At 40.6% G+C, this 57,671-nt stretch carries 57 protein-coding genes (1 of these 57 running past the window's edge); 16 read left to right on the forward strand and 41 right to left on the reverse strand.

What is annotated here, in order from left to right:
• Nucleotides 1-251 (reverse strand): IS1182 family transposase (locus H562_RS0110025; protein WP_034691067.1); only part of this gene is annotated, 251 nt, incomplete at its 3' end.
• Nucleotides 252-468: 217 nt separating this feature from the next.
• On the opposite strand from H562_RS0110025, the gene H562_RS0110030 reads away from it, so the two are divergent.
• The 5 genes from H562_RS0110030 (at nt 469) to H562_RS0110050 (ending at nt 5,458) form a co-directional block, all read left to right on the forward strand.
• On the forward strand, nt 469-666 hold the full coding sequence (locus H562_RS0110030) for a hypothetical protein (RefSeq protein ID WP_027377385.1): 198 nt from the start codon (nt 469-471) through the stop codon (nt 664-666).
• A gap of 104 nt (nt 667-770) precedes the next feature.
• Nucleotides 771-1,280: a hypothetical protein gene (locus tag H562_RS0110035; RefSeq protein ID WP_156831987.1), complete on the forward strand. Its 510-nt coding sequence runs from the start codon at nt 771-773 to the stop codon at nt 1,278-1,280.
• Between the two features lie 295 nt (nt 1,281-1,575).
• A complete protein-coding gene (gene thrS, locus H562_RS0110040) occupies nt 1,576-3,495 on the forward strand; it encodes a threonine--tRNA ligase (RefSeq protein WP_027377387.1) in 1,920 nt (639 codons plus the stop codon).
• An 87-nt stretch (nt 3,496-3,582) separates the two neighbouring features.
• Complete coding sequence (gene infC, locus H562_RS0110045; RefSeq protein ID WP_156831988.1) at nt 3,583-4,089, forward strand: translation initiation factor IF-3; 507 nt, start codon at nt 3,583-3,585, stop codon at nt 4,087-4,089.
• 148 nt (nt 4,090-4,237) lie between these two features.
• The gene (locus H562_RS0110050) at nt 4,238-5,458 is read left to right on the forward strand and encodes a serine hydrolase domain-containing protein (protein ID WP_027377389.1); all 1,221 of its coding nucleotides are present in this window, start codon (nt 4,238-4,240) and stop codon (nt 5,456-5,458) included.
• 34 nt (nt 5,459-5,492) lie between these two features.
• Here H562_RS0110050 and betT read toward each other — a convergent pair whose 3' ends face one another.
• Both betT and H562_RS0110065 read right to left on the reverse strand, forming a co-directional pair.
• Nucleotides 5,493-7,682 carry a choline BCCT transporter BetT gene (betT, locus tag H562_RS0110055; protein WP_051190474.1) on the reverse strand — a complete coding sequence of 730 codons (2,190 nt, stop codon included), beginning with the start codon at nt 7,680-7,682 and terminating at the stop codon, nt 5,493-5,495.
• A gap of 423 nt (nt 7,683-8,105) precedes the next feature.
• Nucleotides 8,106-8,483, reverse strand: a complete 378-nt coding sequence (locus tag H562_RS0110065) for a DUF2200 domain-containing protein (RefSeq protein ID WP_027377391.1) — start codon at nt 8,481-8,483, stop codon at nt 8,106-8,108.
• 474 nt (nt 8,484-8,957) lie between these two features.
• On the opposite strand from H562_RS0110065, the gene rpmI reads away from it, so the two are divergent.
• The 3 genes from rpmI (at nt 8,958) to H562_RS0110080 (ending at nt 10,875) form a co-directional block, all read left to right on the forward strand.
• Nucleotides 8,958-9,155 carry a 50S ribosomal protein L35 gene (gene rpmI, locus H562_RS0110070; RefSeq protein WP_027377392.1) on the forward strand — a complete coding sequence of 66 codons (198 nt, stop codon included), beginning with the start codon at nt 8,958-8,960 and terminating at the stop codon, nt 9,153-9,155.
• Nucleotides 9,156-9,273: 118 nt separating this feature from the next.
• A complete protein-coding gene (gene rplT / locus H562_RS0110075; protein WP_027377393.1) occupies nt 9,274-9,618 on the forward strand; it encodes a 50S ribosomal protein L20 in 345 nt (114 codons plus the stop codon).
• 84 nt (nt 9,619-9,702) lie between these two features.
• A complete protein-coding gene (locus H562_RS0110080; protein WP_027377394.1) occupies nt 9,703-10,875 on the forward strand; it encodes a M28 family peptidase in 1,173 nt (390 codons plus the stop codon).
• Between the two features lie 91 nt (nt 10,876-10,966).
• On the opposite strand, the gene hisIE is transcribed toward H562_RS0110080, so the two are convergent.
• From hisIE to H562_RS0110145, 13 genes are all read right to left on the reverse strand, one after another.
• A complete protein-coding gene (gene hisIE, locus H562_RS0110085; protein ID WP_084466358.1) occupies nt 10,967-11,587 on the reverse strand; it encodes a bifunctional phosphoribosyl-AMP cyclohydrolase/phosphoribosyl-ATP diphosphatase HisIE in 621 nt (206 codons plus the stop codon).
• Nucleotides 11,588-11,644: 57 nt separating this feature from the next.
• Nucleotides 11,645-12,397 (reverse strand): imidazole glycerol phosphate synthase subunit HisF, encoded by a 753-nt coding sequence (gene hisF / locus H562_RS0110090; RefSeq protein WP_027377396.1) that lies wholly within the window; start codon nt 12,395-12,397, stop codon nt 11,645-11,647.
• On the reverse strand, nt 12,397-13,110 hold the full coding sequence (gene hisA / locus H562_RS0110095) for a 1-(5-phosphoribosyl)-5-[(5-phosphoribosylamino)methylideneamino]imidazole-4-carboxamide isomerase (protein WP_027377397.1): 714 nt from the start codon (nt 13,108-13,110) through the stop codon (nt 12,397-12,399). The genes hisF and hisA overlap by 1 nt, the downstream gene beginning before the upstream one ends.
• A 152-nt stretch (nt 13,111-13,262) precedes the next feature.
• Nucleotides 13,263-13,844 carry an imidazole glycerol phosphate synthase subunit HisH gene (gene hisH, locus H562_RS0110100; RefSeq protein ID WP_027377398.1) on the reverse strand — a complete coding sequence of 194 codons (582 nt, stop codon included), beginning with the start codon at nt 13,842-13,844 and terminating at the stop codon, nt 13,263-13,265.
• The gene (gene hisB / locus H562_RS0110105; protein ID WP_027377399.1) at nt 13,841-14,935 is read right to left on the reverse strand and encodes a bifunctional histidinol-phosphatase/imidazoleglycerol-phosphate dehydratase HisB; all 1,095 of its coding nucleotides are present in this window, start codon (nt 14,933-14,935) and stop codon (nt 13,841-13,843) included. Before hisB ends, hisH begins: the two co-directional genes overlap by 4 nt.
• The gene (gene hisC, locus H562_RS0110110) at nt 14,932-15,963 is read right to left on the reverse strand and encodes a histidinol-phosphate transaminase (RefSeq protein ID WP_027377400.1); all 1,032 of its coding nucleotides are present in this window, start codon (nt 15,961-15,963) and stop codon (nt 14,932-14,934) included. Before hisC ends, hisB begins: the two co-directional genes overlap by 4 nt.
• Nucleotides 15,953-17,248, reverse strand: coding sequence for a histidinol dehydrogenase (gene hisD / locus H562_RS0110115; RefSeq protein ID WP_027377401.1), 1,296 nt, complete (start codon nt 17,246-17,248; stop codon nt 15,953-15,955). Before hisD ends, hisC begins: the two co-directional genes overlap by 11 nt.
• A 197-nt stretch (nt 17,249-17,445) precedes the next feature.
• A complete protein-coding gene (gene hisG, locus H562_RS0110120) occupies nt 17,446-18,303 on the reverse strand; it encodes an ATP phosphoribosyltransferase (protein ID WP_027377402.1) in 858 nt (285 codons plus the stop codon).
• A 223-nt stretch (nt 18,304-18,526) separates the two neighbouring features.
• Nucleotides 18,527-19,630, reverse strand: a complete 1,104-nt coding sequence (locus H562_RS0110125; RefSeq protein ID WP_027377403.1) for a glycosyltransferase family 4 protein — start codon at nt 19,628-19,630, stop codon at nt 18,527-18,529.
• 2 nt (nt 19,631-19,632) lie between these two features.
• Nucleotides 19,633-20,562 (reverse strand): glycosyltransferase family 2 protein, encoded by a 930-nt coding sequence (locus H562_RS0110130; RefSeq protein ID WP_027377404.1) that lies wholly within the window; start codon nt 20,560-20,562, stop codon nt 19,633-19,635.
• A gap of 9 nt (nt 20,563-20,571) precedes the next feature.
• Nucleotides 20,572-21,741: a glycosyltransferase family 87 protein gene (locus H562_RS0110135; protein WP_027377405.1), complete on the reverse strand. Its 1,170-nt coding sequence runs from the start codon at nt 21,739-21,741 to the stop codon at nt 20,572-20,574.
• 18 nt (nt 21,742-21,759) lie between these two features.
• Entirely contained in the window at nt 21,760-22,569 is an 810-nt protein-coding gene (locus H562_RS0110140) for a 2,3,4,5-tetrahydropyridine-2,6-dicarboxylate N-succinyltransferase (RefSeq protein WP_027377406.1), read from the reverse strand.
• Between the two features lie 90 nt (nt 22,570-22,659).
• Entirely contained in the window at nt 22,660-23,196 is a 537-nt protein-coding gene (locus H562_RS0110145) for a C40 family peptidase (protein WP_027377407.1), read from the reverse strand.
• 141 nt (nt 23,197-23,337) lie between these two features.
• On the opposite strand from H562_RS0110145, the gene prmC reads away from it, so the two are divergent.
• The gene (gene prmC, locus H562_RS0110150; protein WP_027377408.1) at nt 23,338-24,186 is read left to right on the forward strand and encodes a peptide chain release factor N(5)-glutamine methyltransferase; all 849 of its coding nucleotides are present in this window, start codon (nt 23,338-23,340) and stop codon (nt 24,184-24,186) included.
• 80 nt (nt 24,187-24,266) lie between these two features.
• Here prmC and H562_RS0110155 read toward each other — a convergent pair whose 3' ends face one another.
• From H562_RS0110155 to H562_RS14980, 13 genes are all read right to left on the reverse strand, one after another.
• Nucleotides 24,267-25,100 carry a GLPGLI family protein gene (locus tag H562_RS0110155; RefSeq protein WP_051190475.1) on the reverse strand — a complete coding sequence of 278 codons (834 nt, stop codon included), beginning with the start codon at nt 25,098-25,100 and terminating at the stop codon, nt 24,267-24,269.
• A gap of 215 nt (nt 25,101-25,315) precedes the next feature.
• Nucleotides 25,316-25,972 carry a rhomboid family intramembrane serine protease gene (locus tag H562_RS0110160; protein WP_027377410.1) on the reverse strand — a complete coding sequence of 219 codons (657 nt, stop codon included), beginning with the start codon at nt 25,970-25,972 and terminating at the stop codon, nt 25,316-25,318.
• A 40-nt stretch (nt 25,973-26,012) separates the two neighbouring features.
• Entirely contained in the window at nt 26,013-26,321 is a 309-nt protein-coding gene (locus tag H562_RS0110165; protein ID WP_051190476.1) for an ATP-dependent Clp protease adaptor ClpS, read from the reverse strand.
• A 47-nt stretch (nt 26,322-26,368) separates the two neighbouring features.
• A complete protein-coding gene (locus tag H562_RS0110170) occupies nt 26,369-27,727 on the reverse strand; it encodes a hemolysin family protein (RefSeq protein WP_027377412.1) in 1,359 nt (452 codons plus the stop codon).
• A 137-nt stretch (nt 27,728-27,864) separates the two neighbouring features.
• Entirely contained in the window at nt 27,865-28,746 is an 882-nt protein-coding gene (locus tag H562_RS0110175) for a proprotein convertase P-domain-containing protein (protein ID WP_027377413.1), read from the reverse strand.
• A gap of 154 nt (nt 28,747-28,900) precedes the next feature.
• The gene (gene atpG / locus H562_RS0110180) at nt 28,901-29,758 is read right to left on the reverse strand and encodes an ATP synthase F1 subunit gamma (protein WP_027377414.1); all 858 of its coding nucleotides are present in this window, start codon (nt 29,756-29,758) and stop codon (nt 28,901-28,903) included.
• Between the two features lie 79 nt (nt 29,759-29,837).
• Nucleotides 29,838-31,415: a F0F1 ATP synthase subunit alpha gene (atpA, locus tag H562_RS0110185; protein WP_027377415.1), complete on the reverse strand. Its 1,578-nt coding sequence runs from the start codon at nt 31,413-31,415 to the stop codon at nt 29,838-29,840.
• An 18-nt stretch (nt 31,416-31,433) separates the two neighbouring features.
• Nucleotides 31,434-31,973, reverse strand: a complete 540-nt coding sequence (gene atpH, locus H562_RS0110190; protein ID WP_027377416.1) for an ATP synthase F1 subunit delta — start codon at nt 31,971-31,973, stop codon at nt 31,434-31,436.
• A 1-nt stretch (nt 31,974) separates the two neighbouring features.
• Entirely contained in the window at nt 31,975-32,472 is a 498-nt protein-coding gene (atpF, locus tag H562_RS0110195; protein WP_027377417.1) for a F0F1 ATP synthase subunit B, read from the reverse strand.
• 101 nt (nt 32,473-32,573) lie between these two features.
• On the reverse strand, nt 32,574-32,771 hold the full coding sequence (gene atpE, locus H562_RS0110200) for an ATP synthase F0 subunit C (protein ID WP_027377418.1): 198 nt from the start codon (nt 32,769-32,771) through the stop codon (nt 32,574-32,576).
• 112 nt (nt 32,772-32,883) lie between these two features.
• The gene (gene atpB / locus H562_RS14970; protein WP_034691073.1) at nt 32,884-34,020 is read right to left on the reverse strand and encodes a F0F1 ATP synthase subunit A; all 1,137 of its coding nucleotides are present in this window, start codon (nt 34,018-34,020) and stop codon (nt 32,884-32,886) included.
• A 73-nt stretch (nt 34,021-34,093) separates the two neighbouring features.
• A complete protein-coding gene (locus H562_RS15415; protein WP_051190477.1) occupies nt 34,094-34,483 on the reverse strand; it encodes a hypothetical protein in 390 nt (129 codons plus the stop codon).
• Nucleotides 34,467-34,745, reverse strand: coding sequence for an AtpZ/AtpI family protein (locus H562_RS14980; protein ID WP_034691075.1), 279 nt, complete (start codon nt 34,743-34,745; stop codon nt 34,467-34,469). The genes H562_RS15415 and H562_RS14980 overlap by 17 nt, the downstream gene beginning before the upstream one ends.
• A 722-nt stretch (nt 34,746-35,467) precedes the next feature.
• Here H562_RS14980 and ffh point away from each other — a divergent pair.
• Entirely contained in the window at nt 35,468-36,838 is a 1,371-nt protein-coding gene (gene ffh, locus H562_RS0110225) for a signal recognition particle protein (RefSeq protein ID WP_027377419.1), read from the forward strand.
• A gap of 71 nt (nt 36,839-36,909) precedes the next feature.
• On the opposite strand, the gene H562_RS0110230 is transcribed toward ffh, so the two are convergent.
• The 3 genes from H562_RS0110230 to H562_RS0110240 all read right to left on the reverse strand — a co-directional run bounded on the left by H562_RS0110230 (nt 36,910) and on the right by H562_RS0110240 (nt 39,199).
• Nucleotides 36,910-37,425, reverse strand: a complete 516-nt coding sequence (locus tag H562_RS0110230) for a porin family protein (RefSeq protein ID WP_027377420.1) — start codon at nt 37,423-37,425, stop codon at nt 36,910-36,912.
• Between the two features lie 113 nt (nt 37,426-37,538).
• On the reverse strand, nt 37,539-38,093 hold the full coding sequence (locus H562_RS0110235) for a porin family protein (protein WP_027377421.1): 555 nt from the start codon (nt 38,091-38,093) through the stop codon (nt 37,539-37,541).
• A gap of 146 nt (nt 38,094-38,239) precedes the next feature.
• Nucleotides 38,240-39,199 carry a PhoH family protein gene (locus H562_RS0110240; protein WP_027377422.1) on the reverse strand — a complete coding sequence of 320 codons (960 nt, stop codon included), beginning with the start codon at nt 39,197-39,199 and terminating at the stop codon, nt 38,240-38,242.
• 129 nt (nt 39,200-39,328) lie between these two features.
• On the opposite strand from H562_RS0110240, the gene H562_RS0110245 reads away from it, so the two are divergent.
• Nucleotides 39,329-40,156, forward strand: a complete 828-nt coding sequence (locus H562_RS0110245; protein WP_027377423.1) for an SAM hydrolase/SAM-dependent halogenase family protein — start codon at nt 39,329-39,331, stop codon at nt 40,154-40,156.
• A gap of 71 nt (nt 40,157-40,227) precedes the next feature.
• Here the strand turns inward: H562_RS0110245 and H562_RS14985 are convergent, their stop codons facing one another.
• A complete protein-coding gene (locus tag H562_RS14985) occupies nt 40,228-42,384 on the reverse strand; it encodes a M12 family metallo-peptidase (RefSeq protein ID WP_233701994.1) in 2,157 nt (718 codons plus the stop codon).
• A gap of 154 nt (nt 42,385-42,538) precedes the next feature.
• Here H562_RS14985 and H562_RS0110255 point away from each other — a divergent pair, with 154 nt between their 5' ends.
• The 3 genes from H562_RS0110255 to gldG are packed head-to-tail and all read left to right on the forward strand — an operon-like array spanning nt 42,539 to nt 45,567.
• Nucleotides 42,539-43,099 carry a CopD family protein gene (locus H562_RS0110255; RefSeq protein ID WP_027377424.1) on the forward strand — a complete coding sequence of 187 codons (561 nt, stop codon included), beginning with the start codon at nt 42,539-42,541 and terminating at the stop codon, nt 43,097-43,099.
• Between the two features lie 60 nt (nt 43,100-43,159).
• Nucleotides 43,160-43,888, forward strand: coding sequence for an ABC transporter permease (locus H562_RS0110260; protein WP_027377425.1), 729 nt, complete (start codon nt 43,160-43,162; stop codon nt 43,886-43,888).
• Nucleotides 43,889-43,911: 23 nt separating this feature from the next.
• Nucleotides 43,912-45,567 (forward strand): gliding motility-associated ABC transporter substrate-binding protein GldG, encoded by a 1,656-nt coding sequence (gene gldG, locus H562_RS0110265; RefSeq protein WP_027377426.1) that lies wholly within the window; start codon nt 43,912-43,914, stop codon nt 45,565-45,567.
• Between the two features lie 15 nt (nt 45,568-45,582).
• On the opposite strand, the gene H562_RS0110270 is transcribed toward gldG, so the two are convergent.
• The 7 genes from H562_RS0110270 to H562_RS0110300 form a co-directional block, all read right to left on the reverse strand.
• Nucleotides 45,583-46,011 (reverse strand): DUF4268 domain-containing protein, encoded by a 429-nt coding sequence (locus H562_RS0110270; RefSeq protein WP_027377427.1) that lies wholly within the window; start codon nt 46,009-46,011, stop codon nt 45,583-45,585.
• A gap of 62 nt (nt 46,012-46,073) precedes the next feature.
• Nucleotides 46,074-46,808 carry a CPBP family intramembrane glutamic endopeptidase gene (locus H562_RS0110275; protein ID WP_156831989.1) on the reverse strand — a complete coding sequence of 245 codons (735 nt, stop codon included), beginning with the start codon at nt 46,806-46,808 and terminating at the stop codon, nt 46,074-46,076.
• A gap of 113 nt (nt 46,809-46,921) precedes the next feature.
• Entirely contained in the window at nt 46,922-48,115 is a 1,194-nt protein-coding gene (gene kbl / locus H562_RS0110280) for a glycine C-acetyltransferase (protein ID WP_027377429.1), read from the reverse strand.
• A 60-nt stretch (nt 48,116-48,175) separates the two neighbouring features.
• Nucleotides 48,176-50,110, reverse strand: coding sequence for a M1 family aminopeptidase (locus tag H562_RS0110285; protein WP_027377430.1), 1,935 nt, complete (start codon nt 50,108-50,110; stop codon nt 48,176-48,178).
• Nucleotides 50,111-50,190: 80 nt separating this feature from the next.
• Nucleotides 50,191-51,651: a D-alanyl-D-alanine carboxypeptidase/D-alanyl-D-alanine endopeptidase gene (gene dacB, locus H562_RS0110290; protein ID WP_027377431.1), complete on the reverse strand. Its 1,461-nt coding sequence runs from the start codon at nt 51,649-51,651 to the stop codon at nt 50,191-50,193.
• 145 nt (nt 51,652-51,796) lie between these two features.
• The gene (gene priA, locus H562_RS0110295; RefSeq protein ID WP_027377432.1) at nt 51,797-54,244 is read right to left on the reverse strand and encodes a replication restart helicase PriA; all 2,448 of its coding nucleotides are present in this window, start codon (nt 54,242-54,244) and stop codon (nt 51,797-51,799) included.
• 126 nt (nt 54,245-54,370) lie between these two features.
• Entirely contained in the window at nt 54,371-55,546 is a 1,176-nt protein-coding gene (locus tag H562_RS0110300) for a proline dehydrogenase family protein (RefSeq protein ID WP_027377433.1), read from the reverse strand.
• An 86-nt stretch (nt 55,547-55,632) separates the two neighbouring features.
• On the opposite strand from H562_RS0110300, the gene aroB reads away from it, so the two are divergent.
• Nucleotides 55,633-56,673 carry a 3-dehydroquinate synthase gene (aroB, locus tag H562_RS0110305; protein WP_027377434.1) on the forward strand — a complete coding sequence of 347 codons (1,041 nt, stop codon included), beginning with the start codon at nt 55,633-55,635 and terminating at the stop codon, nt 56,671-56,673.
• Between the two features lie 308 nt (nt 56,674-56,981).
• On the forward strand, nt 56,982-57,608 hold the full coding sequence (locus H562_RS0110310) for a porin family protein (RefSeq protein WP_027377435.1): 627 nt from the start codon (nt 56,982-56,984) through the stop codon (nt 57,606-57,608).
• A 53-nt stretch (nt 57,609-57,661) separates the two neighbouring features.
• On the opposite strand, the gene purF is transcribed toward H562_RS0110310, so the two are convergent.
• Nucleotides 57,662-57,671, reverse strand: partial view of an amidophosphoribosyltransferase gene (gene purF / locus H562_RS0110315; protein WP_027377436.1) — the 3' end only. It continues 1,481 nt past the right edge of the window; only the last 10 of its 1,491 coding nucleotides appear in the window; the start codon falls outside the window, past its right edge — the gene reads right to left on this strand; its stop codon occupies nt 57,662-57,664.

Genomic DNA, 57,671 nt, shown 5'->3' on the forward strand with positions numbered 1-57,671 from the left:
ATCGCTTTTTCGATTTTCCTGCTGGAATAGATATTATCCATATAAGCGTAAACCATTACCTTGAGCATCATCTTGGGATGAAAGCTGGGTTTGCCATCTTTACTATACTCCTCAATGAGCAGTCTCAGATCAAGTTGCTCAATAACCCCATTAACGATGCGAACAGGATGACTTTCCGGAATCAATTCCTCGATTGAGGGCGGGAATAACCAGTTTTGTTGTTGATTATAATCTTTAAATTTAATATTCATATCATTGATTATCAATACTTAAAGATACAAAACAACTATAAAATAGACAATACTTTGCAAAAAAAATCACAAAAAAACCGCCTCAGTTTTGAGACGGCTTCTTTTTTTATGCTTTTTACTTAAAGTTTTTACTGCTGCAATATTTGGCAAACGCTTTGCCGCATAAATTAGCGTCTACTTAAAGACCGCGAAATTCTTAACAATAAAAAATAAAATTATGAATGCTCCCTCACAAAACAAACAGCTCAAAGATTCGGAAATCCAGAAACAGAATCAGGATCTCCCAAACATTCCCGCTTCATCAGAAAAAATAAAAACCGGAAACGCTGCGGATGAACAGATACAGCACACCTCCCAGCTCCAAAAAGACGGCAAAACCGAAAACACCGAAAAAAATCCTAAACAGCATCGGTGAGCCCATACTGTTAAAGTATTTTAAAGTTTCTCTGGTCATGTGTTTCTGCCACAGTTTTTGATTGTAAACACGCATCACATCAATATTAACTAAAAATATAAATTATGTCTTACACCATTGTGGGAATGTTCCCAACCCCCGAAGAAGCAGATAAAGCCTCAGATAAATTAGACAGCGCAGGTTTCAAGAAAGAAGATTACCATGTCTCCCGCCATAACACCACGGGCGAATATGACGCGGCAAAAGGTTACGATTACGAGGAAGATAAAAAAACAGGCGAATTCTGGAACTGGCTTTTTGGAGATGACGAAGATGACAAAAACCGCTACAGCTACGCCGGAACCAAAAGCAACCTTGTCACTGTTTATACGGATGATCTGGACCGCGCTGAAAAAGCCCGTGATATAATGAACGATCAGGGCGCCATCAATGTCAATGATTTTACCAAAGACAGATATGAGTCAAACACCAAGGTGAGCGCCGAAGAAAAAGCCAGGATCATCGCAAAAGCAAAAAACAACCTGTATTTCACGGAGGAAACACGAAATTATAAGACCCGGCCACGTGGCATGGATTCCGATATGGACAGTCAGGGCGACAACAACACTTTCTAAATTCAGCAACTGCGGCTTCAAAAAATTTGAGGCCGTATTTTTTTGGAGCACCGAGGGTACGTATCTTTCCACTGGTACGCCTGCTCTCCACTACAATTTTTTCTGCCAGCGCTCTGGCGCTGTCAAAAAAAGATTTTCGTTTCGATCAGGGCTAAAACTTCAGTATTGTTTTCTCCGGCAGGATATTTTTTACGAATTTTCTGTATTTAATTTATTGCAAAAAAACCTTGTAGCATTAAAATAAGATTTCATAGAAAAACCTTATTTTTGCATCTTACCACTTTTTAAAATCATAATGATAAAGATTACTCTTCCCGACGGAAGCATCCGGGAGTTCGAAGGTGCGGTTACGCCGCTTGAAGTCGCAAGATCAATCAGCGAAGGATTGGCAAGAAATACAATATCTGCCGTGCTCAACGGAACGCAGGTTGAAATTACTACGCCGATCACCGGGGATGCTACGCTTCAGCTTCTGACCTGGAATGATGATCTTGGCAAAAAAGCTTTCTGGCATTCCTCTGCGCACCTTCTGGCGCAGGCGATCATGGAATTTTATCCGCAGGCCAAGCTGACTATAGGACCGGCGATTGAGCAGGGTTTTTATTACGATGTAGATTTCGGCGATGAGGTACTTTCCGAAAAAGATTTTGAAAAGATCGAGAAAAAAATGCTCGAGAACGCCAAAAAGAACACCACCTTCAGTTTATATCCCGTGTCCAAAGCAGATGCGCTGAAGGAGTATGCCGACAATCCATATAAAACAGAACTCATCACCAACCTCAACGATGGTGAGATTACTTTTTGTACCCACGACAATTTCACAGATCTCTGCCGTGGCGGCCACATTCCGGCAACAGGAATTGTAAAAGCCGTAAAAATCCTCAACGCTGCCGGTGCTTACTGGCGCGGTGACGAAAAAAATAAGCAGCTCACACGTGTGTACGGCATCTCCTTCCCGAAACAAAAAGATCTTACCGAATATCTGGAAAGACTGGAAGAAGCCAAGCGACGCGACCACAGAAAACTCGGCAAAGAGTTAGGCATATTTGCTTTCTCGGAAAAAGTGGGTGCCGGCCTGCCGCTTTGGTTGCCAAAAGGAACTGCATTAAGAAAAAAACTTGAAGAATTTCTGTCCGCCGCCCAAAAGAAATCCGGCTACGAATTTGTGATGACGCCTCATATTGGGGCAAAAGAACTTTACGTAACCTCCGGCCACTGGGATAAATATGGTGCCGACAGTTTCCAGCCGATCAAAACACCAAATGAAGGCGAGGAGTTTATGCTGAAGCCAATGAACTGCCCGCACCACTGCGAAATCTATAAAGTTGGTCAGTGGTCGTACAAAGACCTGCCAAAGCGGTTTGCAGAATTTGGAACGGTCTACCGGTACGAGCAGTCCGGTGAACTTCATGGTTTGACAAGAGTCCGCGGATTTACACAGGACGATGCTCATATTTTCTGCACGCCGGATCAGCTGCTTGCTGAATTTGAAAATGTGATCGATCTTACACTTTATGTATTTGAGTCGCTGGGCTTTGAAGATTTTGTTACCCAGGTCTCACTGAGAGATCCGGAGAAAAAAGAAAAATATATCGGCAGCGACGAAAACTGGAAAAAGGCTGAAGATGCCATAGTTCAGGCGGCCAAAAAGAAAGGTCTCAACTATGTGATCGAATATGGCGAAGCTGCTTTTTACGGTCCGAAACTGGATTTTATGGTAAAGGATGCGCTGGGACGACGTTGGCAGCTTGGTACGATCCAGGTGGATTATAATCTGCCGGAACGTTTCGATCTTTGGTACACAGGCAGCGACGGCGAAAAACACAGACCGGTCATGATCCACCGCGCACCGTTTGGTTCTATGGAGCGCTTTATAGCAATACTTTTGGAGAATACAGCCGGTGATTTCCCGCTTTGGCTCGCTCCCGATCAGTTTATCATTTTGCCTATTAGCGAAAAATATGTGGATTATGCAAAAAAAGTTTCACAATTGCTGGAAAATCACGATATTTGCGGCTTGATCGATGAGCGAAATGAGAAAACCGGTAAGAAAATCCGGGATGCAGAAATGCAGAAACTGCCGTTTATGCTGATAGTTGGTGAAAACGAAGAAGCCAATATCACAGTATCGGTTCGCCGTCGTGGTCAGGGCGATCTTGGTGAAATGAGTATAGAAGATTTCATTAATTATTTTAAAAAAGAAGCCACGATATAATTGGATATTTAACAACTTAAATTAAACACCATAGCACAGAAATTTCATTACAGAGGAAGAGGTCCACAGCGACGCGTACAGGAGGATTTGCATCAGATCAACGATAAGATCCGCGCCAGAGAGGTACGTCTCGTAGGTGATAACGTAGAACCGGGCGTATATCCTTTAGCAAAAGCGCTGGAAATTGCAAAAGATCAGGATCTTGATCTTGTGGTAATTTCAGATAAAGCAGAACCTTATATTTCCAGGATTCTGGATTATAAAAAGTTCCTTTATGAGCAGAAAAAAAAGCAGAAAGAACTTAAAGCCAAACAGGTAAAAGTCGTTGTAAAAGAAATCCGTTTCGGGCCGCAGACCGATGAGCACGATTACGAGTTTAAAAAGAAACACGCCGAAAAATTCCTCGAAGAAGGCTCCAAACTGAAAACCTATGTTTTTTTTAAAGGACGTTCGATCATTTTCAAGGATCAGGGAGAAATCCTTCTTTTAAAACTGGCACAGGAACTGGAGCATGTCGGAAAAGTTGACCAACTCCCCAAGCTGGAGGGAAAAAGGATGATCATGATGATGAGTCCGAAAAAACCTGCGAAGTAATTTAGAATATAAAATGTACGTAAATACTGCATTTAACTAATAGAAAGAGACTGATGCAGTCTCTTTTTTTATGACTTGTTTGTAGCTCGCAGGTGAATTTCTATGATCCGTGCCTTTAACATTACATAAACTTAAAAAAAATCAAAGCGTGTTTAATTATTATAAAAGCTTTCTCTTTATACTGTCTACGACGGCGACCTGCATAGTCAGCGCACAGATAAATACGTCAGAATACACCGCTGGGACACTCGCTACAAAAGAATGCGCTGCAATTCCGGGAAAAACCATGGGACAGAAAATGGAAAGTCTTCTGTTCTGGTCCCAGGCTGAAAAAGAGCGGCGCTTCCCACAGATGTACCGGATTTTCCCAAGTTTGCAGGTACAGACCGGCGATAAAGTTTTTCCTTTGAAAAAAGGCAGAGATATACGCAATCTTCTGCCAGCCGATTATCTGAAAAAGTATGTAACGGACAATCACATCACGGGTATTGTTGTTCTGCAAAACGGCAAAGTGCAGCTCGAAGTTTATGGAGCTGAATCCAACCGCCAAACAAAATGGACCTCCTTTTCGGTGGCAAAATCTGTAACTTCCATGCTTCTGGGTGCAGCACTGAAAGACGGTTCGGTTAAAAGCCTGGATGATCCACTTTCCAAATATATCGCCGCACTGCAAAATGTGGATTATGGGAAAGTAACCGTGCGCCAACTGTTGACAATGACGTCGGGAATCGCCTGGAATGAGGATTACGCCGACGAAAACTCAGATGTGGCAAGTATGTACCGCCAGCCTTGTATTGGTAAAGAAGCGCATATTGTATCTTACATGAAAAATCTACCTGCCGCGCACGAGCCGGGAACAGTCTGGAATTACAGCACCGGCGAAACCGATTTACTGGGAATTTTAATTGAGGAAGCGACGGGGAAATCACTGGCATCTTACCTTTCAGAAAAAATCTGGAAACCCTGGGGCATGGAGTCCAGCGCGTTTTGGCTGGCAGACGAATGCAGCGGTGGTAATTTTGGTGGCAGTGGCCTTTCCGCTACAGTCAGGGATTTTGCACGGTTAGGAACGGTAATGCTTTTTCGCGATGAAAACGGCCACCACCCTTTCTTCGCTGATGAATATGTGCAGAACGCGGTTTCGCTCCTACAACCGACCGGAACAGGCGGCAGCGGATACGGATATCTCTGGTGGCGAAATGCAGATGGCAGTTACGCAGCTTTTGGAATTTTCGGTCAGATGATTTACATCAATCCCAAAACAAACGTGGTAATCGCGCAGATAGCGGCCTGGCCATCTGCCGGTTCCAGAGAACTTTCAGCGAAAAGAAGTGAATTTATAAAAGCAGTTGAGAAAGCTTTGCAATAAAAATTTTCTTTTCACCGCCTAACGGAAAGCACTATCAATCCTCGGAATTATCTCCGTCTCCCATCCCGCTTAAGTATTTTAAGTAAGCATCATACTGCTCCAGCACATCGTCAATTACCTGTTGCCGCGTCAGTCCCATCAGGTCGTAGCCACCGGAGCCTGTTTGGGTAGTGACCTCAAGACGGTAATATACATCGGTATCCGCAGCCATTTTACCGCTGAAGGTCGGTGTTGGTGTCGCTACCATTGCCACCTGATAATAAAAATCATGAAGGTTGTCGGTCGATACACGAAGTAAAGGACCTGACGGCCGGCTGGGATCGATCGTTGATACGCCGTGATCGTGATCTGCGTTTTGCCGCTCGGCCTCGTAGCCCTGACCGCGAAATTCCGCCGCCACATCATCCAGCGCGGGCCGAACCACACGCTCCAGGAATTGTACAGCCTCACGTTTTGAAGCATAAGTCAGCATTTTACCCAAACGCTGCTTCCAGGTACGCTCCGGAACGTGACCTCCACTGGGCGTAATCGTGGAGCGTCGCAGCGTTCTGCCTTCCTGTTCTGCACGCTCTATCCGCAGTGCTTTGTAAAACGAAAACATGACCAGATACGCGATAACCGTCACAGGAAGTGCGAAAATCAAGGTGGCATATTCCATGGTAATTACGCCGCCAGCCAGCAGCATAGCGATCGTCAGCACAGCAGTTAACACCGCCCAGAAAATCCGCAGCCACTTGGGCCCATCTTCACTTGGGTCCGGGATTGAGGCAGAAAAATTTGACATTACCATCGCTCCCGAGTTGGCACTGGTGATATAAAACAGCAGCCCGGAAAAAGTCGCGAGACCGATTAAAAACATCGGTGCGGGAAACATACTGAGCAACGCGTACCAGCCGTGTTCAGGACTGTTCATTGCAAGTTCGGCGAATTCGGTGTTGCCGTGAAGCACTTCATACAGAGCAGAATTGCCAAAAAAAGACACAATGATAAAATCACAAAGTACAGGAACTGTAATTGCCGCGATTACAAACTCACGCAAAGTCCTTCCCCGGGAAATCCGCGCCAGAAACACGCCGACAAAAGGTCCCCAGGCTAACCAGAATGCCCAGAAAAACAGTGTCCAACTTCCCATCCATTCGCTGCTGTCGGGCACATAAGCAAAAGTTTTAAACATCCTTGAGGGCAGCGTAACTATGAAATGGCCAATATTCTCGACAAGTCCATTGAGCAAAAAAGCGGTTTGGCCTGCGATGAGAATAAATGCCATCATGGCCACAGCACTCCAGAGATTAAGCTCGGAAATCCAGCGTATTCCCCGGTCGACACCGGAAGTTGTAGCAGCAATCGTTAAGATTACAGCTCCCACAACAAGCGCAATCTGCAGGGTCAGACCTTCTTTAAAACCAAAAAGCTCCGAAAATCCTACATTCAGCAACACCACACCAATTCCCATGGTAGTCGCCACGCCGAACACAGTTCCCACAAGTGCAATGGTGCTGATGCCGTGTCCCAATGAACCTTTGACCCGTTTACCAAATAGCGGATAAAGTGCCGCGCGGATCGACAGTGGCAAATCCCAACGGTAGGCAAAGTAACCCATGGCCATACCCAAAAGTGCATATACCGACCACCCGGCAATGCCGTAATGAAACATGGTCCAGACGACTGCATCCTGCAGAGCGGCGGAGGATCCGGGCTCGCCGGAGGGCGGCTTCAAATATTGAACGACCGGTCCCGTGACCGAGAAAAACAGCAGGTCGATACCCACGCCTGCGGCAAACAACATGGCCGCCCAGGTACCGAGACCATACTGTGGCCGCGAATCATCAGGGCCCAACCGCACGCTTCCTGCCTTTGAAAGTGCCACCCAAATCACAAAGAAAATCACCAGCGCCATGGTGAGTACATAATACCAGCCCAAATTCTCGGCTATCCAGTTGACAACCAATTTCATGGTGCCGCCGGCCTCATTCGGCATCAGGATTGCCCAAACGGAAAACGCTGCGATCACGAGCGACGAAATTATCAAAACGCTCCAGTTGATTTCGGCGGTTTTGGTTTGCGACAGTTTCTGAGCACCCTTTCCCAAATCGCTTTTTGTTACGGGGACTTCATCTTCAGCCTTATGCGGCTTTACGCTGCCGCCAAACCTGCTACGCTCAAATCTGGTTTTATGTAAGGGTTTGCTGTCCCGGGCGCTTTGGTTATCTGGCTGCTGACTCATGGGTAGGTACTTATTTATTTAAAATAAATTTACAATAAAATATCTTTCTTTTTAATGATGCTAAGGTAGCAGGTTCAACTGTAAAGCGTGTAATTAGCGAAGTAGTAAACAATTGTCAGGATCACTTTGTAAACTGACCGTAAAAAATGCAGTTTCTTACAAAATTCCCCCAACATTTCCCGGACTGGTTTTCAGTGGAATTATTGAATGAAGATACAAATTTCTGGGGTGCAAAAAGATGCGGCAAATAACAAAGATTCAAATCCAGCTTAAATCCCAGCCAGAAAAGAAATTTTTTAAGGCAAAATATTCCCCCGGAATTTGTTGGGCAGAAAAGCTTTTGAGGTTTTTTGCGCCGCGGCTAAAAATATTATTAAGACCGATGACAGAATTGACCTATAAATAAGTTAACGGCTGCACTGGCTAACTATTTTCTTTAGGTTGTCTTAGAATTTTTTCCATTTTTTTCCCTTTCGCCAATTCATCGACCAGCTTATCCAGACAGCGCGTTTGCCGGGTTAGCGTGTTTTCGACTTCTTCAATGCGGTAACCACAAATTGTACCGCTGATCAAAGAGGCGTTCCGATTGATTTCTGCTTCTTTAAAAAAAGTTTCGAAAGTGACTTTGGACTCAATCATTTCCTGAAGTTTTGTTTCATTATAGCCGGTGAGCCATTCAATCACCTGATGTAACTCTTGTTTCGTTCTGCCTTTTTTCTCGATTTTTGAAAGGTAGTGCGGATAAACAGATCCAAATACCATTTCGGCAATCCGTTTATTGTGTTCGTCGGTAACTTTCATACATTTATTTTTACAGTGATATATTTAAGCGGGGCCTGCTGACTCTCAAATATAGGAACTATTCAAACCAATTCTTTTATTAGTCCTGAATAATGGGGAATTATTATAAATATTTCCGGAGAGCTTATTTTGTTTCGTGAAGACATTTCGCGGTGTCTTGCGCGGCGTTAAGTCGCATTAATGAAAAAAATGTTTTGGGCCGACTGCCGCGTGAGGGATAGGAACGGTTACCCCGCAGCCCGCCGCAGGCGGGCGAGGAGTATGAGTGGATAGCCCGGCGCAATGAACGACTGCGGCGACACGCCCAAATAAAAGTGCTGAAAAAGTATTTGCTGCCACAAACCTCGAAAACCTAAATTACTTTCATTATCCAGGGAAATTATGTACTTTTGCAGTCGGAAAATTGTGGGAATTCCCCCGGGCGACACCACGACAACCAAAACGATTGATAACAACCAGATAAAATTAAGCAAAATGCCAAAATTAAAAACTAAATCAGGTGCTAAAAAGCGTTTTAAGCTGACCGGAACCGGAAAGATTAAAAGAAAAGGTGCTTTCAAAAGCCACATCCTGACCAAAAAAGAAACCAAGCAGAAGAGAAATCTTACGCAAACTTCTTATGTGGCCGAAGTGGACAAGAAAAGCGTGCTTCGCCAATTAGCTTTAAAATAGTTTTTATAAATCAACCGGTTTATAAGAATTACAAAAATTCAAAAAATTTAACCCTGAAACGGTGCAGAAAAGTGTAATGAAATAATTTGCCGCCCTTTTCAAAAAAACAAATTTAATTATGCCAAGATCAGTAAATGCAGTAGCTTCCAGAGCTCGCAGAAAAAAAGTAATGAAGCAGGCGAAAGGTTTTTTCGGTAGAAGAAAAAACGTTTGGACCGTAGCTAAAAACGCCGTGCAAAAAGCAATGCAATATGCTTACCGCGGTAGAAAAGAGAAGAAAAGAAATTTCCGAAGCCTTTGGATCATGCGTATCAACGCGGGAGCCAGAGAACACGGGATGTCTTATTCCCAGTTTATGGGCGCTCTGAAAGCCAACAATATCGAATTGAACAGAAAAGTTCTGGCAGATTTAGCAATGAATCACCCGGAAGCTTTCAAAGCAATCGTTGACCAAGTAAAATAAGTTAAAAAAGTGTTGTTATCAATATCAGGATCTCCTACAGCGATGTAGGGGATTTTTTTTTAAATTTATGCCTCAAAAGTATTTATGAAAAAATTATTGTTTTTCTCGGCGGTCTGCCTCTCCGCGAATTTCCGCGCCCAGACTTTTACGCAAACCTATCAGAACCGCGTGAACGAGGTATCGCTGACAAACATAGTCTCCAACCTCACCGATTTCTCAGATCTGGGCGTGAAAACCACGGGTTCCGTAAACAACAATAATGCTTTTGACTGGCTGAAAGCGAAATATCTTGCGTTTGGATATAACACCGTGCAACTTTCGGAAAATGCTTTTTCCTACAACGGCAAAACCACCAAAAATCTCATCCTTACCAAAACAGGAACTGTATATCCAAATACTTACGTTATCGTCTGCGGACATTATGATACCATCGTTGGTCCCGGCGTGAATGACAATGGCAGCGGAACCTCAATTATCCTGGAAATAGCGAGAATCCTTAAAGACGTACCGACGGAGTATTCCATTAAATTCATCAATTTTTCCGGTGAGGAACAGGGTTTGCGCGGCAGTCAGAATTACGTGAACACCGTGGTAAACGGCACAAATCCTAAGATGGATATTAAACTCGTGCTCAACATCGATCAGGTGGGCGGTGTAGCCGGCGAGGTAAATAATACCGTTACCTGCGAACGAGATACGAGCAGTCCGTCTTCCAACAATGGCGCCTCAAGCACGGCAACGCAGATGCTGATGAACTGCGTGGCGCTCTACTCGCCTCTACAGGCAAATCTCAATTATGCCTACGGCTCAGATTACATGCCTTTTCAGGCCAACGGCGAGGTAATCACAGGACTTTATGAGTACAATGAAAGTCCTTATCCGCATTCCGTAAACGATACTTTCGCGAATATGGATCCGACTTTTGTTTATAATGTAGGCAAAGCTGCTTTGGGCGCTGTTCAACATTTCGCACTGGCCAGTATTTCGGCATTAGCCATTAATGATTGTCCGCCGGAAAAAATGCTGGAGTCACTGAAGATCTATCCGAATCCTGCGAACGGTTTTGTACAAATTGAGATGCTAAATTCTGATCTGAAAGATTTCAGTTTTGCGGTTACAGATTTAGCGGGGCGAACTTTAATACAAACAAAGAATGAGAAACGAATCGATGTTTCGAAACTTTCTTCAGGTATTTATTTGGGCACGATGACGGTTGAGAATCACAAAGTGACGAAAAAAATGATCATTAAAAAATAGCCCATGGAATCAGCGCGAAATTTTCTGTTTCGCAGTTTATAACATTCCTGAAATCTGTGAAATCTGTGCGGGATAAATAAAAACGGTTCTGTTACTTTTGATTCCGATTCATTAACACTTCCTCGATCTCGGTCAGCGAAAACGATTTTGCTTTCAACAGGATCAAAAGGTGGTAGAGCAAATCCGCGGCTTCATTTTTAAATAAGTCAGCGTTATCATCTTTCGCTTCAATCACCAATTCTACAGCTTCCTCTCCTACTTTCTGCGCCATTTTATTGATACCTCTTTGATACAAATCATAAGTATAAGAATTGGTGACTTTTTGATCAATTCTTTCCGAAATGGTTTCTTCTAATTCATATAAAAAGCCTTTCGCTTTTTTTTCTTCAAAACAACCGAAACTTCCGGTGTGACAAACATTTCCGGCAGGTTTCACCTGAATTAATAAAGCATCTGAATCGCAATCTTGTTTGATGCTTTTTACGTATAGATAATTTTCAGAGGTTTCGCCTTTCAACCAAATTCTGTTTTTGGTACGGCTGAAGAAATGAACGCGTCCGTCTTTCTGCGTTAATTCCAACGCTTCTTTGTTCGTATAACCCAACATCAAAACCTGCTGCGTGCGATCGTCCTGAATAATTACAGGAACTAAACCGTTTCCTTTTTCAAAATCTAATTTCATATGTGATTTTTTATTGTTTTTAAATGTCATATGCAATCGCCTTAAACAGTATTCGTATTTATTTGTAACTGGTTCCTGGCAATTTCATCATCTTATGGATATTTTGTTTTGTTTTAAATTTTCTTTTAAGTCGGAGATTTTTATTTCATTAAAGTGAAAAATACTCGCAGCCAAAGCGCCAGTAACATTTGTCTTAGTAAAAACTTCAGTAAAATCTTCCATCTTTCCTGCACCGCCTGAAGCGATAATTGGAAGGTGACAAACATCTGAAACATTTTGTAACATTCGGATGTCGAAACCATTTTTCGTTCCGTCAAAATCCATTGAAGTCAGCAGGATTTCTCCCGCTCCTAAATCGGCAACCGTTTTTATCCAGCCTAAAGTTTTCAGTTTTGTTTGAATTTTTCCTCCATTAATGAAAACATAATCTTCACCGTTGATATTTTTGGAATCAACCGCAACTACGACACATTGATTTCCGAATTGTTGGGCGATTTCCGTAATCAGTTCCGGTCGGCGAACCGCTGCAGAATTGATGGAAACTTTATCTGCGCCAGCTTTTAATAAAGCTGCAACATCTTGAACAGAAGAAATTCCGCCACCAATGGTAAAAGGAATATTGATTTCTAAACTGAGTTTTTCCACGAGTTCAATTAAAGTCTTTCTACCTTCTAAAGTCGCCGTTATATCGAGGAAAACCAATTCGTCCGCACCATCTTTAACATACTTTTTTGCAAGTTCAACTGGATCACCGGCAATTCTTAAATCTTCAAACTGAATCCCTTTTACCGTTTTTCCATCTTTGATATCCAAACACGGGATTATTCTTTTCTTTAACATTAATTAAATTTTTGAAGTTCCTGTAAACTGATTTTTCCTTCATACAAAGCCTTTCCGATAATCGCTCCGGAACAACCGAGTTCCTTTAAATCATCTAAATCTTTCATTGAAGAAATCCCACCGCTTGCGATTAAGGAAATATTTGATTGACTTAAAATTTCTTTATACAATTCGAATGACGGACCTTCCAACATTCCGTCTTTTGAAATATCTGTACAGATTACTTGATTGATTCCTTTTCTTTGATAAGCTTGAATAAACTCCAAAACATCGAAATTAGAATCCGTCAACCAGCCTGAAGTTTTCACTTTTCGGTCTAAACAATCTGCACCTAAAATTAATTTTTCAGCGCCAAATTCTTTAATCCATTCTTCACACATTTCAGGATTTTCTACTGCAATACTTCCTATAGTCACTTGATTTGCTCCTGCATTGAAAGCACTTTCCAAACTTTCGCGCGTTTTGATTCCACCTCCGAAATCAATAATCAAATTTGTTTCAGATGCGAGAATTTCTAAAGTTTTTAAATTTTTAATAGTCTTAGCTTTTGCACCATCTAAATCAACCAGATGCAAATATTGGATTCCATTTGCTTCATATTCTTTTGCAATATGTAATGGATCTTCGTGATAAATTTTCTTGGTATCGTAATCGCCTTTTGAAAGACGGACGCATTTTCCGTCGATAATATCTATGGCTGGAATGAGTTTCATTTTATATTTATTTAAAACCACAAAAGGCACAAAAGTTTTTTAATTCTTAAAGAACTCAAAAATGCATAAAAGTGTAAATGTTAACTTCATACCTTTTACGCACTTTAAACAGATCAAATTTCACCTGTACTTTTGTGCCTTTTGTGGTTAATTTATTTTAGTTTTAAAAAGTTTTGAAGAACTAAAGAACCAACATCGCCGGATTTCTCCGAGTGAAACTGCGTTCCATAGAAATTATCTTTCTGCAAAGTCGCACTGAATGGCAAAATATAATCACATTCAGAAGTTGTATTTTCACCAATCTCACAATAATAACTGTGGACAAAATAGAAATTATCTTCTTCAGAAATTCCATTTAAAAGTTGATCCCTTATCTTCTGTAAATTATTCCAACCCATGTGCGGAACAATATCTCTGCCGGGAAATTGCTTCACTTTTAAATTAAAAATCCCCAAACATTCTGTATTTCCTTCTTCTGAAAAATTACACAACAATTGTTGGCCTAAACAAATTCCTAAAAATGGTTGTTTCAAAGTCGGAATTAATTCGTCCAACATTAAAGATTTCAAATAATTCATTGCCGTTGAAGCTTCACCAACTCCGGGAAAGATGACTTTCTCCGCATTTCTAATTTCTTCCGTATTTGAAGTTATCAAAGTTTCATAACCTAGTTTCTTCACTGCATTTTCAACGGATTTTACATTTCCGGCAACGTAATCGATAATCGCTATCATAATATTCCTTTGGTGCTTGGGATGGAGAAATTATTGGCATCTCGCTTTACTGCATCACGTAAAACTTTGGCAAAAGCTTTAAAAATCGACTCAATTTTGTGATGTTCATTTTCACCTTCACATTGAATATTGAGATTGCATTTTCCAGTATCCGTGAATGATTTAAAGAAATGATAAAACAATTCTGTCGGAACATCACCAATTTTTTCACGTTTAAAACCGACGTTCCAAACTAACCAGTTTCGTCCGCCAAAATCTAATGCGACTTGCGCCAAACAATCATCCATCGGTAACGCAAAAGCATAACGTTCAATTCCTTTTTTCGAACCTAAAGCCTGCTCAAAACAAGTTCCTAAAACCAAAGCCGTATCTTCAATCGTGTGATGTTCATCAACCTGCAAATCACCATTAACCAAAACTTCTAAATCAAAATTCCCGTGTTTTGAAATCTGCTCGAGCATGTGATCAAAGAAAGCTAAACCTGTATTGATATTGGATTTTCCGCTTCCATCTAAATTAAGTTCAACAGATATTTCCGTTTCTTTTGTTTTACGATTAACTTTTACTTTGCGCGGAATTTGTTTTAAATATTGATAGATTTCATCCCAGTTGTTTGTTGTTAAAGTCGCATCATCAAAATTCCCATCAGAAATAAAAATCGATTTCGTTCCTAAGTTTTTCGCAAGTTCTACATCTGTTTTTCGATCACCGATAACAAAAGAGTTTTTTAAATCATAATTCCCGTAAATGTATTTTTGAAGCAATCCAGTTCTTGGTTTTCGATTGGGAGAATTGTCAGATTCAAAACTATCATCAATTAAAATATCTGAAAAAATAATACTTTCATTGGCTAAAGTTTTCAGCATTTTTTCCTGTGGAATTCGGAATTTTTCTTCCGGAAAAGAATCTGTTCCTAAACCATCTTGATTCGTAACCATGACCAATTCGTAATCCAGTTCCTGTACGATCTTGGCTAAATTTTGAATGACTTTTGGATAGAATTCTAATTTCTCCAAAGAATCTACTTGCAAATCTGTCGGCGGTTCAATAATTATAGTTCCGTCGCGGTCGATAAATAATACTTTTTTCATGATTCTTTTATTTCTGATAATACCTTTAATAATTCTGAATTTTCATCAGCATTTCCAACACTTATTCGAAGGCAGTTATTTAAGCTTGGATGTCTTAGACTTGTCAGAATATTTTTGTCTAATAATTTCTGATAGATCAATTGTGCATCTTTAAATTCAATGAGGAAGAAATTAGCATCGGACGGAAATATTTTCACAACGGAATTAATTCCTTCTAAACCTAACTTCAGTTTTTCTTTCTCTTTTAAAATAATTGAAATGTTATTTTTTAATACTTCCAAATTATTTAATTGTAGCAAAGCCAATTTTTGACTTTCTGAACTGATGTTGTAAGGAGGTTTAAGTTGTATGAACAAACTCGCAATTTCTATTGAAGAAAATCCAACTCCAATTCGTAAACCTGCCATTCCAAAAGCTTTTGACAACGTTTTTAAAACAATTAAGTTTGGATATTTATTCAATAATTTGACCGCAGAATCTTCTGGAGAAAACTCAATATACGCTTCATCGACTACTACAATCCCATTAAAATTTTGAATGTAAAATTCTAAATCGTCAATCGAATTCCCGGTTGGATTATTCGGGGAACACAGAAATAAAACTTTAGCCTGACTTTTAGAAACTGTATCTAAAAACAAGTCTTTCTCCAATTGAAAACCTGAATTCAGTTCCAGTTTTTCAACCTGAACATTATTCATTCTTGCATAAATTTCATACATCACAAAACTTGGATTCATGATCAAAATCGAATCTTTCGTTGGTTCGCAGAAAATTCTCATGGTCAAATCGATCAACTCATCGCTTCCATTTCCTAAAAATAAATTCTCGGTTTTTGCCTGGTTAATTTCGGCCAGTTTCTTTTTTAACTGAATCGGATCACCATCCGGATAGCGGTTAAATTCACCAAAAGGATTTTCATTCGCATCCAAATAAACCGCTTGTTTATTGATATAAGAATCACGTAAAGTTTGGTAAGATTTCACTCCAGCCAAATGTGGGCGAACCTTATTATTTAAATTAAATTCCATTCTGTAAAGATTTTAAGCGAAGTGAAACTGCATTTTTGTGAGCGATCAAACCTTCTGCAGCTGCCATAATTTCGATAGTTTTTCCAATATTCTTCAATCCTGTTTTTGAAATTTCCTGAATGGTGATTTTCTTAACAAAACTGTCCAGAGAAACGCCACTATAATTTTTAGCAAAACCATTGGTTGGCAAAGTGTGATTTGTTCCACTCGCATAATCTCCGGCTGACTCGGGTGTATAATTCCCAAGGAAAATTGAACCAGCATTTTGAATTTTAGAAATATAACTTCCCGAATTATCCACGGCTAAAATTAAATGTTCAGGCGCATAGAAATTACTCATTTCAATTGCTTCATCAATTGATTTCAATAAAATAAAACGGCTGTTCACTAAAGCAGTTTTTGCAATTTCGTTCCTTGGAAGTTCAGCTAATTGCTTTTCAATTTCATTTAAAGTTTCATTAAAAATGATTTCATCGGTCGAAATAAAAATCACTTGCGAATCAGATCCGTGTTCCGCTTGAGACAATAAATCTGCCGCGCAAAATTCAGGATTGGCGGATTGATCAGCGATTACCAAAACTTCGCTTGGTCCTGCAGGTAAATCGATTGCCACCTTATATTCCGTCGCCAATTGTTTCGCCTGCGTCACATATTGATTTCCGGGACCGAAGATTTTATCAACTTTCGAAATAGTTTCAGTGCCAAAAGTTAAAGCAGCAATCGCTTGTGCGCCACCAACTTTGAAAATTTTTGTAATTCCACACAATTGCGCAGTATATAAAATCGCGGGATTAACCGAACCGTCTTTATGTGGTGGCGTACAAAGAAAAATTTCTTTGCAACCTGCAATCTGAGCGGGAACAGCCAACATTAAAACCGTCGAAAAAAGTGGCGCTGTTCCGCCTGGAATATACAATCCAACTTTTTCAATCGCTCTGTATTCTCGCCAACAAATAACTCCTTCGGTGGTTTCAATTTCTTTGGTATTTCCTTTTTGAGCAAAGTGGAATTTGTAAATATTATTTTTCGCTTGATTAATTGCAGCATTTAATTCTTCTGAAACTTCATTAATCGCAAATTCTATTTCTTTTTCAGAAACCAGTAAATTTTCAATATCGACTTGATCAAATTTCGCAGAGAATTCTTTTAAGGCGGAATCTCCTTCATTTTTTACTTTTAAGAAAATGTCCTGAACGGTATTTCTCAAATCCATTTTCGCAAGAACGGGTCTTTTTAAAAGTATTTTCCAAGTATGTTGCTCCGGATATTTAAATATATTTTTCATTTTTACTGTTTTTGGACTTATTTTTAAAGCAAATACGCTAAGTAATTTTATTATTCTGTTGATCAATTACGATTGCAAAGGCGTTTCACTCAGCAGAGGCGTGTGGCCTTTTGTAGTAGGTTGTACATTGTACTTTTTACAAATTATTAAATTCTAACGGCTCATGTTTAATATCTAATTGTCTCATTTCTAACATTTTACAAAACCATTTTTTCAATTGGAATCACCAAGATACCTTCTGCACCAAACTTTTTTAACTCATCGATAATTTTCCAGAATTCATTCTCCCGAACAACAGAGTGAATACTACTCCATCCAGATTCTGCTAAAGGTAAAACGGTTGGAGATTTCATGCCGGGTAAAATTTCAATTATTTTTTCAATGGAATCATTCGGAGCATTAAGCAAAATGTATTTATTTTCACGGGAATTAATAACTGCCTGAATTCGGAAAAGGAAAGATTCAAGAATTATTGAAATATCATCAGGAAGATTTTTGCTGCAAATTAAAACAGCCTCACTTTTTAAAACTTGCTCCACTTCTTTCAATCCATTATGCAATAAAGTACTTCCGGAACTCACCAAATCGGCGATCGTATCTGCTAAACCGATACTTGGCGCAATTTCCACACTTCCGGAAATTTCAACGATTTCGGCATTGATATTATTTTTATCGAAATAATTTTTAACAATGGAAGGATAAGAAGTTGCTATTTTTTTCTGATCAAAAAAAGTCAAGTCGGTATACTCTTGATCTTTTGGAATTGCTAATGATAATCTGCAATTTGCAAAACCTAATTTTTTAATCAAGTCAACATTTTTTTTCTGTTCCAGAACTTCGTTTTCTCCGATAATCCCAATATCTACAATTCCCTGTTCCACATATTTTGGAATATCATCATCGCGAAGAAAGAGAATTTCTAAAGGAAAATTGGTAGCAGAATTTTTCAGTTTGCTTTTAAAATCAGGAATTTTAATTCCACATTCCTGCAAAAGCTCTAAAGATTTCTCGCTTAAGCGTCCGCTTTTTTGGAGGGCAATTTTTAATTTGTTCACGTTCAATTTTGAGATTGGGTCTGAACAAATGCTGTTATTTTCACACAAAAAAAACCGTCTTTGTTCAGACGGTTTAATTTTATTTTATTCACTTAATGCCATAAATATATCAACTCGTCTTTAGATGAGATGATGATGATGGAATAAAGCGGTTGTATTTTTCATGTTGTTTTAACTCTGCAAATATAACTGATAAAAAATTTAACGTGCAAGAAATAATTTCTTATTTGGACATAAGTTCCTGATAAACAGCCTGCAAATTTTCAGCAATATTTTTATCACTGAACTTTTGAACGAATTTTAAACTTTTTTCTGCTCTCCGATTTCTTTCAGATTCATTATTCCATAGAAATAAAATCTTGGCTTTAATGTCTTCGAAATTGTATGGATCGATATAAACAGAATCATTTCCTCCAGCTTCCGGCAGACAACTTACATTACTTGTTATGACCGGAGTTTCCGAAAAAAGCGCTTCAATCACAGGAATACCAAATCCTTCGAAAAAACTTGGATAAACGAAAATATTGGCGAGTTTATAGATGGCGGCCAATTCGTCCATGGAAACATTTTCCAGAAACTGAACCTGGTTTTCTAATTTGTTTTTGCTGAGAAATTTTTGAATTTTTTTAAAGTATTTTGTTTTCTTACCGATGACCACTAAAGGGATTTCTGTTCCGTTAATCGCATGCACGATATTCAAAAGATTTTTTCGCGCTTCAATTGTTCCGACATTCAGGATAAAACGCTCTGGAAGATTGTATTTTTCTTTAATTGAATTTAGAAATTCTTCAGTTTGATTTTCTTTAAAGGCATGATGACAACCTTGATAAACCACCCGAATTTTCTCTTCTGGCACTTTTAAAAACTGAATAATATCACGCCTGGTCTGTTCAGAAATGGCGATGATCAGATCGGCCTGTTCTGCGGCCTTCTTAAATTTCCAGAAATGAATTTTGCGGTCAAAAAAAGAATAATACTGCGGAAATCTCAGGAAGATCAAATCATGAATGGTAACGATCTTTTTAATGGGTTTATCTGTCCATTTTAAAGGCAGTTCGCCGGAAAGCCCATGGAAAATATCGGCATTGATTCGCTGCGCATCTTTACCCATTTTCAACTGACGTGCCATCGTTCCTTTGGAAGTTTCAACGAAAGAAACGTTTGCCATTTTCAAAATATCTTTGCCTTTTTGGGACCTCTTTTCATTAAAAAGGACATACTCGTTTTCAGGAACGTAACTTCCTAAAATCCGTATTAAATCCCTGGAATAGTTTCCTAAACCCGACGTATTATTAAAGAAACGTTTACCGTCAAAGGCGATCTTCATTATTAGAAATTGTTGGAACGGATAATATAATTCGGCCGGTCTTTCACCTGTTTGAACATTTTACCCAGGTAAATGCCGATGATGCCCAGGATAATCAGCTGCACGCCACCGAAAAAAACGACTGTCATGATCAGAGACGCCCAACCGGAAATTTCGGTATGCGCGATAAAGGAATGAACCACATAAATACCGTACACCAATACAGCAAAAGCGGAAAAAATAAAGCCGAGATATGCCGCAAGATAAAGTGGTTTCACGCTGAAAGCTGTTATTCCCGTAAACGCAAAACGCATCATCTTCTTCAAATTGTAACTGCTTTCGCCGGACGCGCGGTCTCCCGCCGTAAATTCTACGCCCGTTTGCTTAAAGCCGATCCAGGTGGAAAGGCCTCGAAGAAAAATATCGGCCTCATTCATGTTGCGAATTACATCAACCACGGAAGCATCCATCAAGCGAAAGTCAGAACCGCCACCTTTAACGAGATTTACATCGGAAATACCGGACAATAAATGGTAAAATAACTCCGACGTTTTTCTTTTAAAAGTTGAAATGTGTTTCGGATAAGTGCGGATCGTAAAAACAATATCAAAGCCCTTTTCCCACTGTTCGATCATTTTGGGAATAAGTTCAGGCGGATGCTGCAGATCAGCATCCATAGAAATTACGGCATTGGCGCTGGAACTGTCGATGCCGGCTTTTACCGCGGGCTGATGGCCGAAATTGCGGGAAAATTCTATAAATTTTATTTCTTCATTTTCGCGGGCCAGTTTTTCCAGGATCTGCTGCGTGCTGTCGCGACTGCCATCATTAACGAAAATAATTTCGAAATGATAATCCTCCAGCTTCGCGAAAACCTCTTTGATCCTTTGGTGGATCAAAGAAATATTGCCTTCTTCATTATGAGCGGGAATAACAACCGAAATTTTTTTCACTGCGTTCAATTAAACTAATTCATAATCTTTTTCGAAATTTTTCGTCAGTAATTCATAGATAACGTGAAACCAAACGAAACAACAAGGTAACGCTTTTAAGGAATACTTAATGACATACTCTTCTTTAATGAATTTCGGGAAGAGGTCGGAAAAGGAAAAGCAGGTTAAAATTATCACAAAAAGCAAAAGTCCGATGATCAACGGAGATTTTTTCTTTTGCATTAAAAACCAGATCATCACACCTGCAACGGCAATAATATAAGTCGGTGATTCCGAACCGGAACTGAAAAGCACGATGAATAAAAGCGTCGAAGCCAAAATCATTAATTGGAAGGGAAGGTTCTTGTATTGCTTAATCCGTAAATATGGTAAACCTAAAATCACAATTCCGGGAATTAAGAAAATAAGATTTGAAATGTTCGGATTGCCTAAAACACGGCGTACAATTCCCATTAAAGAAAAATCCTGACGCGTTCCTAAAATCTGGTTTGAAGCATTTTTCTCCGAAAGTGACTGAAACCAATCCACATAAGACTGCAAACCAAAATGTACGCTCGAGATCAACATCGGTAAAATCAGGAATAAAAGCCCAAAACTTAGAAAAGACCAAATAAATTTCCATTTGTTTTTAATGAAAAAGAAAGCAGAAAGTCCGGCAATTCCGTAAATTTTAACAAAAAACCCGATGAGAATGGAAATGGCAGACTGCTTTTCTTTTTTTTCATAAATATAAATTGCAGAAAGCATCAGTAGTCCTGTCAAAGCAATATTGAACTGCAGACTTACCGCCGCTGTTATAAATTCCTGCAGACAAAGCCAGGCAAAAAAAGCCTGTTTCTGCCTGGAAAACGGCAGCTTATAAACCGCAAAAAGAAATACCAGTGTATTCGCCACGTTCCACAAAACCATTCCGAACCAGTCCGGAAGCAGTGCAAAAGGCGCGATTAACACGCTGAAAAATATACCATAGTGGTTTGAATCCAAATGTGCTTCCGGATAGAGAAGATAAATATTTTTTCCGCGAAGCGTGTTAAAAAACACGTTTTTGAAAATCAGATAATTATTGTATTTCGCAGGTCCACCTGCATATTTTGCAAGCGCGGAAGCAACAGAAACAAGAAGATAAATCCCAAAAATATATTTGGGATTTGAGATGAATTTTGAGAATTTATCTTTCAAAATGTTTAAAAATAATATTTAAACAGAAACATTATTTTCCCGAAGTGCGTCGTTCAGAGAAGTTTTTTTATCCGTAGATTCCTTTCTCTGTCCAATGATCAGAGCACACGGAACCTGATATTCTCCCGCCGGAAATTTCTTGGTATAACTGCCGGGAATCACCACGGATCTCGAAGGAACACGTCCTTTGATTTCTACCGGACTTTCACCGGTAACGTCGATTATTTTTGTGGATGCAGTAAGAACAACATTCGCTCCTAAAACGGCTTCTCTTTCTACGTGAACGCCTTCTACAACGATACATCTGGAACCTACGAAAACGTCGTCTTCGATAATTACAGGGGCAGCCTGAAGCGGTTCCAGAACACCGCCAATTCCCACTCCACCGCTTAAGTGGACATTCTTGCCGATCTGGGCACAGCTTCCGACAGTTGCCCAGGTGTCGACCATGGTTCCGGAGTCCACGTAAGCGCCGATATTAACATACGACGGCATTAAAATAACACCCGAAGCGATATACGCGCCTTCTCTGGCCACCGCATGCGGAACCACACGAACGCCCTTTTCGGCGTAGCCTCTTTTCAGCGGCATCTTATCGTGAAATTCAAAAGGGCCGACTTCGATAGTTTGCATTTTTTGGATAGGAAAATACATTACCACGGCTTTTTTTACCCATTCATTCACTTTCCAGCCATTGTCGGTTGGTTCGGCTACGCGGAGTTCGCCCAAATCGAGTTGGCGGATGACTTCACGGATGGCCTTGCCGCTTTCTTCTGTATTTAAAAGTTCACGATTGTCCCAGATATTTTCTATGGTTTGTTGTAACATGTTTTTTATTGTGGTTGATAGTTGACAGTTGACAGTTAATTATTTGGCAGTTGCAGGATGAGGATCCATGAAAATAAAAGCCGTGCAAATTTATAAAACTCTGCGTGCGAAGAGATATGCGCTGTTCCAGTATTTCTCGTTGAGTGAAGATATGATCACACCTTTTGAGGTGGAGGCATGAATGAATTTTACTTCACCGTCGTTTCCTATATCGTGCACAATTCCGACATGTGTCACACGGCTGCCGCCGGAAGTGGCAAAGAAAAGCAGATCACCGGGCTTTGCTTCTTTTATAATTATTTCTTTTCCGGCATTTGACTGGTCTTCGGAACGCCGTGGTAATTTCGTATTATTTTCATCAAAAACTTTCACTGTAAATCCCGAACAGTCAAATCCCGCAGACGTGCTCCCGGCATATTTGTAGGGTGCGCCAAGATATTTCTCAGCATCGCGCAGTATTTCCTGAATCTGCCCATCGACCTTTCCCGAAAAACGCGATTCGAGTGTCTTGATATCTTTGGTTTTAGCGACTGTCTTGGTGGGAATGCTCCTTTTGACCACTTTTTGCGAAGTCCCGCAGGATAAAACAATGAGCGATAAAATTAGGACAAGAACGGAGTTTTTCATATCGTTTTCGGCGTTTTTCAAAAATAGTAAAATTAATAAGAATTTGTGGCCGTTTTTAAAAATTAAAGCGCAAAAAGGCAGTGCAAAAAGAAAATGACGTAAAAAGGAATTATATTTAAGGCTTAATAATTTGCAAACCTCATGACTGTTTCTGAACTAAAAAAAAATTATCTGGATGCGCTTGCCTCAGCATATTCCGAAAACGAGATCAACATTATTTTTTCGTTATTCCTGGAAAAAGTCTGTGGATTTGATAAAATAACACAACGGTCCAGAATGCAGGCGAAATTGACACCGACGCAGACGACAACTTTGAAACAATATTTGGCCCAACTGAACACAGGACAGCCTTATCAGCAGATTTTAGGCGAAACTGAGTTCTATGGACTGAAGTTCTTTGTTAATGAGCACGTGCTGGTCCCGAGACCGGAAACTGAAGAACTTCTGGAACTCGCCATCGGGAAAATCCGCGAAACTGCCGGATCAAAACGAATTAAAATCCTTGATATCGGAACGGGTTCAGGAATTATTCCCATTGTTCTAAAAAAACATTTCCCCGAAGCAGAAGTTTCGGCAATCGATCTTTCGGAAAATGCCCTGAAAACAGCAAAGAAAAACGCGGACTTACACCAGGTCGAAATTAATTTTATTCATCAGGATTATTTAAGCGAAAATTTAAATGACGTTTACGATGTGATCATTTCAAATCCGCCGTACATCGGGATTGATGAAGAATACGAGATTGCCGAGTCGGTAAAAGCGTTTGAACCCAAAATGGCCTTGTTTTCTCCGAATTCCAATCCACTGGTTTTTTATGAAAAAATTGCAGAAGATTGTAAAAAGTATTTAACACCTGAAGGTTTGGTTTTCATGGAAATTAATCAGAAGTTGGGAAGGGAAACGTTGGATTTATTTACTAAGGTTTTATCGGAAGCGGAGTTGATGGAAGATTTGTCGGGGAATGAAAGAATTGTTTGGGGAAGAAAGTGAAATTTGTTGATGGTTGAGAGTGGATAGTTGACAAGAACTGAATAAAATAAACCCAGACCAGCTGTTTTATAATCTTAGTTTCATTTATATTCTATCTTATGATTTAGCTCAATAGGATTATTATTTTCTAATAACATTTTCTGTGTTTCCATGATTCTTTTACGATAATCAATTTCCACAGTTCCTCCACTACCATTATCTTTAACAACTTTCATCCCTTTCGCTATTGCAAAGTTGTAAGGACTACCAAAATATTCTTGTAATATCTTATTGAATTGGTTCCAAGTTATTTGTTTACCACCATCTATTTCAAACAAAGAATTATTCGCTAAGTTTTTGATTTCAGTGGCTTTAAAAACATAATCTTCCTGGTCATCTTGAATCTGCAAAATAAGACCTGGAAGTCCATGAAAATAATACGGACCTTCTGAAACTGGAATTTCTTTTGTAAACCACGCCGACCAATTTCTACCGCCATATTCCACTTCTGCTTTTTGGCAATTGATATTTGCGATTACTGCGGTTTCAGGTAATATTTTCCAACTTAAAACGTCATCAATTTTAATAAAAAATTTATCACGACTCATTGGTGAAACGAAATGTTTTTTAATAACTGAATGATCGCGGTCTTTCGTTAAATAGAATTCATGGTTAGGATCTGTATTATAACCCAAACCAAATCCTGTTTTCGCAATTAGTGAATCAGATGTTCTACGGCTTTCAATACGAAAAATTGATGTTCCGCCTAAAATATCAAGCTTATAATTCTGCTTTTTTATTTTGTCTTTTTGAGTCGGATTGCTTTTATAAATAAGTTCGTAGGAAATACTTGAATTTTGGGCGCTTACTTTATTGACAAAACAGCACAATACTACAAGTCCTATTTTGAACGAAAAAGGTAAGTGATAAATCATGCCTCTAAATTAATAATTATTTACAATTATGGATAGAACCTTTTTCAACCTCCAAAATATAAAGTAAATTTTGTCAGCAGTAAAGAAAAACCGCCTGAACTTGTAGCCCAGATTGAAACGGCATCCTTTTTTGAGGAGGAACGACGAAAAAAAGATATAGTGGAAAGCTGGACTGATTTCGCAAAGAAGTGATAACCTTTATGCTCCTAAAAATACTACCCCACCCTCTTTTTTACGAAAACCATATACGCCATATACATTAACGGCAGAGCCATTACGGCCAGATACAGTCCGTTTTCAATCGCCCGTTGCGGCTGCAGACCCACTGCGTAAACGAGGCCGAAAAAGGCACCACCCAAATGTGCGGCATGACCGATATTATCATGCTGCTTCGGATTAAGCATCATATAAACGGAATATGAAAAATAAGCAAGTCCAAAAAGATAGCCGGGAATAGCAATCGGGATAAAGAAAAAGTAAATTCCCAGATCCGGTATCATAGCAATGGATGCAAATAATATCCCGGAAACTCCGCCGCTCGCACCAATCGCTGAGTACCATGACTGATCTTTGTAAAGGTAAAGTGAAAATATATTTCCCAAAAGCACCGATCCAAAGTACACAACCAAAAATCCAAGGTCGCCAAAGGCACTCACCACAATAGGACCAAAGAAATAAAGCGTCATCATATTGAACAGCAGGTGCATGAGGTCGGCATGCAGGAAGCCCGCAGAGAGTAAACGGATGTATTCCTTCCGCTGTAGGATGGCACCTACATTAAATTTATATTTTTCGAATATCTGAGGATTGTTGAACGCCACAAAACTGATAAGTGCCGTAGCGGCGATAACAATTAAAAGAACTGAACTCATAAGCTAATAAAAAATAAAAGTTTCGGATCCGAAACTTTAGTTAGACAATTTCTGAAGTTAAACTTCTGGAAAGTAATTTCTCGTGCATGGGCTTCAGGACATCTAAACTACCGGTTTTCACAGTGCATTTTCCTTTGTAATGTACAAGCATTGTACACTGCTCTGCCTGCTCAAGCGTATGGCCACAAATCTCGATAAGCGCCTCTATCACGTAATCGAACGTATTCACATCATCATTCCAAAGCACGATTTTATATACTTCGTCTTCCTTCTCGAGCAACGCTACTTCTTCGTCGTATTCACGTTGCGGATTTTCATAATTTTTATAAATGGATTTCACAATAAACATATATTGAAATTTGGGTTTAACAGCTGACTCCTTAAAAAAAATATTCTTTAAATGTCATTCATCTCTTCCGCCAGATCATTTACAATATTGGGTTCGATATATGAAAGTTCAACCAGATCTACACTTTTGTTCTGCATTTTCAGGATTTTGACATGGTAATCATTAATGACAAACTCCTGGTTTTCTGCCGGAATATCTTCAAGTCCGTGTAGAATATAGCCTGCAAGTGTATTATATTCACCATCATCCGACAGCGGAAATTTTTTGGGTAAATGCTCATTGATCTCATCCAAGGGCTGCGTGGCCTGAACCCAATAAACGTTCTCACCAACTTTATCTACGATCTTGGCTTCTTCATCTTCTTCATCCTGGATCTCTCCTACAAGCTCCTCAAGAATATCCTCCAGCGTGATAATACCTTCTGTGCCACCAAATTCATCGATAACCACTGCCAAATGTTGCTTTTTCTGTTGAAAAACCTTCAATAAGTCAGAGATTTTTTTACTGCCAACCACGAAAAATGCTTCACGCATTAATTCCTTCAGCACATCGTGGTCGATCTGGCCGTTTCTCTTGATATATTCGCGGATGATTTCTTTGGCATAAAAAATTCCTATCACATTATCAATCGAATCCTTATAAACCGGAAGCCGGGAATATCCGCCTTCCATAATGATACTGATAATATCGGCAACGGGCTCTTCGATATCGATAGAAGCGATATTCTGTCTCGGCACCATGATCTGTTTGGCAGAATGGTCTGTAAAATCGAAGGCATTTTTAATGATCTCGTAATTCTCCTCTTCAATCTCGCCGGAATCTGCGGACTGTTTCACCAGTAACTGCAGTTCTTCTGTGGAGTGAATTTCCTGTTCGGACGCGGGATGAATCTTCATTAACCTTAAAACCGCGTTAGACATTTTATTCATTGTCCAGATAAAGGGTTTGAAGATCGTATAGAAAATCCGGAGCGGCATGGCAATCGCCATTGTCGTAGATTCCGACTTGCGGATCGCAATGGACTTGGGGATTAATTCTCCGAAAACAATATGCATCACGGTAATCAGCAGAAAACTAATTACCAGCGAAACTGTAGTAATGGTAGCATCGGCCACTGCAAAATCGAAATAGTGGAATATATTTTCGATGACATGGTGCATGGCACTTTCACCCACCCAACCTAAAGCCAGGGAAGCAAGCGTAATTCCCAGCTGCGTAGCCGACAAATACTCGTCTAAATGTTTGATAATGTGCTCAGCCTGCTTGGCCATTGAGTTGCCTTCGGCGGCTTTGAGCTGAATTTGTGAGTAACGAACTTTAACGATAGAAAATTCTGCGGCTACGAAAAACCCATTGAGTAAAACCAGCAATAATGCCAGCAAAAGCTTGACGACGTCTGAGTCCATTTAAATTAAAAAATATTTGATGCAAAGATAAAGAAATTAAAATTACCGTTTCTGCATCGACGCGCACAATATTAAGCACTTATAAACAGGGAAGCACCCAACCGACGGGTGCTTCCCTTGTAAAAAAATTTCTAAATCTACTTTTTAATGAACTTAATCGTTTGTTTACGTACACCATCCTGGATAGGAACCAAAAGATACATTCCGGGTGACAACGTTTTAACGTCTATGGAGAAATCTGTTTTGGAGTTCAGCATATTTTCTTTTTTAATGACCTGACCGGCGGCATCATAAATTTCGAAAACCAGGTTTTTGAACCCAGTTTGGACATTTAATCTGAGATAATCCTGCACCGGATTTTGCTGTAATGAGATTTCACTGCCATAAATACCGCCTTCATTTGTTTTTAATAAAGCTCCTGCCCCTACAATAATTTGCCAGGAATTGATATTGCTTAATCCTGACACTCCATAATCATATATGATGAGTCGCCACTCACCATTAAGCGTTCTTCCGTTTAAAAATGTAGTCATATTTCCGGGGTGATGCTGTGGGAAAGGAGCAGTTCCGTAAGTAGGCGCATAATTACCTGCGGGGATCGCTACACCAGATGCATACGCGGCTGCATCGATCAGGGCGGTATTGCTCGAGTTAAATCCCAGAATATTGGCGGCGATAAAAGATGATGAATCACCACAAGAGCTATTATTACCGCCACCGATTCTGCGGATCAAAGTCAGTGCCTGTCCTGCAGGACTTACCAACTCTATTACAACGTCGCCCAACCACTCAGCATTCACAGATAAGTTGACCGTAATTTTATTGGGATCTGCAATCGTTCCCACCAAAGGAATAGTAATTGCAGACATAGTGACGCCGGGCTGCGTGCCAAATCCACAGGCGCTTATTCTCGCGGTGGCATCTGAAGCTACAGTCGCCGTGGTATTCTGATAAGTCTGCGCATTCAGCGAGATGCTGACCGCCAGGAAACTCATTGCGAATAGGTAAAGATTTTTCATAATGATTGTTTTAAAATTAAATTATGAATAAATCTACAGACATATCACGCAAAGTAATCAAGTAGAAACACCCCATTAGCCAACGTGAGATAACCCTTTAACTAAAAAAAGACCATGCAAGCATAGTCTTTATAATATTTCAAAAATAGAAGTCTTAAGAATTCTTCAATGCCTCCGCACCCGAAACGATTTCTAAGATCTCGTTTGTAATCGCGGCCTGACGCGCTTTGTTATAGAAGATAACAAGGTCGTTTTTCAGTGCCTGCGCATTGTCTGTGGCTTTGTGCATTGCAGTCATCCTTGCACCGTGCTCAGAAGCTACAGAATCAAGAATGGCTTTATAGACCTGCGTTTTAATGGATTTCGGAATCAGCACGTTTAAGATTTCTGCTGCGTTGGGCTCGAAAAGGTAATCTGTATTTAAGGTTCCCTCTTTTTCTGCCATCACCAGAGGCAAAACCTGCTCGGTCTGTACTTCCTGCGTTGCAGCATTGATGAATTTGTTATAAATCACATACACTTTGTCGAATTGGCCTTCTTTGTACGATTCCATTACACGCTCCATAAAATTGGAGACGACCTGGAAGTTCATGCCATCAAAAAGCGCACTTTGGTTGTCATAAACAGTTCTCGACCGGCGCACAGCATCGTATACTTTCTTCCCAACTGTAAGGATTTCCACTTCATGACCGGCATTACTGACCACGTTGTTCAGTTCCTTGATCACCGACGAGTTAAAAGCACCCGCAAGACCTTTGTTGGAAGTCACTACAATATAAAGTACTTTTTTAACTTCGCGCTCCGCAGTAAAAGTAGAAATACCTTCGAGATCAGTTGTGGAACTTACGTTACCTATAATCTCCTGGAGTTTTTCCGAGTACGGTCTCAACATTACAATCGCATCGGTCGCTTTCTTCAGTTTCGCGGCGGAGACCATTTTCATAGCGCTCGTAATCTGCATTGTAGAGGAGATCGAAGTGATCCGTGCCCGTATTTCTTTTAAGTTTGCCATTTATTAATTTGAAAATTTGAAAATTTGAGAAATTAGATAATGACTTATTTTGAAATCATCTCATTCTCAAATAACCTCATTAATTATACTTGGAAGCCAGTTCTGCAGCTGCCTGTTTCAATACGCCTGTAATATCGTTGTCGATCTTTCCGGATTTAATCGCAGCCATTGTTTCAGGATGCTTGGATCTCAGGAATGCTACATATTCCTTCTGGAATTCCTTTACTTTAGCAATAGGAACATTTCTCAGTAAGTTTTCAGTTCCTGCATAGATCATCGCTACCTGAGAATCTACCGGAAGTGGTGAATTTACAGGTTGTTTCAGAATCTCTACGTTTCTCTCTCCTTTAGAAATAACCGCCTGCGTAGAAGCATCAAGGTCAGAGCCGAATTTTGAGAACGCTTCAAGTTCTTTGTACTGTGCCTGATCAAGTTTCAGCGTACCTGAAACTTTTTTCATCGATTTGATCTGAGCGTTACCTCCTACACGAGATACAGAAATACCTACGTTGATCGCCGGACGAACACCTGAGTTAAATAAATCGGTTTCCAGGAAGATCTGTCCGTCGGTAATCGAAATTACGTTGGTCGGGATATATGCGGAAACGTCACCAGCCTGCGTTTCGATGATTGGAAGTGCCGTTAAAGAACCGCCACCTTTTACAATAGGTTTTAAAACCTCAGGTAAGTCATTCATCTGGGCAGCAATCGTATCATCTTTAATGACTTTCGCAGCTCTCTCCAATAATCTGGAGTGAAGGTAGAAAACGTCTCCAGGATAGGCTTCACGGCCCGGTGGTCTTCTTAGTAGCAAAGAAAGCTCACGGTAAGCAACCGCCTGTTTAGACAAATCATCATAAATGATCAGTGCCGGACGACCAGTGTCACGGAAAAATTCTCCAATAGAAGCTCCCGCCATAGGTGCGTAAACCTGCATCGGTGTTGGATCGGAAGCGTTAGCAGCTACAACAACTGTGTAAGCCATCGCTCCTTTGTCCGTTAAAGTTTTTACAATTTGCGCAACAGTCGAACCTTTCTGTCCGATCGCCACATATATACAGAATACAGGCTCGCCTGCATCATAAAATTCTTTTTGGTTCAGGATGGTGTCAATCGCAACCACCGTTTTACCGGTCTGGCGGTCACCAATGATCAACTCACGCTGACCTCTTCCGATTGGGATCATAGAATCGATCGCAACGATACCGGTTTGCAAAGGCTCAGTTACCGGCTGACGGAAAATTACACCCGGCGCTTTTCTTTCCAAAGGCATTTCGTAAAGATCACCGGTGATCGGACCTTTACCGTCGATTGGATTACCTAAAGTGTCTACAACTCTGCCTAAAAGACCTTCGCCCACTTTGATGGAGGAAATTCTTTTGGTTCTGTTAACCGTATCACCTTCTTTTACCAGTTTGGATTCTCCAAGTAAAGCAACACCCACATTATCTTCTGCAAGGTTAAGAACGATACCCTCGATACCGCTGTCGAATTTTACCAATTCACCGTACTGTACATTTTCTAAGCCATATACCAAAGCGATACCATCACCTATGGTCAACACCGTACCAACTTCTTCTACATTGCTCTGCGTATCGAAGTTTGCTAACTGTTGTTTAAGAATTGCAGATACTTCTGCCGGATTTATTTCTGCCATTTTATGGTTGTTTTTGTCTTAATTAAGTTGGAATTCTTTTTGAAGTTTGGTCAGTTTGTTTTTTACAGAAGCATTGATCTGCTGATCACCTACCCGTAAAATATAGCCACCCAAAATTTTAGAATCGATAATGGTTTTTACATCAAAGGTTTTGTCGTGGTTTACCAGTGCCGAGGATTTAAGGATCTTCTGAATATTGTCAGCTGAAAGTGCCGATGCTGAAGTAAGCGTAATCCGCTGTACCCCATTCTGATCTTCCACTTTATTCACATATTCCTGCGCAATATCCTGGAGTTGATTTTCTCTGCCATGTTTGATGACAAGCTGAATGATGTTTTGCGCCACAGGAGAAAAACTTTTGAAAATCTCTCTGGAAATGCTGATCTTTTTCTTTTCATCGATCACCGGTGAGGCGAAAAAATTCTGCAGATCTCTTGAATTTTGGATCGTCTTCACCACATCTGCCATCTCCGCTGCTACAGAAGCCGTATTACCGGTTTCCTGCGTGAAATTCAACAGACCCTGTGCGTATCTTTTTGCTACTTTACTTGTAAGCATTTTAGTTCAGATTTGAAGAATTTAGAATATTTTCAACAAGGGCATTCTGTGCATTATCATTATCCAGTTTTTGTTTTAAAATGGATTCTGCAATGGTTACAGATAAAGTTCCGATCTGGTTTTTGATATCCGACATTGCTGCCGATTTTTCTGCCTGAATGGACTGTCTTGCCTGCTCGATGATTTTGTCGCCTTCGGTTTTCGCAAGATCTTTCGCTTCACCTACAATGCGCTCCTTGATTTCTCTGGCTTCTTTCAAAATATTGTCGCGCTCTACTTTCGCTTCGCGGATGATCACTTCGTTTTCAGCTTTAAGGTTCATTACTTCCTGCTTTGCCAATTTTGCCTGGTTCAGGGAATCTACGATGGTCACTTCTCTTTCATTAACAGCATCCATAATTGGTTTCCAGGCAAATTTCTTCAGCACAAATACCAGGATCAGAAAAATGATACTCTGAATGATGAATAAACCTGATGAAAAATTTTCTAATAATCCCATACGAGTTATAATAAATAATTGTAAATAATTTCGAATTTTTTAAAAATAATCACCTGCCGTAACCAACCGTTCCCGGCAGGTGATTGTAGTGTTGAAACTTCTTAGTTTACTGCGAAAAGCGCAGCAAAAGCAACCCCTTCTACAAGAGCTGCAGCGATAAGCATCGCTGTTTGAAGTTTACCAGCCTGTTCAGGTTGTCTAGCCATACCTTCCAAAGCAGCTGCACCGATTTTACCGATGCCGATACCTGTTCCGATTACTACTAAACCTGCCCCGATGATTTTTGGCATTTCTTGCATAATATATAATTTTAAAAAATTAGTTTCCTTTTTAATATAATTGACTGTTGGTGATTTAAAACTGATGCTTAGAATTCAATATCCATAATCATTTATCACTCATCATCTTTTTCTAATGCGCCATTCCTTCTTCGCCCTCGTGGCCGTGTTCTTCATTTGCCATTCCAAAGTAAACCGCGGAAAGCATGGTAAAGATATATGCCTGTAAAAATGCCACTAACACTTCCAGCAAATAAATAACAAATGTGAGGAAAGGGAAAGCAACACCAGCGATGATATTTTTAAAGTAAAAAATCAAGGCGATCAAACTCATTACAATAATGTGTCCTGCGGACATGTTTGCAAAAAGACGTATTAAAAGCGCGAAGGGCTTAATAAAGATTCCCAGCAATTCGATCGGCATCATAATGATCTTCATCGGCCAAGGCAAGCCAGGCATCCAGAAAATATGTTGCCAGTAGTTTTTGTTTGCAGTGAACTGCGTAATTAAAAATGTAATCAGCGCCAGTGCAAAAGTGATCGCAATATTTCCGGTTACATTGATACCGAAAGGCATTAAGCCAAAGATGTTTAAGAAAAGGATAAAGAAAAATACCGTTAATAAATAACTCATGTATTTCTTGTAGTTCGGTCCGATGTTCGGTTTTGCGATTTCGTCGCGTACAAAAAGTAGTACAGGCTCCATAATTTTTCCGATACCTGAAGGAACCAGGCTTTTCTTATAGTTTCTAGCCATGGATCCGAAGATCAGTAACATCAAAATGCCTGTAACGATAATCATTGACACACTCTTCGTGATAGAAAGGTCGAGTACTTTTTCGTTGGTCGCATGACCGTGCTCATCTACATTTAATGTGCCGTTGGCATCAGTCTTATAAATTTTTTCGTGGGAAAGTCTGTAATGTGCGCCGTTGCTCTCCACTGTCGCGTCGTGTTCAAATTTCGAACTCATGAAAGTGTGAAGTCCGTTGGCACTGTCATAAAAAATTACCGGCAGCGGAAAACCAATGTGATCTACGGTTCCGTCGGCCTTTTTCACGGCCATAATATCAAAGCTGTGACCATCTAAAAGGTGATGGCTGATGTATTCTTTGTTTTCGTTTTTTGTTTTCTCAGCTTCAGAAACAGATGTGTTCACTTCCTGCGCCGCTGTAACCTGGTGCGTAACTGTGGGCACATTTTCGTGCTGCGCCGAAACCAGCGAAAACGTCGATAAAAAACCCATTACAAGTACTAATCTTTTCAGCATTGACATATCTTATTTTAAAGTTTTGCAAAAATAGGACAAATAATCATAATATAAAAATCAATTTTTACTGATTTTATTCATCTTTTACCGGGCGCTCCGCCTCCTCAGTTTTAATGAGTTTTACTGCATAAAGCGTTTCCAACAGCAGTGAGATCAGGTATGGTAAAATAAAATGAATTTTGTAGGAAGGGACTTCGTTCAGATTCAGTTTTTTCATGATCAGAAACATGACCATCAGTTTAAACATCACCAAACCCATAAAGGCAAAACCGATGTACTGCGGATAAATTTTCTTGATCAGGGAAAGTATTGTGAGAACCATGGTGAAAAGCACCGTTAGGAAAAGATAATATCTAATGAAAGTTGCTTCGAAACCAAGCCCCAGAAACTGCCAAATTGCAAAATGGACAAAAAACATGAGGAAATAAAGGATAATGTAACGGGTATTAGTTTTTATCTTCATTCTTCTGAATGTTTTTTAATTGATGTAAAAGATTATAAAAAGCCAGTCCCATTCCCAGGAAACCCACGGCCACAATTAAGATTTTGCCATGGAAAGCGAAATATTCATTCAGCCAGTTCCCGCCCCAAAAAGCGAGTCCCATGGTCGCCAGCATCTGAAATACAACGGCCGAATAAACGCCGTACTGGCGAAGACCATTTTTCTGAAACTTCTTTTTATCTTCCGGCGAAAAATCCTGCTTCGGGGAACTTTCTTCAGCCATGTTTTAATTTTTGCAAAAGTACGGAAAATCGGGAGAGCGCAGGCAAATTGTAATTATTGGCTCTTCGTTTTTTAGAGACCTTTAGCCTTGACAATGTTCCTAACTTAAAAAATAATCAACTTTTATATTTTTTGGAGATAAGCCTTATCAAGGTTCCGAACCTTGACAAGGATAAACAAAGTCCGAAAAATTCAAAGGTGTAAGTTTGTTGCACTTAATGGTCTGTGTCCTTTGAGCCGCTGACGCGGAATTTTAAACAGATCTGAAAATCCATTCAAAATTTATTCTAATCATTTTTAATGCCTTTTAAAATCCCTTTAACCTTACCAAGGTTAAATTCGAAACGCACGGAGATTATAAGCGTGTAAATTTGTTGCTTTGATGACTAATTTTTTTTATTCCGCTGACGTCGGGAATTAACCAGACTCAGAAGTTCGTAACTCAAAAACTGATCATTTTTCATATTTTTTGGAGACCTAACCTTGTCAAGGTTTAGAACCTTGAGAAGGTTAAACAAAGGTTTTTTGATGCAGACTGGAAAGCGCCGTGTTAAAAATTATTAAATACTTTCGGTTGTTAGCGCTCTTAACATTGACAAGAATTTCAAACTCAATATTTAGCGACAGCGATCACTTGTTTGAAGACTCCCGTTTCACTCTTATAGAAATCCAATTTTAAAAAACGAAATATTTCCTTATTTTTGCCAACCATACAATAAAATTATGTTCAACAGTTTACAGGATAAATTAGATAAGGCACTTCATAACATTTCCGGACGCGGTAAGATCACGGAAATCAACGTTGCCGAAACCGTAAAAGAAATTCGCCGCGCGCTCGTAGACGCCGATGTGAACTACAAGGTCGCAAAGGACCTGACGAAACGCGTGCAGGATAAAGCGCTGGGACAAAATGTACTTACAAGTTTAAGTCCGGGCCAGCTGATGACCAAGATCGTGCATGATGAACTTGTAACTTTGATGGGTGGCACGCACGAAGGCATCGACCTTTCCGGCAAGCCGAGCGTAATCCTTATTGCAGGACTTCAGGGTTCGGGTAAAACTACTTTCTCGGGTAAGCTGGCAAACTATTTAAAAGTAAAAAGAAATAAAAAACCGCTTTTGGTGGCGTGTGACGTGTACCGTCCCGCAGCGATCAAGCAGTTGCAGATCCTGGGTGAGCAAACAGGAATCCCGGTTTACACCGAAGAAGGCGCCATGAATCCTTCTGTTATTGCAGAAAATGCCGTAAAGTTCGCGAAACAAAATAATCACGATGTGGTGATCGTGGATACCGCAGGCCGATTAGCGGTCGATGAGCAAATGATGAACGAAATTAAGTCGGTTCATTATTTCATTAAACCAAATGAAACCCTGTTCGTAGTCGATTCCATGACGGGGCAGGATGCGGTGAATACGGCGAAAGCTTTTAACGATGCTTTGAATTTTGATGGCGTTGTGCTTACAAAACTCGACGGTGATACGCGCGGTGGAGCTGCTCTGACGATCCGTTCCGTCGTTGAAAAACCCATCAAATTTATTTCTACCGGCGAAAAAATGGAAGCCCTGGATGTTTTTTATCCGGAAAGGATGGCAGACAGGATTCTGGGAATGGGTGATGTTGTTTCTTTGGTTGAACGGGCTCAGGAGCAGTTCGATGAAGAAGAGGCAAAAAAACTTCATAAAAAAATTGCCAAGAACGAATTTGGTTTCGATGATTTTCTGAAGCAGATCAACCAGATCAAAAAGATGGGAAATATGAAGGATCTCATGGGCATGATCCCCGGTGTGGGAAAAGCGGTGAAAGATATTGATATTCAGGATGATGCCTTTAAACATATCGAAGCGATCATTCATTCCATGACACCCGAAGAAAGAAGACGGCCATCAATCATCAATACGCAGCGTAAAAACAGAATCGCCAGAGGTGCCGGCCGGAAAATCGAAGACGTAAACCAACTGATGAAGCAGTTTGAACAGATGGGGAAAATGATGAAAATGATGCAGGGACCGCAGGGAAAACAGATGATGGAAATGATGAGCAAAGGAATGCCGAAAATGCCGGGAATGGGCGGCGGCAATTTGTTTGGCAGATAGATCTATACCACAAAATAATAATAAAAGGCGCTTCAAAAAATGAAGCGCCTTTTATATGGAGGAAAATTTGGCTAGAACTTGTATCCTAATCCTAAATTCAAATAGTTGGCTCTAAGTGTATAGTCCGACGGTGCATTTTTCAAGTGGTTATTCACTTGGAACGAATATCTGCCTTCTACGAATAACTTCTCAGTAAATTCATAAGCAGCTCCTAAAGCGATTCCGAAATTTGTAGAGTTGTACGCCTCCGGTAACGGATTATCCTCCAGGTCAAAAGTAAACTGCGGACCAAACTGCAGATTAAATTTCGGTGCAGCGTAATATTTCACCATCACAGGGATCTGCAATGCACTTGCATTTTCGATGTTTGCATAATTTACAGCGGGCTGTATTTTAAACTTATTTCCTGCATTAATTTCTGCAAAGAAACCTGCGTAGAAACCCGTACTGTTGTCGGAGTCATTTCCCATTGGAGTTTTCAGAGAGGCGAAACCTGTCAGCATTCCGGCATTTGCACCAAAATTTACATTCTGAGCGTTTACAAGGCCACAAAGTGCTACAGCTCCGGTTAATAATAATTTTTTCATAGTTTTTAATAATTTAATCTGCAAAAGTATCACTTCTGCTTTTCAAAAAAACATGAGTTTTATCATTAAAAAATCCCGCAGTAACGCGGGATTTCGAGTAAATTGATATCAGGTTATTTTACAAATTTGTAGGCAAGTCCGACTTGGAAAACATTGTTTTTCACCGAGTCGCCGCCATTATCTTTTATCACATTCATCAGACCAGCTACATAACGCGCGGTTAAGCCCAACTGTGGAATGAAATAATATCCTGCGCCAAGACCAAGACCTACATCAAAACTTTCGGTACCGTCTTTAAAATCTACACTCAGTCCGCTGCCTTTAAACTTAGAGCCGACAACAAAACCGAATTCAGGACCTGCTTCCAGGTAGAACTGTGGAGTTGCATTATATTGGAACATCACCGGAACAGAAATGTAATCAATATTAATTGTTCCGTCACCACCACTTTCCTTTGCGCCCTTCATATTATAAAGCAGTTCCGGCTGAATGCTGAAGTCAGCGGCCAGCGGTGCATTCATAAAAATGCCCGCATTCAGGCCTACTTTTGATTTGGAACCGTCGAAATTAGAAAGGCTGGAGATGTTCATTCCCGCCTTTGCACCGAACGTCTGAGCATTGATTGCCCCACAAAGTGCGATTGCACCGATTAAAAAGATTTTTTTCATAACTGTTAATTTTTAAAATGTAAGTCAAATATAAAAAAATTTATTTAATTAACAACTTATTAACATTTTAGCTGAAAAATTTCTATTAATTGACGCCGACCGCTAAATTATTCAGCATTTAGGTAAATATGAGAAATGTTGATAACTTACTCCTCACGTACTCTCTGTTCTTCCAGGTTATAGGACTGGATGATCTTCCGCACGACAGGATGGCGCACTACGTCTTCTTCGGTCAGGTGAACGAAGCCAATTTCCTGCACGTCTTTCAGGATCCGCATCGCCTCCTGCAGACCGGACTTTTGTTTCAGCGGTAAATCCACCTGGCTGGGATCCCCCGTGATAATAAACTTCGCATTCATTCCCATTCTCGTCAGGAACATTTTCATTTGCGCATGTGTGGTATTTTGTGCTTCATCTAAAATAACAAAAGCTTCATCCAAAGTCCGGCCCCTCATAAAAGCCAAAGGCGCCACTTCAATGGTTTGTTTTTCTATCAGTCCTTCAAGTTTCTCGTGCGGAATCATATCGCGAAGCGCGTCGTAGAGCGGCTGTAGATAAGGATCGAGTTTTTCCTTAAGGTCGCCCGGGAGAAAACCAAGACTTTCGCCCGCTTCCACGGCAGGTCTTGTAAGAATGATCCGTTTAACTTCTTTATCCCGCAAGGCACGTACAGCGAGTGCTACGCTGGTATAGGTTTTTCCTGTTCCGGCCGGACCGATCGCAAAGACCATATCTTTGGAATCAGTCGCTTTTACAAGTTTTTTTAAATTGGTGGTTTTTGCTTTAATGATTTTGCCGTTGACCCCTTTTACAATAATATCCTGATCGAAGACAAGTTGCTTCTCGTTCTCATCTTTAATGACAAGAATATTTTCGACATCTTTCAGCGTGAGCGAATTGTTTTTATTGATGAACTGCACAATGTCGTCAAGCTGATGTTTCAGAACCTCCAGGGTTTCCTGATTTCCTTTTGCGTGCAGATGCTGATCACGTCCCGTCACTTTAAGCGTCGGAAACTTGGATTTCAGCAGGTTGAAATATTGATTGTTAACTCCATAAAAAACTTTGGAATCTATGCCTTTTAACTCATAACTTAATTCAAACATCTACGGTCTATTTAGGTTTATATTTTTATTAAAAGTATCAAATAAATTTGAAATGTCTCCTTTTAATTTTCCACAATGCTCCCGTACATCTATTATTTACCCTAATTTTGCAGTTCCCGAAATTTTTTAATGGCAGTTATTACTTTTACCTCAGATTATGGCCTGGTCGATCACAGAGTTGCCTCTGTGAAAGGCACAATTTTAAGTTTGAACCCAAACTTACAGGTTGTTGATATTTCTCATCAGATCGAAGCCTATAATCTTCTGCAAACTGCATATATCGTAAGAAATGCTTATTCCTATTTTCCCTCCGGAACAGTACATATAATCTCCGTAGACAGTTTCTTCACCAAAGACCGCAAAGCCATTCTTTATAAGGCCGACGGTCATTACTTCATCGCAGCCGACAACGGCGTTTTATCGCTTATCTTCTACGATGTGAAACCTGAAGAAGTTTATGAAATCACACTCAACAACAGATTCGACGACGAAGTAAATTTCACATCCACGGATATTTTTGCACCCGTCGCGGTACATCTTCAAAACGGCGGTCTGCCGGAAGTGATCGGCCGAAAATTTAAAACACCTAAACAGCTCTCCTTTCCCCGCGCCGTTTACAGCGAAAATGAAAGGATGATCATTGGTGAAATTATGTACATTGATAATTTTGGAAATGTGGTGTCGAACATCAGCCGGAAATTTATCGAAAAACACAATCTTGTCCTCGAAAACTTTATCATTAAATTCAGAAATTTAGCACTGTCGAAAATTTACAACCAATATACAGAACTCGTTCATGACTGGTCCCGCGAACACGAGTACCACGGGAAATCTGTAGCGGTTTTTAACGATGCCGGCTTACTGGAACTTACCATTTATAAAGGTAACAGCGAGAATGGCGCACGGTCTTTGTTTGGCTTAAAGGTGGGAGAAAATATTTATATAGAATTTGCATAATATTCTCCATCAAAAAAAATAAAAAAATAGCCGGCTCAATTGAACCGGCTATCATTATAAAAATGCAGTAATTATCTGATCACTTTTTTGGTTACTGTTTCTTTCGCCGTGGTTACGCTGATCACGTAAGTTCCCGGCGTATAAGATGCCATATCCAGTTTCTCGGTAGTCGAGTTCAGATTTGCGGCCTTTTTAAGGAGTTTTCCTGAAACATCAAAAACAGAGTAAGAAAGGATCCTATCTTTCGAAGTAAGCGCGAAAATCCCTTTGGCAGAAGTCTGCGCTACGGTTACAGATTTGCTCAGTGCGGTTTCACCTGTTGCCAGTGTAATACATTCCATCGTGGCGATCCATCCGGCTCCGGCTTCCCCGGCATCCGACATAAACCGTACTGTAATTGCACCGGTTGCGTGTGTAGACTGGAAAGGTCCGGGAATGGTGTTTCCACTGATCTGGGTTCCACCGGGGAATCTCGGCGATGCAATATTTGGTCCGTTGTATATATTCATAAAATCGTATCCGGCTTCGGTATCAAACTGGCTGAAGGTGAGCTTCACCTTATCGCCTTCGTTTGCAGGATAAAAAGTTTTGATCACTGACTGGTTGTCACCGTAATTCGCGTCGGCGCCGCCGGGATCAGTAAACTGAACACCTGCACACCAATCCGCTTCTGTAAGAATAAGCTGCTCGTAAGAATAAGCCTGCGGACCTGAACAGTCAGTTCCTACAGCCACGGTATAATAAGTTCCCTGGTCCAGGTTGGTAAAGTTGAGCACCTTATTGGTGGTAATTCCGGAGTCGATAACGGTGCCGTCCATTTTCGATAATTTGTATTTCCAGCTGGTAGCCACAGGATCTACGATTGTTGCTGTAAATGTAGTCTTGGTAAGGTCTGAAACTGTAAGTCCAGAAATGGTAAGTTCACAACCTGATATACAGTCCATACCCAAACAACCTTTGGAGTTGATGGTATTTCTGATCAAAGCGCCGGGTTGCGGACCAAATCCTTTACTGAAATTAATTCCTACACTTGGAACAAGGTGACAGTAGCTCATAATTGTTCCACCACCGGTTGGCAACGGTCCGTCACAACCTTCGTTATTTCCGGAAGCAGGGCCGCAACCGTCGATAGCGGTATTATTGCCATTCCATTTACAAGCATGTGTATGCGGCGAGCCCAGGTTATGCCCGATCTCATGCGTCATCGCCTCGATATTCCAGGAATAAGTCGGCACATTGGAGTAAGTGAAATTAACACCGGAATAGGAATATTTGTAAGTGGTACAAAGTGCGTTTACATATGCAATACTTGTAGTTGCAGGATTTCTTAAGAGCTGCGCTACATCGCCATTGAAACTGGTACGTGTAGTACGGAACTTATTTAATATTTCTGAAGGCGTTCCTGTGAAGGGATCTACAGATGTCCATACAAATACTTCACTCAGTGCCACGGTAATTCCGTCGTTGGTATATAACGTAGAGATATTGTTGTGCATTGCACTCACCCAGTTAGTCGTGGTGGTTACATTAGAGCCATTCTGTGTGTACGGACCAAAGCCTACTTCGTAATAAATTCTTACGCAGTTGTCGGTTTTCTTAGCCGTCATCGTTTTCGGGTTGAAGGATTCACCTGCTAACTTCTGATTTTCGATCAGGTCATCTGCGCCACAGGTAAATGGATTTTCGCCTTTCAGTTTGTGGTCGTTGTAAGAAACAAAATCTTCGGAGTTCTTTGCCCGCCCGATTACTATATTTCCCACATCTGCCACAGAAGTTACACCGATCACGTCATCATTAAAAAAACTGATAGCCACTACAGATTCGTTATCACCTTTTACAATCCCGTGATAATAAACGCCGGGGGTGTAAGTAGCGTAACCTTTATCTGTATTTACTTTAAAGTTTTGCGTGAAGAACTTGTTTTTCACCAGTTCTACGGTGATGTTTTTCCCTTCGAAGGGAAAATTCATTTCCAAAGCTTCCGGTCTTTCCAAGGTAATCCTTTGAATTTCAGAAGTATTCAGTTTCATTACAGTAATTCCCTCTGCAGCACTTTGGTACATCTGCTGTTTTTGGGCAGAAGGATCTACACTAAAGAGGTTATACTTAACAAACGTTTTGTTTGCAATTTGTGCCTGCTTAACTTTTTCGGCAATCGGCCGCAGGTTCTGCGAAAAGCCCAGTGCAAAAAATGCCAAGGTGAAACACAATTGGAAAATTCTTTTCATAATCATTAAATTAAAATTTGTTGTGGTGCAAAATAACTAAAAAATTTTCAGATTCCTTCCCGAAGTAGGAATAATGGCGGTAAATATATTCATCCCAAATAAGCCGTGGAATAAACAAGGTATAATTCTTTATATTTGCACTTAAAATTTTCCGATGCTTTATTCTGTGGTCAAAGCGGTTCACCTCATTTTTATGGTCAGTTACTTTGCGGGTATTTTCTACCTGGTACGCCTGTTTGTATACTATAAAGATACCGATGAGTTCGATGACACAAAAAAGCATATACTTCGCGAGCAATATGTTTTTATGGCGCGCAGACTGTGGAATATTATTACCGTTCCTGCCGGCATCATTATGCTTACCAGCGGTCTCGTTATGATTTTTTTGAATTTTGGACTGATGAGAACGCCCTGGTTTCACCTTAAACTTACTTTTTTAGTCGGCCTTTTAGCATACCATATTTGGTGTTGGAAAAAAGTATTGCAGATCCGTGACCTACAGGGTGACACGATTCCAACCGCAAATTTAAAACTGCGCCAGGCTAATGAGATTGCCACTTTTATACTTTTTCTTATCATCTTTACTGTTATATTAAAATACATGGTCATCGATTATTGGTGGCAATTAATTGTAGGATTCTTCGTTTTGGTATTCTTAATAATGGCAACGGTAAAACTTGTCAATAAAAAGAAATCCCAAAAATCACCTGAATGATCCCCACATTTTACAATTGATGAATGACCAATAAATGCAATGTGAATCTGGAAATTACTTATGATCGCAATATTTAAAAAAGAATTATGGACCTATTTCGGTAACTGGAGCGCCTGGCTGATCATAGCGGCATTCAGCGTTATCGGTTCACTGTTTTTGTTTTTCTTTGAGAATGATTCCAATATTTTCGACATTGGAACTGCGAGTCTGCAGAGTTATTTTACTTTGGCGCCCTGGCTTTTAATGTTCATTGTTCCCGCGGTATCGATGAAAACCCTGGCAGAAGAAGAACAGTCGGGAACGCTGAACTGGCTTTTTTCGCAGCCCGTGAAAATATCAGGGATCATCACCGGAAAATTCCTCACGGTTTGGCTGGTCGGTGTTTTGTGCATCGTTCCTTCCCTCGTTTATCTTTACACTGTTTTCTTATTGGGAGTTCCGGCAGGAAATATAGATTTGGGAGCAACTGCCGGCAGTTATTTTGGGCTTGTTCTGTTAATTGCGACGTTTGCTGCAGTAGGAATTCTTGCATCGTCTCTCTCGCCGAATCAGGTCATGGCGTATTTGCTGGGCGTATTTCTGTCCTTCATTTTATATTTCGGCATTGAGCAGCTTGCGAGTTACAAATTGCTTGGCGGTGCAGATTATGTGCTGAGCAGCCTGGGATTTTATCAGCATTTTATTGCGTTCAGCCGCGGGCTGATCGATACGCGTGACGTTTTCTACTTTCTGCTTGTGATCGGCATCTGCCTGTTTCTGGCTAAAAAAATCGTGCAGAAGAAAAAGTAAGCAAGCTTATAGAAGTCATTAAAATGAATAAAAAGAATATCATCTATATCATTCTTGCCGCCCTGCTTCTTTTGGGCGCTTTTGGAATATTCTCAAAACGTTTCGACCTTACGCAGGAAAAACGGTATACCCTTTCCGAATCAACAGTAAAAGTGTTAAAGTCGGTCACAAAACCTTTGACGGTTGATGTGTATCTGGAAGGTGATTTCCCGGCGAGTTTCCGTCAGCTGCAGAACGAAACGCGTTTCATGCTGGAGGAATTCCGTAAAATAAATCCAAAGGTTGACTACAAATTCATCGATCCCATCAAAACAAAAATGAGCAAGGAAACGCTGGCCGCTATGGGCATGCAACCCTCGGTCCTTCCCGATATGAAAGATGGCAAAATATCCGAAATCGTGATGTTTCCGTACGCGGTTTTAAAATATAAAGACAGTAGTTTTTCAGTCCCGCTCATCATTAACCAAAACGGAATCGACGCTTCTGAGCAGCTGAACAGATCGATCGAAAATCTGGAGTACAACTTCATTTCCAATATAAAATTACTTACCGAAAGCCAGAAAAAAACCGTAGGAATCCTCATTAACCAGGATGAACTGGGTCCTGCTCAGTTTCAGGGATTTATGGATATGGCGCTTGAAAATTACAACGCTGGCCCGATCATTCCGGCTAATCAAACGGAACTCTCGATCGCCGATATTCCGAGGTTAAAACAGATGAATGCGCTGGTAATCGCAAAACCACGAAAAGCATTTACAGAAAATGAAAAAGTAATTCTGGACCAGTATATCATGAACGGCGGCAAAACGCTGTGGATGATCGACGCCGTAAATGCCGAGATGGACACGCTTTTCCGGTCAAAAAAAATCATGGCCTACCCGATGGATACCAATCTCACTGATTTCTTTTTCAATTACGGGCTGCGCATAAATGCAGGTTTGGTAAAGGATATGAAAAAATCTGCGCTGCTGCGTATTGTGTCTGGCGAGGTAGCTGGCAACCCGCAATACAGCAGTTTTCTATGGCCGTACTTTCCTTTGGGAATTGCCGAAAATTCCAACGCGATTACCAAAAACATCAATCCTGTCAAATTTGAGTTTCCAACATCGATCGACACTTTGGGCCGGAAAAACATCAAAACAAAAGTACTTTTTGAATCAAGTGATGAAACCCATTTGAAGCAGGTGCCGAACTACGTATCACTTGCCGAGATCGTGCGCACTGATTCACTTAGCGAATTCGACCAGCCTTCGCAACCCAAAATTTTTGCCGTAAGCCTGGAGGGAAAATTCAGATCTGCTTACGCCACGCGCAGCGAGAGAAATTCTTACCCCAACTTTAAAGCAGAAAGTATTCCCAATAAAATGATCGTGATCGCCGACGGCGATGTGGGCCGAAACCAGATATATAAAGGAAAAGCTTTGCCGCTGGGTGAAGATCTGCTTACCAAACAGGCTTACGGCAACGAGCAGTTTCTCAGAAATGCACTCGATTATCTTCTGGATGATTCAAATCTTATGGAATTGCGAAACCGAAACATCGCGGCGCGTCTGCTCGACCGCCAGCGGATTGATGAAGAGAAAAGCAATTGGCAGTGGATCAATTTGCTTCTTCCCTTGGCAATCGTGGCGCTTGCAGGGGGATTATTCTACTTGTGGCGGAAAAGAAAATTCAGTTAGCGTTCTTAATCCGGGTTACACGTCTTTAATGAAATCCTCATATTCATAAAAGAACCGTTCGAAACCCTCCATCTTTTCTACAAAAAATTCGAAAATTTCGCGCCAGGTATTTTTGTTGAAAAGGGAAACGTTTTCTTTAGTCACCCAAATCCGGGCAATTACTTTTCCGTTTTCAAGTGTATAATATTCTTCTTTCTGAAAATCGCCCACTTCTTCCCTCAACATATCTTCCAGCGACCATATCTTTTCGTAATAGGCATTGCGAAAGAGTTCATCTTTCATTTCAATGTCTAATGAAACTTCGGCTTTTCTGGAATCTGCGCTGAATTTAAAGGAGAAATCCTTGATCCTGGTATTATAAAGCAACCACTTCCGCGGAAAACTCTTGCCAAAAGCAGTCCAGAATTCTTTGGTTAATGCAGCTTTTTCTTCTTTTGAAAACATGTATTTCAGTTTTAGTCTGAACTATAATAGCACTTTTTTACGATCTGCAACTTATATGAATATTAGATGAATTTAAGTCTGAGCTTCAAACATAAAAGATACACACCCGGAATTAAAAGCAATATCCAAAGCGCGAAAATCTGGTTCGAAGTTAATCCCTGGCTATTGCTTTCAGTTTGGATGACATTGTGCGTCACATAAAAAAATATGTTTCCTGACCAGTGCATAAATCCCGTGATCCACAGATTTTTGGTTAAAAGTAAAGGAATTACGAACAGGATTCCCAGTAGAAATATGTAACTCAATGTATCCCAACCGTCTGCCAGTCGGTAAATATGATTGCAAAGATAAACTGAAGCAGACACAACTGCAATCCAACGCATTTTAATTTTCCCTTCAAAAAAGTTGAAAACTGTGGCACGCGTCAGTATGTCTTCCGAGAAAGATGAAAACAGGACACCAAACGCAAATGGTGCGCTTAACTTCAGCATTTCGGTACCTTCGGGAATTTTTGCTACCTTTTCCACACCCAAATACAGGGAAATGGCAAGTGGAACGGCGTATAAAGTGATACCCAGAAAAGTACCCAACAAAAAATGCCTTAACTTTAATTTTGAAAGGGAAAGTCGCCAGAATGTAAAACCATTCTTACACTGCCAGTTGCCAAGAAACCACGCCGCGATAAAAAAAAGCAGCTGAAATATGAAAAATCCAGCAACGCTGTTTTCAAACAGCAGCATGTATTCGGCGGCATGATACATGCAAAATAAGACAATAAAAGAAATTACTGTTTTCAATAGAACGGCTGTTTATTTAGAGATCATTAAAAAAAATCGGTTTTATAACTGTTGATCTTTAAATCAGGACAATATGCAATAAAGCCGCCTTTCCGGCCAGGATCTCATTTTGTTTAAATGACGCCAAGTTCCTTTCCGACCTTTGTAAATGCCGCTATAGCTTTATCCAGCTGTTCTTTGGTGTGTTGCGCAGAAAGCTGTACACGGATTCTCGCCTTACCTTTCGGCACCACAGGAAAAAAGAAACCGATCACATAAATTCCTTCATCCATCAGTTTTTCAGCCATTTTTTGGGCTAAAGGTGCATCGTATAACATAACGGGAACAATCGCCGCATCACCATCAGGAATATCAAATCCTTTCGCTTTCATTTGGGCGCGGAAGTATTCTGCGTTTTCCATGACCTTATTCCGAAGCGTGGTATCATCCGAAATCATATCCAGAACTTTGATTGCCGCACCTACAATTCCCGGTGCCAGAGAATTTGAGAAAAGATATGGTCTTGAACGCTGTCTCAGCATATCGATAATTTCTTTCTTACCCGAAGTAAATCCGCCAAGCGCACCGCCCAGAGCTTTACCGAGTGTAGACGTAATAATATCTACACGACCGATCACATCGCAGGCTTCATGCGTGCCGCGGCCGGTTTCACCAATGAATCCGGTTGCATGCGAATCATCGACCATCACCAGGCAGTCGTACTTTTCGGCCAAATCGCAAAGGCCTTTGAGATCGGCAACAATTCCATCCATGGAGAAAACGCCATCGGTAACAATGATCCGGAAACGGTGGTTTTGTTCAGAAGCTGCTTTTAACTGGGCTTCGAGATCCTCCATATTGTTGTTTTTGTAGCGATATCTTGCTGCTTTACACAGGCGCACTCCATCAATGATTGAGGCGTGATTAAGTTCATCGGAAATAATCGCATCTTCCTCGGTAAAAAGTGGCTCGAAAACGCCGCCGTTGGCATCGAAGCAAGCCGCGTACAGAATTGTATCTTCCATACCTAAAAATTTCGAGATCCTGGCCTCGAGTTCCTTATGAATGTCCTGCGTGCCACAAATAAAACGTACCGACGACATACCGTAGCCGTGACTTTCGATCATATCCTGCGAAGCCTTCATCACTTCCGGGTTGTTGGAAAGGCCAAGATAATTGTTCGCACAGAAGTTGAGCAACTTTCTGCCGTTGGCTTCGATCTCAGCGGATTGCTGGGATGTAATGATTCTTTCGGTTTTAAAAAGTCCGTCGCTCTTAATATTTTGAAGTTCGCTCTGCAGGTTCTGCAGATAATTTTGTGAGATCATAATTGAAATTTTTAGAAATGCTAATTTAAGAAAAAGCCCTCATTTCCGAGGGCTTTGAAATTAATCTTTGATAAACTTAAGATTTTGATCCTGTAATTTAAGAAGGTAAACACCTTTCGGAAGCGTACTGACATTCAGACTATTTTGTGACTGATAAACCCCGCTTTTCAAACGTTTACCATCCAGACCATAGATTTCGTACGGTTCATCTTTAGTTATACCGGAAACTGAGAGTTCATTTTTAACCGGATTCGGGTAAATCTGCACGGCTTCTTTTTCCGTATTTGATACGGCAAGAATACCGGTATCTTTTGTCACCGTAGAATTCCTTTGAATGATCTGATACTCGTAATTAAACTGTACCGATGACACAGGGAAACCGACAGTTTTAGCAAAGTTTTGGTTGTTGGTGGTATTATCTAAAACCATATAGGCGACCTGACCGCCAGTTCCCGTCACTTTTATCGGAAGCGGAAGTTCAAAGAAATTTACAGATGAATTGCTTTGTGTCTGACTAACCTTAAACCTTAAAACCTGATCCGAAGTCTGGTTCCAGCGGATCTGATATGTTGGGTAACCCTGGCCGTAAATCCAGTCATTGAAAAATTCTGTAAAATCTTTTCCTGTAGACTGCAGAAGTGAAAGGCGGAAATCTTCAGTCTTTGCGTAATTATAAGCAAGATTCGGTCTGTTGTGGTAATCTTTCAGTGCAGCGTAAAACGCATCGTCGCCCAGGATCCATTTGATCATCCGCAACACGTAACCGCCTTTTGAGTAAGTTAATCTGCCATCGAAAAGCACATTGTTATCGCCCAAATATGGATCTGCAACATATACACTTCCACCGCTTGAGCCTGTGATGTAACTCATTTCAGACTGCAGGTAATTCATAAACTGTGTGTTGTTCATAAGCAGTTTTTCATTGGCTAAATGTTCCCCAAAAGTCGCAAATCCTTCATTAAGCCAGATATCGTTCCAGGAGCCGCAAGTGACTTTGTCGCCAAACCACTGGTGCGCAAGTTCGTGTGCGATGATTCCTCTGCCCCATGAACCCATGGAAGACATGGTAGCATGTTCCATACCGCCGCCCCAGCCAAATTCCATATGGCCATATTTTTCGTTTCTGTAAGGATAAGTTCCAAAATATTCTTCAAAAATGTTCATCGCAGATTTTGTCCAGGCAATATTTCCCATGATGGTACCATTGGACACCGTCGACGGATAAAGATAATTCACGAAAGGAAAAGCCGGGCTTCCCATTGTGTCGTTCAGTTTCATATAATTGGTAATCCCAAGCGCTACCAAATAAGCAGGTATTGGATAATTGGTTTGCCAGAACGTAACCTTTTTTCCACCGGCAATCGCCGTTTCAGAAACCAGCAAACCATTCGAAGCGACATTATATTGCGAAGGTGTGGTAATTTTAATATCAACTTTATCGATCTTATCGCTCATGCTCTGTTTTGTCGGGAACCATTCCTGCGCACCATAAGGTTCAGACAAAGTATACAAAACCGGATTTCCGCCCTGTGTAGAAACTGTAAAAGCATCGCCCGCGCTGCCCACTGTAGACGGCGCACCGGAATATTTGATCGACAGCGAATCCAAAGCCCCCGCCGGCAGAGCAGTGGTGAACTCAATCATCACCTCTTTTGAACTAAGCTGAGTGAACGGAAGATTCGTGCCGTGAAATGTAACTTGGGATACCGCCAGATTATTGGCAAGATCAAAATAAATGCTGGACATGCTTTGGTTAGGAATAAAATGACTTGTTACGGTGCCGCTCACGAACTGCTGCGAGGGGTTAAGGTCAAGTTCCAGCCGCTGATATTTAAGGTCGTAATTCAGCGTATTCGGGTTTTCATTATAATTGATCATCTTCGAGTATTGTCCAAGCTCGTTTTTGATCATGCTTTTCCGTTCTGCTTCTTCATTTTTCTGTGAATAGATCTGCACAAAAATCAGCGCCAGAATAAGGACATAAAATTTTTTCATTTAAAGTTGTTTAGAAGTTAAAGATAAAAAAAACCTCACAATAAATATTGAAGGTTTCCTTAAGATTTGTAAAGTTGAATTTAAAGATTAAGAGCCGGTTGCAGCAGCTGTTCCATTTTGCTTTTCACCTGATCCACGGAACCCGCATAGTTATTGATCAGAAGCGAGAATACAAGTGTTTTACCGGTATTCGTTTTCATATAGCCGGCAAGGGTTTTCACCTTATTTAACGTGCCGGTTTTAGCGAAGATCTGGCCGTAGCCGTCGCCGGCAAACATGCGTTTCAGTGTACCACTCTGCCCGCCTACAGGTAATGAGGTGAAATAAGTTTTGTAAAATTTTTCATCCATTACGCTTGTCAGGAATTTAACCTGAGAAAGTGGCGTCACGAGGTTGTTTCTAGAAAGTCCGCTGCCATCGATATAACTCAGGGACGCTGTATCGAATCCCATCGATTTCAAATGTTCCACAACCACGCTGCGACCTGATTCCAGGGACTGATCGCCTCCTTTCTGAAAACCAACCATCCGCAGCGTAGCTTCTGCCAGTGCGTTGTCACTGTGCTGATTCGTATAGAAAATGATCTCGCCCAGCGTTGGTGACTGGTAAGTTGTGATAATTTCCCTTTTCTCCGGGGTTGGATCTGTGGTCCTGGTCACCACTTTTCCGCTTACCGGTATTTTACTTTTTAATAATGTAGCGCGTAAAGTATTGGCAAGATATGCCGGCGCATCCGGAAGTTTGGTAATAAGACCGTGACCTTCGAATTTATCTGCATAAACCATCTGACCGATATAGGGCGAAATATAATAGTAGTTCTTATTTTCCGCAAAAGGGTTGGATTTTTTAGCGATCAGCTTTTCATTTGCCGGATTAATTTCATAAGTTGATCCGACAGGCAGGTAATAATTTCCGTTTTCGAGCCACACGATATTTTCCGGCAGTTTCTGAGATTTATTGGCTTTGAAAACGCCGGTCTGAATGATGATATCGCCATTAACTTTTTTAATGCCCTTCTGCCCCATTTCAGAAATAAAGTCGGAAACTACAGTTCGGTAAGAAGCCGCTCCCGCTTTATTGGTTCCCAAAGAAATATCTCCACTTCCCACAATATACAGGTTGCCCTGCAAAACGCCATCAGCATCGATCTCACCGGAATACTCCAGCTGCGTCATCCAGCGGAAATTCTCGCCGAGCAGATCAATTGCAGTTTCCGTAGTCAGGAGTTTTGTAGTAGATGCCGGAACCAAAGGTGTATTCTCATTATAAGAACTTACAATCTTTCTGGTTTTCGGATCATAAATCACAAAACCCCAGTTTGCGTTTCGAAGAACAGCATCATTGGCAAGAGAATTGATATTAATGTCGACAAGCTCTTTTGCGGTCATCAGTTTTTCGGTAGAACCGAAATCTTTCGCACTGTTAGCATTTTGATTGTCGTAAGACTGAGGATAATTATTAGAAGTAAAAGTGCCCTGGCTGAAGGCAAAAGTAGAAAATGCCAGTGCCGAGGTTACAAAGATTTTCTTTAATCTAATCATTTAAAATTATTTATTTGATTATGCTGTAATTCCTTTTCTGTTGAATCTTAACAGAAAACATATTTCCAACGCTCAAAAGTATCATTTATTGTTGAATGTGAAACTCTTGCGCATCTTAAAAAACAATTATTTATGTTAATTTCTGTTAAAAGTCGACAAAAATCAGCTTTTTAATACTGCCGTACGCCGTAATTTCATCGAATTCCTCAAAACTGCTCACTACCAGATTTTTAAGGTCGCTGTATTTTTTACCACGTGGCAACTTCAGAAGGATCTGATACTGATAAAGTAAATTGATCTTCCCAACAGGGGATTTTTCAGGGCCAAGTACACACTCCCCGGGAAGGTACTTTCGTAATACAGAACCAAGAAACTGTGCCGCACGATTCACCTTATCTTCTTTCCGGTGTTTGAGCTCGATCATGATCATCTTCACAAATGGCGGATAAAAGAATTTCTTCCGCTCTGCCAGAAAATGACCGTAGATATTTTCGGTATTATTTTCTTTGATCAGCTGAAAAACTGAGTGCTGCGGATTATAAGTTTGAATCAGCACTTTTCCTTCACCGGACTTTCTTCCCGCTCTGCCGGAAATCTGCGTGATGAGCTGAAAAGCACGCTCCTCTGCCCGGAAATCCTGCACGTACAACAGCGCATCGGCTCTGGGAATCGCCACAAGTTCGATATCGTCGAAATCGAGCCCTTTAGAGATCATCTGCGTGCCCACAATTATATCACTTTCTCCCGCTTCTATTTTCTCATACAGTTTTTCGTACGCGAACTTTTTTCGCATAGAATCAACATCCATTCTGTCAACCTCAGCTTCGGGGAAAATACGCGACACTTCCTCGTGAATCTGCTCCACGCCAACGCCTCTCTCGTTCAGCTTTTCGGAGTTGCATTTGGGACATACTTTGGGTTTTGCCGCTTTCTGACCGCAATAGTGGCACTTCATTTCATTCGAAAACTTATGATAAGTCATCACCACATCGCAGTTGGAGCAGTAATTTACGTAGCCACAGGTTTCGCATTCAATTACATTGGCGTAGCCGCGCCGGTTATGCAGCACCATTGTTTGCTTGTGTTTTGCGATCTGCTCTTTAATATCCTCAATTATCTTTAACGAAAAATTGCCGATTACTTTTTTTGAATTCTGTTCTTCCTTGAAATCGATCAGTTCAAAATCAGGAACCTTCACTTTGCCGAAACGTTCTGTGAGCAAAACGTGTTTCAGTTTACTTTTGACCGCCATATAATACGATTCCACCGATGGCGTGGCCGAACCGAGTATCACATTTGCACCGTACATTTTCCCCAGCATAAGCGCGGCATCTTTTCCATTAAAAAAAGGGGAAACTTCCTGCGGTTTATAAGCGGCATCATGTTCCTCATCAACCACGATCAATCCCAGATTGGTAAAGGGCAGAAAAAGGCTGTTCCGTGTGCCGATCAATATTTTTATCTCATTGTTTTTAACCCTTCGCCACACTTCTACCCGTTCAAAATCGGTAAGTTTCTGATGATAAAAACCCAGTTGCCGACCATATTTTTTTTCCAGCCGCTGTACAATTTGTTTTGTTAAAGCGATCTCGGGCAGCAGAAAAAGTACATTTTGTCCTTCTTCGACTGTTTTTTCAATTTGCTCCAGGTAAATATGCGTCTTGCCGGAGGAAGTCACGCCATGCAGCAAGACATTGATATCCGATTCAAAAGCCTGCGTAATCTGCTGGTTAGCAGTTTCCTGTTCCGGAGTCAGTTTTTCAAGTGCTTCAGTCTCGCCTTCATAGACTTGCAGTCGGTCCTTTTGCAGATAATATTCCTGCACCAGTTTTTTTTCTATTAATGATTTCAGCTGCGCATGTGCGAAAATACCTTCTTCAAAAATGTCTGATTTCTTAAAGTGAACTTCGAGATCTTCGGTATGTTTCTCTAGAAGCAGTAAGAAAAGTTCCTGCTGTTTCGGTGCTTTTTTCAGCGAAAGTAAAATCTGCGCCAGACTTTGTTGCTGAAGTACCTCCTCGGGAATGCGCAGGTAGGCAACTTCCCTGGCTTTATACTTTTCTGCAATTTTTTCATCGATCTCAATATACTGCAGGTCGATCAGCGAATTAACTGTTTTTACGATTTCCTTTTTAGGAATAAATGCTTCAATCTCCGTCAGATTGATGAGTTGCCGTACCTCCAGTGCCTGAATAAGATACATTTCGTGAACATCCAGATTTTCAAAATCAACCTCAATATGTGGCTTCAGTTTAAGGTAAGTCTCACTCTCAAGCTTTAGTGAAGATGGAAACGCAAAGCGGTAAATTTCCCCGATATTGCACATGTAATACTCTGAAAGCCAGTGCCAGAACGAAAGCTGCTCGGGTGGTAAAATAGGAAAATCATCCAGAATATTGATCACCTCTTTCGGTACAAATGTCTGCGGCTCTTCATCATGAAGGTCAGAAACTATTCCCGTGTATATTTTCTTGCCGCGGAAGGAAACCAACACGCGCATTCCAGTCTGTATTTTATCTGCCAAATCTTCAGGGACTTTATAGGTAAAAGTTCCTTTTAAATTCAGGGGTAAAATAATCTGTGCAAAATTCAAGGGAAATCAGATAAAAATGATGAGGTGAAATTTGAAAAATATTCCACAAATTTAGAAAATAAATTACCGCTTTCCCGATATTGAACTTCAGACATAAAAAAAACGGGCCGTAACCCGTTATGTGTTTCATTTTTTCTGAACTTTCCTCCGCTGAAGTTCTTTGCTTATAAGTCCGAGTTCGCGCCCGGTCTGCCCTGCTACCGACGTATTTTCCTGCGCCCGCCGCGTGAGATAGGGCACCACATCCCGCACAGGTCCGTATGGCAAATACTTACACACATTATAGTTCTCGGCACCTAACACGTAGGTAATATTGTCGCTCATCCCGTAAAGCTGACCAAAATAGATCTGCGGGTGATCATTGGCTAAACCCTTGGCTTTCATGTGGTTCATCACAAGTAATGTAGATTCTTCATTATGTGTACCGAAAAATGCCGAGACACGGTCAAGGTTGGCCAAAACAAAGTCTACGGCAGCATTATAATTATTGTCAGAAGCTTCCTTATTCGGCTGGATCGGATCCGGATAATTCATTGCTGCTGCGCGTTCCCGCTCTTTTTCCATATAGGCTCCGCGTACAAATTTATAACCGAGGAAATAATTTTTTTCTTTGGCTCTCTGCAGGTCTTCGGCCAGATATTCCATTCTGCCCGTGCGGTACATTTGTATGGTATTCCACACGATGGCTTTTTCCTTATTGAATTTTTCCATCATTTCGTTTACCAAATCGTCGGTTGCATCCTGCATCCAGCTGTCTTCGGCATCGATCATGAGAATTACATTGCGGTCAAAGGCCATTTGGCAGACTTCTTCATACCGTTTTACCACGCGCGCCCATTCTTCCTGTTGAGCGGTTGAAAGTGCCGTTTTTTTACCGACCGCTTCGTAAATATCAATCTTACCAAATCCTGTTGGTTTAAAAACTACGAAAGGAATTGCCGGATTTCCCTCGGCAAATTTGATGTTCTGTTTTATTTCTTCACAAGTATGATCAAATGATTTTTCCTCGGCTTTACCTTCGATTGCATAATCGAAGATGCTGCCGACATGTCGTTTAAACATCTGTTTCACCACCTTCATACTTTCTTCCCGGGTTTCGCCACCGCAAAACTGCTCGAAAAGTGTGTTTTTTACAATGCCTTTCACAAAAGGCAGATTGGCCTGTACGGAAAAATTCAGGGCAGAAATTCCCATATTGGTTACGAGTGGCTGCTCAATAGCTTTGAACATCCAGTAGGCTTTTTTCAGTTGGGAATCGGTTTTGTCTGCAAAGGCAATCTGGGTATTGTCGAAAATGCTCATGTCGAATTTAAATTGGTCAAATTTAGCAATACTCCCCGAATCCGTAAACTAAATTAATGTTTAATTTTGTGCAAAATATCAGTATCATGATTTCGATTTTAGACGAAAATTTCAGTACACTCAACAACTTCCTTACTTATCTTCAACCGACGCAAATTTTTATTCTTGTTGATGAACACACGCACGAATACTGCCTCCCAATTCTATTGGGAAATCTGGAAACCGAAATACCTTTCGAGATCATCGAAATTGAAGCGGGTGAAGACCTGAAAACCATCGAAACCGCCACACAGCTCTGGGAGATTCTGGCAGAATTCTCAGCCGACCGCAAATCGCTTTTAATTAATCTGGGTGGCGGAGTGATCACTGATCTTGGCGGATTTGTGGCCTCAACTTATAAAAGAGGAATTCCTTTCGTTAATATTCCTACAACACTGTTGGCAATGTGCGATGCATCGCTGGGAGGCAAAACCGGAATCGACCATCTTTTTCTCAAAAATATCGTGGGCACTTTTTCCTCAGCAGAGGAAGTCTTCGTTTATCCGGGATTTCTGACAACACTTCCGTTTACCGAGCTTAGAAGCGGATTTGCTGAAATGCTGAAACACGGTCTTATTGCCGATGAAATGCACTGGACAAAACTTACGGCGGTTACCAAGCTATCGCCTGAAAACGTCGCGCCACATATCGAGACATCAATGAATATCAAGCAAAATGTAGTTGAGCAGGATTTTCGGGAAGAGCATGTTCGCAAGATCCTGAACTTTGGACATACAGTCGGACATGCGGTGGAAAGCCTTTTCCTGCAAAAAGGGCAGATCCTGCCACACGGCGAGGCGGTGGCACTGGGCATGATCTGCGAAACCTACCTTTCTTTTCTTGAGAACTTAATTACAGAAAAAACGGCCGATCAGGTTATAACTGAGATCCGGAAATTCTTCCCCCATGTTTCGATCAGCGGATGGGACACTGCTGAAATCTTGTCCTTAATGAGAAACGACAAGAAAAATGCCGCCGGTAAAATCAATTTTTCTCTGCTCACAGACATCGGAAAATCAAAATTTAACTGTCAGGTTGAAGAAAAACACATAAATTATGCGTTGCATTATTATCAAAATCTGACCTAAAAATCTAATTTTGACACAATTGGCAGTATGTGCAAAATTTTTAAAAATTCCACTTTTGCAACTTGCATTTGCTTGTAAAAGATTAACTTTCACTGTATTACAAATACAGCTCACTAAACGCCTGTTTAATTTTTTTGGCTCTTAATAGTTTTTGGCACAGCATTTGTGATGTTAGTTGGGTAAAACAAAATTTAAAAGCGCGACTGAACGAGGTTTTTTAAGGTTTAGTATGACAGATGAAAATTTTAGTACGAAAACTTTTTGCCTTTATTAAATTCGCAAAAAATTAATTAGAAAAATTTAGAATTATGAAAAAGTTATTTTTAAGTGCAGCAGTAGCAGTAAGCTCATTAACATTTGCACAACAGTTCGGAGTTAAAGCAGGTATGAATGTTTCATCATTATCGAAAGATGCTTCATTAAGCGACCAGGGTTCAAAAATCGGTTTTAATGCCGGTGTATTTATGAATGCGCCTTTGGCCACAAACTTCAGTATTCAGCCAGAGATTCTTTATAATAATCTTGGATCAAAAGTTTACTTAAGCGAAACCGACATCAACGGAACAACTTACAGAAATGAATACGCCAGACATTTGGATTATATTACAGTTCCTGTGATGTTCCAGTATAATGCCACACCAGCATTCTATTTAGAAGCAGGTCCGGAATTTGGACTGATGGTCAGTGCAAAAGATAAATTTAAGAATACCGAAAACGGAGTTGCACAAAACACCGTAGAAAGTGACATCAGTACAGATAATTTCAACACCTTCAACTTCGGTGTAGGTATTGGTGCAGGTTATTACTTTACACCAAATGTAGGTCTTACCGCACGATATGTAGCAGGTGTTACAGATATTGCCAAAGACAGACCAAACGGTTCTGATGCAGTAAGAAATAATGTATTCCAGGTAGGTTTGGCTTACAAATTCTAAAAGGGAGTAACATATAAAATTAAAGGTTGAGAAATTTCTCAACCTTTTTTATTTTACTCATCG

The organism is Kaistella palustris DSM 21579, assembly GCF_000422265.1.
In the GTDB taxonomy this organism is placed as follows: Bacteria; Bacteroidota; Bacteroidia; order Flavobacteriales; family Weeksellaceae; genus Kaistella; species Kaistella palustris.

Excerpts from the sequence above, each read along its gene's own strand:
- atpE (WP_027377418.1), bottom strand. The coding sequence starts at position 32,771 with ATGCAAGAAATGCCAAAAATCATCGGGGCAGGTTTAGTAGTAATCGGA.
- H562_RS0110230 (WP_027377420.1), bottom strand. The coding sequence starts at position 37,425 with ATGAAAAAATTATTATTAACCGGAGCTGTAGCACTTTGTGGCCTTGTA.
- H562_RS0110245 (WP_027377423.1), top strand. The coding sequence starts at position 39,329 with ATGGCAGTTATTACTTTTACCTCAGATTATGGCCTGGTCGATCACAGA.
- hisD (WP_027377401.1), bottom strand. The coding sequence starts at position 17,248 with ATGAAAAATATATTTAAATATCCGGAGCAACATACTTGGAAAATACTT.
- hisF (WP_027377396.1), bottom strand. The coding sequence starts at position 12,397 with ATGTTAAAGAAAAGAATAATCCCGTGTTTGGATATCAAAGATGGAAAA.
- H562_RS0110030 (WP_027377385.1), top strand. The coding sequence starts at position 469 with ATGAATGCTCCCTCACAAAACAAACAGCTCAAAGATTCGGAAATCCAG.
- atpH (WP_027377416.1), bottom strand. The coding sequence starts at position 31,973 with ATGCTTACAAGTAAAGTAGCAAAAAGATACGCACAGGGTCTGTTGAAT.
- H562_RS0110165 (WP_051190476.1), bottom strand. The coding sequence starts at position 26,321 with ATGTTTATTGTGAAATCCATTTATAAAAATTATGAAAATCCGCAACGT.
- hisIE (WP_084466358.1), bottom strand. The coding sequence starts at position 11,587 with ATGACATTTAAAAACAATAAAAAATCACATATGAAATTAGATTTTGAA.
- rpmI (WP_027377392.1), top strand. The coding sequence starts at position 8,958 with ATGCCAAAATTAAAAACTAAATCAGGTGCTAAAAAGCGTTTTAAGCTG.
- hisH (WP_027377398.1), bottom strand. The coding sequence starts at position 13,844 with ATGATAGCGATTATCGATTACGTTGCCGGAAATGTAAAATCCGTTGAA.
- H562_RS0110300 (WP_027377433.1), bottom strand. The coding sequence starts at position 55,546 with ATGAGCATTTTCGACAATACCCAGATTGCCTTTGCAGACAAAACCGAT.
- hisB (WP_027377399.1), bottom strand. The coding sequence starts at position 14,935 with ATGAAAAAAGTATTATTTATCGACCGCGACGGAACTATAATTATTGAA.
- prmC (WP_027377408.1), top strand. The coding sequence starts at position 23,338 with ATGACTGTTTCTGAACTAAAAAAAAATTATCTGGATGCGCTTGCCTCA.
- betT (WP_051190474.1), bottom strand. The coding sequence starts at position 7,682 with ATGAGTCAGCAGCCAGATAACCAAAGCGCCCGGGACAGCAAACCCTTA.
- gldG (WP_027377426.1), top strand. The coding sequence starts at position 43,912 with ATGAATAAAAAGAATATCATCTATATCATTCTTGCCGCCCTGCTTCTT.
- H562_RS0110255 (WP_027377424.1), top strand. The coding sequence starts at position 42,539 with ATGCTTTATTCTGTGGTCAAAGCGGTTCACCTCATTTTTATGGTCAGT.
- aroB (WP_027377434.1), top strand. The coding sequence starts at position 55,633 with ATGATTTCGATTTTAGACGAAAATTTCAGTACACTCAACAACTTCCTT.
- H562_RS14985 (WP_233701994.1), bottom strand. The coding sequence starts at position 42,384 with ATGAAAAGAATTTTCCAATTGTGTTTCACCTTGGCATTTTTTGCACTG.
- H562_RS0110270 (WP_027377427.1), bottom strand. The coding sequence starts at position 46,011 with ATGTTTTCAAAAGAAGAAAAAGCTGCATTAACCAAAGAATTCTGGACT.
- ffh (WP_027377419.1), top strand. The coding sequence starts at position 35,468 with ATGTTCAACAGTTTACAGGATAAATTAGATAAGGCACTTCATAACATT.
- atpF (WP_027377417.1), bottom strand. The coding sequence starts at position 32,472 with ATGGGATTATTAGAAAATTTTTCATCAGGTTTATTCATCATTCAGAGT.
- H562_RS14980 (WP_034691075.1), bottom strand. The coding sequence starts at position 34,745 with ATGGCTGAAGAAAGTTCCCCGAAGCAGGATTTTTCGCCGGAAGATAAA.
- H562_RS0110035 (WP_156831987.1), top strand. The coding sequence starts at position 771 with ATGTCTTACACCATTGTGGGAATGTTCCCAACCCCCGAAGAAGCAGAT.
- H562_RS0110140 (WP_027377406.1), bottom strand. The coding sequence starts at position 22,569 with ATGTTACAACAAACCATAGAAAATATCTGGGACAATCGTGAACTTTTA.
- H562_RS15415 (WP_051190477.1), bottom strand. The coding sequence starts at position 34,483 with ATGAAGATAAAAACTAATACCCGTTACATTATCCTTTATTTCCTCATG.
- H562_RS0110160 (WP_027377410.1), bottom strand. The coding sequence starts at position 25,972 with ATGAGTTCAGTTCTTTTAATTGTTATCGCCGCTACGGCACTTATCAGT.
- H562_RS0110285 (WP_027377430.1), bottom strand. The coding sequence starts at position 50,110 with ATGAAAAAATTTTATGTCCTTATTCTGGCGCTGATTTTTGTGCAGATC.
- H562_RS0110145 (WP_027377407.1), bottom strand. The coding sequence starts at position 23,196 with ATGAAAAACTCCGTTCTTGTCCTAATTTTATCGCTCATTGTTTTATCC.
- hisA (WP_027377397.1), bottom strand. The coding sequence starts at position 13,110 with ATGAAACTCATTCCAGCCATAGATATTATCGACGGAAAATGCGTCCGT.
- H562_RS0110080 (WP_027377394.1), top strand. The coding sequence starts at position 9,703 with ATGAAAAAATTATTGTTTTTCTCGGCGGTCTGCCTCTCCGCGAATTTC.
- H562_RS0110170 (WP_027377412.1), bottom strand. The coding sequence starts at position 27,727 with ATGGACTCAGACGTCGTCAAGCTTTTGCTGGCATTATTGCTGGTTTTA.
- dacB (WP_027377431.1), bottom strand. The coding sequence starts at position 51,651 with ATGATTAGATTAAAGAAAATCTTTGTAACCTCGGCACTGGCATTTTCT.
- H562_RS0110065 (WP_027377391.1), bottom strand. The coding sequence starts at position 8,483 with ATGAAAGTTACCGACGAACACAATAAACGGATTGCCGAAATGGTATTT.
- atpB (WP_034691073.1), bottom strand. The coding sequence starts at position 34,020 with ATGCTGAAAAGATTAGTACTTGTAATGGGTTTTTTATCGACGTTTTCG.
- thrS (WP_027377387.1), top strand. The coding sequence starts at position 1,576 with ATGATAAAGATTACTCTTCCCGACGGAAGCATCCGGGAGTTCGAAGGT.
- H562_RS0110125 (WP_027377403.1), bottom strand. The coding sequence starts at position 19,630 with ATGAAGATCGCCTTTGACGGTAAACGTTTCTTTAATAATACGTCGGGT.
- atpA (WP_027377415.1), bottom strand. The coding sequence starts at position 31,415 with ATGGCAGAAATAAATCCGGCAGAAGTATCTGCAATTCTTAAACAACAG.
- H562_RS0110240 (WP_027377422.1), bottom strand. The coding sequence starts at position 39,199 with ATGTTTGAATTAAGTTATGAGTTAAAAGGCATAGATTCCAAAGTTTTT.
- kbl (WP_027377429.1), bottom strand. The coding sequence starts at position 48,115 with ATGATCTCACAAAATTATCTGCAGAACCTGCAGAGCGAACTTCAAAAT.
- H562_RS0110235 (WP_027377421.1), bottom strand. The coding sequence starts at position 38,093 with ATGAAAAAAATCTTTTTAATCGGTGCAATCGCACTTTGTGGGGCAATC.
- rplT (WP_027377393.1), top strand. The coding sequence starts at position 9,274 with ATGCCAAGATCAGTAAATGCAGTAGCTTCCAGAGCTCGCAGAAAAAAA.
- H562_RS0110260 (WP_027377425.1), top strand. The coding sequence starts at position 43,160 with ATGATCGCAATATTTAAAAAAGAATTATGGACCTATTTCGGTAACTGG.
- hisC (WP_027377400.1), bottom strand. The coding sequence starts at position 15,963 with ATGGAATTTAATTTAAATAATAAGGTTCGCCCACATTTGGCTGGAGTG.
- H562_RS0110310 (WP_027377435.1), top strand. The coding sequence starts at position 56,982 with ATGAAAAAGTTATTTTTAAGTGCAGCAGTAGCAGTAAGCTCATTAACA.
- atpG (WP_027377414.1), bottom strand. The coding sequence starts at position 29,758 with ATGGCAAACTTAAAAGAAATACGGGCACGGATCACTTCGATCTCCTCT.
- H562_RS0110175 (WP_027377413.1), bottom strand. The coding sequence starts at position 28,746 with ATGAAAAATCTTTACCTATTCGCAATGAGTTTCCTGGCGGTCAGCATC.
- H562_RS0110155 (WP_051190475.1), bottom strand. The coding sequence starts at position 25,100 with ATGATTTATCACTTACCTTTTTCGTTCAAAATAGGACTTGTAGTATTG.